Origin of the sequence: Micromonospora parva (assembly GCF_000718515.1) — a bacterium.
GTDB classification, from domain to species: domain Bacteria; phylum Actinomycetota; class Actinomycetes; order Mycobacteriales; family Micromonosporaceae; genus Micromonospora; species Micromonospora parva.
On record NZ_JNZS01000005.1, the window covers coordinates 171,785 to 228,269 of the forward strand.

Below are 56,485 nucleotides of genomic sequence, written 5' to 3' on the forward strand. Positions count from 1 at the left end.
GCTGGCCGCCACCCTGGACGGGCTCAAGGAGGCCGGTTTCCACTGGGCCACCTGGTCCGGCGTGACGATCGGTATGGAGGACGTCATCGCGCCGCCGCGTAAGGCGGAGATCCTGGCCCGGTACGAGAAGGACGCCGACCAGATCGACAAGCAGTACCAGCGTGGTCTGATGACCGCCGAGGAGCGTCGCGGCGAGCTCATCGAGATCTGGACCAAGGCGACCAACGAGGTCGCCAAGGAGATGGACACCGCGCTGCCGCAGGAGAACCCGCTGTGGAAGATGATCAACTCGGGTGCTCGCGGTAACCTGCTCCAGCTCCGGCAGATCGCGGCGATCCGTGGTCTGGTGGCCAACCCCAAGGGCGAGATCATCCCGCGGCCGATCAAGGCCAGCTACCGGGAGGGTCTGTCCGTGCTGGAGTACTTCATCTCCACGCACGGTGCCCGTAAGGGTCTGGCCGACACCGCGCTGCGTACCGCCGACTCGGGTTACCTGACCCGTCGTCTGGTGGACGTCTCGCAGGACGTCATCATCCGTGAAGAGGACTGCGGCACCGACCGGGCGATCCCGATGCAGATCGGCGAGAAGCTGGACGGCAAGCTCGTCGTCCACACCCACGCCGAGACCAGCGTGCACGCCCGGACCCTCGCCGACGACATCAAGGGGCCGGACGGCACCGTGGTCGCCGAGCGCGGGCAGGACATCAACTCCATCGGGGTCGACAAGATCGTCGCCGCTGGTGTGGAGACCGTCCGGGTGCGCAGCGTGCTCACCTGCGAGTCGAAGCTCGGCGTCTGCGCGGCCTGCTACGGCCGGTCGCTGCCGACCGGTAAGTCGGTCGACATCGGCGAGGCGGTCGGCATCATCGCCGCCCAGTCCATCGGTGAGCCCGGTACGCAGCTGACGATGCGTACCTTCCACACCGGTGGTGTCGCGGGTGAGGACATCACCCAGGGTCTGCCGCGTGTTCAGGAAATCTTCGAGGCTCGGGTCCCGAAGGGTAAGGCGCCCATCGCCGACACCCCGGGCCGGATCCGGATCGAGGACGGCGAGCGCTCGCGCAAGATCATCGTGGTGCCGGACGACGGCAGCGACGAGATCGTCTACGACAAGATCTCGAAGCGCGTCAAGCTCCGGACCCACGACGGCGGTCACGTCGCGGTCGGCGAGAAGCTGACCGAGGGCACCATCGACCCGCACGAGCTGCTGCGGATCATGGGTCCGCGGGCGGTCCAGGTCCACCTGACCAGTGAGGTCCAGGAGGTCTACCGCTCGCAGGGTGTGCTCATCCACGACAAGCACATCGAGATCATCATCCGCCAGATGCTCAAGCGGGTGACGGTCATCGACTCCGGCTCGACCGAGTTCCTGCCGGGTGTGCTCGTCGACCGGGCGCTGTTCGAGTCGGAGAACCGCCGACTCGTCTCGGAGGGCGGCGAGCCCGCCGCCGGTCGTCCGGTGCTGATGGGTATCACCAAGGCCTCGCTGGCCACCGACTCCTGGCTCTCGGCGGCCTCCTTCCAGGAGACCACCCGGGTGCTGACCGACGCTGCGATCAACTCGCGCAGCGACTCGCTGGTCGGCCTCAAGGAGAACGTGATCATCGGAAAGCTCATCCCGGCCGGTACCGGCATCAGCAAGTACCGCAACGTCCGGGTCGAGCCGACCGAGGAGGCGAAGGCCAAGGTCTACTCGATGACCGGTTACCCGGAGACCGACTACGGGTTCGGGCCGGCCAGCGGGCAGGCCGTGCCGCTGGACGACTTCGACTTCGGGTCGTACCGCTAAGCACCAGTAACACGACGAGGCCCCCGGTGAAAGCCGGGGGCCTCGTCGTGTCCGTGCCCACCCACCCCGCGACCGGGTTCGGCATGATGGGGGTATGACGACAGCACCCGGGCAGGTGTCCGTCGCCCAGCCGGACCTGCGTCACCCGCTGGACCCGGACCCGGCCCGCGCCACGAAGGCACGGGCGGTCTTCGCGCTCGGCCTGCTCGGCCTGCTGACCGGGTTGTTCATCGGAGGCGTGGTGCCGGCCACCGTGGCCCTGCAACTGGCCCGGCAGGCGCGCCGCGAGGCGTACGCGTCGGGGGGTTTCCTGACCGGCAGCGTGTGGCTGCGGCGGGGGGAGCGGATGGCCTGGACCGGTCTGGTGCTGGTCGCGGTCAGCGTGGTGGCCGCTGTGGTCATCGGGGTGGTCCGGCTGGCCGGTGCCCCGTTCGGCCACGACTACCCGGCGAACATGGACTGAGGCCGCCGGTGGCCGCGCCCGGCGCGGGTGGCGGCGCTCGCGGCGGTAGCCTGGCCGGTGTCCGCCGCGTGGCGGTGGCGGCCTTTCGACAGGAGGACCTCGTGACGGAACCGGCGCGGCCCCCTGCGGACGAACCGGACGGCCCCCCTGCGGACACGCCGGCGTCCGAGCCGAGTGACTGGGCGCGGCCGGGCCCGGGCGGTGCGGAGCACCCTCCGGTGCCCACCCCGGATGCGCCGCCCGCTGCGGGGCCGTACCCCGGCTGGGGCACGACCTCGACGCCCGGCTCCGGCCAGCCGCACCCGGTCTCCAGCACGCCGACCTCGACGCCGCAGGGCTGGGGTCCGCCGTCATCCGGGCCGGGAACGCCGTACGGGTGGGGTCCGCCGTCGTCGGGGCCGGGGGCACCGCAGGGTTGGGGTCCGCCGGCAGGTGGGCCCGGAGCACCGCATGGCTGGGGTCCGCCGTCGTCGGGGCCGGGAGCACCGCATGGCTGGGGTCCGCCGTCGTCGGGGCCGGGAGCACCGCAGGGGTGGGGTCCGCCGCCGGGTGGACCGGGAGCGCCGTACGGGTGGGGTCCGCCGTCGTCGGGGCCGGGAGCACCGCACGGGTGGGGTCCGCCGTCGTCCGGGCCCGGCGGCCCGCCCGGATGGGGTCCGCCGCCGGGGCACGGTCCTGGGTGGGGTGGCTCGCCGGGGCGCTCGGTTGCGCCACCCACCGACGACCAACGCCGGCCGCCGAAGCGGGTGGAGTCGGTGTCGGGCACGCCGTTCGGTGTCGTGCACCTGGACGTGGCGCCGGTCACCTCCGGGCTGGCCATCGGAGCGCTGGTGGCGGGGATCGCGTCGGTCCTGGTGTCGTTACTGGTGATCTGCTTCGGGGTGGCCTTCATGAACGACGGCGGTGCCTGGGCCTCCGGAGCGTTCGCCGCGCTGGGTGTGCTGGCCGGCGGTGCGGCGGTCGTCGTCGGGCTGCTCGGCCGGCGGCAGATCGGTCGGCCGGCCGCGCCCTCCGCGGTCCAGTTCACCGGGCGTGGGCTGGCGATGGCGGGGATCAGCTGCGGCGCGGTGGGGGCGGTGCTCAGTGCGCTGGGCCTGGGCCTGGCCCTGCTGCTCGCACTGACCTGAAAGTGATCATCGACAGATCCGACACCTGACGGGGGTTTCCCGCGGAAGGCTTCCGGTCCGCCCGGGGGCGATGGGTGCTTCTGCGGGAGAGCCGGTACACTTGTATTCGTAGGTGCCCATCGCGGGCGACCGGGCAGGACGAGATACGGCTGGCGGGTGTGAGACTGCCGCCGGGCCATTCCGTTTTGACCTGGGCGGTTGTGGTAGGTACTCTTTCCCCTTGTGCCCGGGCATGCCCGGGCAACTCGTGCGTGCGCTGTTACCGGCTTACGGACGGCGGCACGACAAGCCAAGGATCCGGGGCGGGGCGACCCGCGTGCCGGTGACAAAACCCGGTACGCACGCGAGAGCGTCGCAACGGGACCGTGACGAGGGCGACACGCCCGACCGCGGGTGCCGGGGTCTCCGCAAGGTGGCCCTGGTCGGAATGTAGGAGAGCCGGTCATCAGGCCGGCTAACGAGCAGACGGCGCGGCCGCGGATGCGGCCGAAGGGAGCGGAGAAACCCGGTGCCCACGATCCAGCAGCTGGTCCGAAAGGGCCGCCAGGCGAAGACGACCAAGACCAAGACCCCGGCGCTGAAGGGTTCCCCTCAGCGGCGCGGCGTGTGCACCCGCGTGTACACCACCACCCCGAAGAAGCCGAACTCGGCGCTGCGCAAGGTCGCTCGCGTGAAGCTCAGCAGCCAGATCGAGGTGACCGCCTACATCCCCGGCGTCGGTCACAACCTGCAGGAGCACTCGATCGTGCTCGTCCGCGGTGGCCGGGTGAAGGACCTCCCCGGCGTGCGTTACAAGATCGTTCGCGGCTCGCTGGACACCCAGGGTGTCCGCAACCGCAAGCAGGCGCGCAGCCGTTACGGCGCGAAGAAGGAGAAGAGCTGACATGCCGCGTAAGGGACCCGCTCCGCGGCGGCCGCTGGTCGCTGACCCGGTGTACAACTCGCCGCTGGTCACCCAGCTGGTGAACAAGATCCTGCTCCGCGGCAAGCGTCAGCTCGCCGAGTCCATCGTGTACGCGGCCCTCGAGGGCTGCCGCGAAAAGTCCGGCACCGACCCGGTCGTCACCCTCAAGCGGGCGATGGACAACGTCAAGCCGACCCTCGAGGTGCGTAGCCGCCGGGTCGGTGGCGCCACCTACCAGGTTCCGGTCGAGGTCCGCCCGACCCGGGCGACCACCCTGGGCCTGCGCTGGCTGGTCACCTACTCCCGCGCCCGGCGCGAGAAGACCATGGTCGAGCGGCTGATGAACGAGCTGCTGGACGCGAGCAACGGCCTCGGTGCCGCCGTCAAGCGGCGCGAGGACACGCACAAGATGGCCGAGTCGAACAAGGCCTTCGCGCACTACCGCTGGTAACACCCTGGTTCCGGCGCCTACGGGCGCCGGAACCGCCACCAGTTGAGTCGAGACGACGATAAGTAGGGATTGAAGTGGCCGCCGCAGACGCGCTCGCCAACGTACGCAACATCGGCATCATGGCGCACATCGATGCCGGTAAGACCACGACCACCGAGCGAATCCTGTTCTACACCGGTATCACGTACAAGATCGGTGAGGTCCACGAGGGCGCTGCCGTCATGGACTGGATGGAGCAGGAGCAGGAGCGTGGCATCACCATCACCTCCGCTGCCACCAAGTGTGAGTGGAAGGGCCACACGATCCAGATCATCGACACGCCGGGTCACGTCGACTTCACGGTCGAGGTCGAGCGGTCGCTGCGGGTCCTGGATGGTGCGGTCGCGGTCTACGACGGTGTCGCCGGCGTGGAGCCGCAGACGGAGAACGTCTGGCGGCAGGCCGACAAGTACAACGTCCCGCGGATGTGCTTCGTCAACAAGCTCGACCGGACCGGTGCCGACTTCTTCCGCTGCGTGCAGATGATGATCGACCGGCTGAACGCCACCCCGCTGGTGCTCCAGATCCCGATCGGGCTCGAGGGTGACCACATCGGTGTCGTCGACCTGATCGGCATGCGCGCCCTCACCTGGCGTGGGGAGACCCAGAAGGGTGAGGACTACGCGGTTGAGGAGATCCCGGCCGACCTGGCCGACTCCGCTGCCGAGTGGCGCGAGAAGCTGATGGAGACCCTCGCCGACGTCGACGACGCGGTGATGGAGAAGTACCTGGAGGGCGAAGAGGTCTCCGTCGAGGAGATCAAGGCCGCCATCCGGCGTGCCACCATCGCCGGCAAGGCCAACCCGGTGCTCTGCGGCTCGGCGTTCAAGAACAAGGGCGTCCAGCCCATGCTCGACGCCGTGGTCGACTTCCTGCCGTCGCCGCTGGACGTTCCGGCGATCGAGGGTACGGCCACCGACGGTGAGACCCCGCTGGTGCGTAAGCCCTCGAAGTCGGAGCCGTTCTCCGGTCTGGCCTTCAAGATCCAGACCGACAAGCACCTTGGCAAGCTCACCTACGTCCGGGTCTACTCCGGCGTGGTCGAGACCGGCACCCAGGTGGTCAACTCCACCAAGGACCGCAAGGAGCGCATCGGCAAGATCTACCAGATGCACGCCAACAAGCGGGAAGAGCGCAGCTCGGCCCAGGCTGGCGACATCATCGCGGTGCAGGGTCTCAAGCAGACCACCACCGGTGACACGCTGTCCGACCCGGCGAACCCGGTCATCCTGGAGTCGATGACCTTCCCGGAGCCGGTCATCGAGGTCGCCATCGAGCCGAAGACCAAGGCCGACCAGGAGAAGCTCAGCACCGCCATCCAGCGGCTGGCCGAGGAGGACCCGACCTTCCGCGTCAAGCTGGACGAGGAGACCGGTCAGACGGTCATCTCCGGCATGGGCGAGCTGCACCTGGACATCCTGGTCGACCGGATGCGCCGCGAGTTCAACGTCGAAGCCAACATCGGCAAGCCGCAGGTGGCGTACCGCGAGACCATCCGCCGCAAGGTGGAGAAGGTCGAGTACACCCACAAGAAGCAGACCGGTGGTTCCGGCCAGTACGCCCGCGTGATCGTGAGCGTCGAGCCGCTGCCGCTGGACAACGACTCGCCGACCTACGAGTTCGCCAACGCCGTCAGCGGTGGCCGCATCCCCCGGGAGTTCATCCCCTCGGTGGACGCGGGTGCGCAGGACGCGATGCAGTACGGCATCCTCGCCGGCTTCCCGCTGGTCGGCGTGAAGCTGACCCTGCTGGACGGCCAGTACCACGAGGTCGACTCGTCGGAAATGGCATTCAAGATCGCCGGCTCCATGGTGATGAAGGACGCGGCCCGCAAGGCCGATCCCGCACTCCTTGAGCCGATGATGGCCGTTGAGGTCACCACTCCTGAGGAGAACATGGGTGACGTCATCGGCGACCTCAACTCCCGCCGCGGCCTGATCCAGGCGATGGAGGAGCGCAGTGGCGCCCGCATCGTCAGGGCTCTGGTGCCGTTGTCGGAGATGTTCGGCTACGTCGGCGACCTGCGGTCGAAGACCCAGGGCCGGGCGAGCTACAGCATGCAGTTCGACTCCTACGCCGAGGTTCCGGCCTCGGTGGCCAAGGAGATCATCGCCAAGGCGACGGGCGAGTAGCACCCTGAGCAGGTGATTCGTGGTTGGTCGCGGGAGGTTTCACCCGCCCGCGGCCACCACGATCGGATCGCGTGAGACCGGGCCTGTAGGCTTCATCGCCGCAGAACCCACAAAGGCTCTCCGGCCGTCAGGCCGGAAAGGCTGTCGACAGAGTCCTAAGCGCCGACCGGCGCGCCGGGCGTACGAACCAAGAAGTCCACAGGAGGACACCAGTGGCGAAGGCTAAGTTCGAGCGGACTAAGCCGCACGTCAACATCGGCACCATTGGTCACATCGACCACGGTAAGACGACGCTGACGGCGGCCATCACCAAGGTCCTGCACGACCAGTACCCGGACCTGAACCCCTACACGCCGTTCGACGAGATCGACAAGGCGCCGGAGGAGAAGGCCCGCGGCATCACGATCTCGATCGCGCACGTCGAGTACCAGACCGAGTCGCGGCACTACGCGCACGTCGACTGCCCTGGGCACGCCGACTACATCAAGAACATGATCACCGGTGCCGCGCAGATGGACGGCGCGATCCTGGTGGTGGCGGCGACTGACGGCCCGATGCCGCAGACCCGCGAGCACGTGCTGCTGGCCCGTCAGGTCGGTGTGCCGTACATCGTCGTGGCGCTCAACAAGAGCGACATGGTCGATGACGAGGAGCTCCTGGAGCTCGTCGAGCTCGAGGTCCGTGAGCTGCTCTCCTCGCAGGAGTACCCGGGTGACGACCTGCCGGTCGTTCGGGTTTCGGCGCTGAAGGCCCTCGAGGGTGACCCCGAGTGGACCGGCAAGCTGCTGGAGCTGATGACCGCTGTCGACACCTCGATCCCGCAGCCGGAGCGCGAGGTTGACAAGCCGTTCCTGATGCCGGTTGAGGACGTCTTCACGATCACCGGTCGTGGCACCGTCGTCACCGGTCGGGTGGAGCGCGGCGTTCTCCTGCCGAACGAGGATGTTGAGCTCGTCGGTATCAAGGAGAAGAGCTTCAAGACCAAGGTCACCGCGATCGAGATGTTCCGGAAGACCCTGGACGACGCCCGCGCAGGTGAGAACGTCGGCCTGCTGCTGCGTGGTACCAAGCGCGACGAGGTCGAGCGCGGCATGGTCGTCGTGAAGCCGGGCTCGAACACCCCGCACACGGAGTTCGAGGCGACGGTCTACATCCTCTCCAAGGAGGAGGGCGGCCGGCACACCCCGTTCTTCCAGAACTACCGTCCGCAGTTCTACTTCCGGACCACTGACGTCACCGGTGTCGTCACCCTCCCCGAGGGCACCGAGATGGTCATGCCGGGTGACAACACCTCCATGTCGGTGAAGCTGATTCAGCCCATCGCCATGGAGGAGAACCTCAAGTTCGCGATCCGCGAGGGTGGCCGCACCGTCGGCGCCGGGTTCGTCACCAAGATCAACAAGTGAGCTAGGTAACCCCGATTAGACCCGCCGCCGGTCGTGCGGCATACTAGTCAGGTTGCGTAACGACAGTTCGTCGCCTGTGTTCGGCTTTCGCTGAACCTCCGGGTGGCGAGGCAGTCGAGCGTAGGGTGGTTGGCGGCCCAGTCGCCAACCACCCTCGCACGGCGTTCAGGTCGCGGTAATGCGATCGGCGCCTTGACCCACCGCGCGGTCAGCACCACTCCGGAACCACGGGGCGGAGCTCGGCCCGAGGGCGCGACACGCCCGACCGCGGGGGTCGGCGAAGTGGGCCTGTACCAGCCGGTACAGGCGCCCGCAACACAGCGGCATCGAGAGAAGGAACAGAAGCCACCATGGCGGGACAGAAGATCCGCATCCGGCTCAAGGCCTATGACCACGAGGTCGTCGACTCCTCGGCTCGGAAGATCGTCGAGACGGTGACGCGCACCGGGGCGCAGGTCGCGGGCCCGGTGCCGCTGCCCACGGAGATCAACCGTTTCTGCGTTATCCGCTCGCCGCACAAGTACAAGGACTCGCGCGAGCACTTCGAGATGCGCACGCACAAGCGGCTGATCGACATCATCGACCCGACCCCGAAGACGGTCGACTCGCTCATGCGCCTCGACCTGCCGGCTGGCGTCGACATCGAGATCAAGCTGTAGGGACCGGACAAATGGACAGGCAAGTCAAGGGGATCCTGGGCGCCAAGCTCGGCATGACCCAGGTCTGGGACAACAACCGTGTTGTTCCCGTGACCGTGGTCGAGGCCGGCCCGTGCGTCATCAGCCAGGTTCGTAGCGCCGAGAAGGACGGTTACTCCGCGGTCCAGCTGGCGTACGGCACCATCGACCCGCGCAAGGTCAAGAAGCCGATCAGCGGTCACTACGCCAAGGCGGACGTGGCGCCGCGCCGGCACATCGTCGAGCTGCGCACCACCGACGCTGGGGAATACTCGCTCGGCCAGGAAGTCACTGTCGAGGAGTTCCCGGCCGGCGTCACCATCGACGTCACCGGCAAGACCAAGGGCAAGGGCTACGCCGGCCCGATGAAGCGGCACGGCTTCCACGGTCTGCGCGCCAGCCACGGTGTCGAGCGCAAGCACCGCTCGCCCGGCTCCATCGGCGCCTGCGCCACTCCGGGTCGTGTCTTCAAGGGCACCCGGATGGCCGGCCGGATGGGTGGCGTGCGGTACACCGTGCAGAACCTCACCGTCCAGGCGGTCGACACCGAGAACAACCTGCTGCTCGTCCGGGGTGCCATTCCTGGTCCGAAGGGCGCGCTCGTTCTGGTCCGTACCGCGGCCAAGAGCAAGGTGAAGAAGGGCGGTGCGGCCAAGTGACCACCGTTGACGTGCGCACCGTCGAAGGCACCACCAGTGGCTCGGTCGAGCTGCCGGCGGACATCTTCGACGTGCAGGCCAACGTCGCGCTGATGCACCAGGTCGTGGTGGCCCAGCTCGCGGCGGCCCGACAGGGCACGCACAAGGCCAAGACCCGCGGCGAGGTCGCCGGTGGCGGCAAGAAGCCGTACAAGCAGAAGGGCACCGGTCGCGCCCGGCAGGGCTCGATCCGCGCGCCGCAGTTCGCCGGCGGTGGCGTCGTGCACGGTCCCGTGCCGCGCGACTACAGCCAGCGGACCCCGAAGAAGATGAAGGCCGCCGCTCTGCGCGGTGCCCTCTCCGACCGGGCCCGCGCCGGGCAGGTGCACGTCGTCGAGGCGTTCGTCTCGGGCGAGAAGCCGTCGACCAAGGCGGCCCTGGCCACGCTGACCAAGCTCACCGAGGCCCGTCGGGTCCTGGTGGTGCTGAGCAGCACCGACGAACTGAACTGGGTGTCGCTGCGCAACGAGCCGCGGGTGCACCTGATCGAGTCCGGCCAGCTGAACACGTACGACGTGCTGGTGGCCGACGACGTGGTCTTCACCAAGGACGCCCTGGACGAGTTCCTGGGCGTGCCCGCCGAGACCACCGAGGAGGGTGGCAAGTGAGCACCATCGCCGATCCGCGCGACATCATCGTTGCGCCGGTCGTCTCGGAGAAGAGCTACAGCGAGCTGAACCGGAACTGGTACACCTTCCTGGTGCACCCGGACGCGAACAAGACCGAGATCAAGATCGCTATCCAGCAGATCTTCAACGTCCGCGTCCTGACGGTCAACACGCTCAACCGCCAGGGTAAGCGCAAGCGCACCAAGACCGGCTTCGGTCAGCGCAAGGCGACCAAGCGGGCGATCGTGAAGCTGGCTGACGGTGACCGCATCGAGGCCTTCGGCGGCCCGGTCAGCTGAGGGGTGTAGACAATGGCTATCCGTAAGTACAAGCCGACGACGCCGGGCCGACGTGGCTCGAGTGTCGCTGACTTCGCCGAGATCACCCGGTCCACGCCGGAGAAGTCGCTGCTGGCTCCGTTGCCGAAGAAGGGCGGGCGTAACGCCCACGGCCGGATCACCACGCGGCACCACGGCGGCGGTCACAAGCGCCAGTACCGTCTGATCGACTTCAAGCGGGTCGACAAGGACGGCGTGCCGGCGAAGGTCGCTCACATCGAGTACGACCCGAACCGCACCGCGCGTATCGCGCTGCTGCACTACGCCGACGGCGAGAAGCGGTACATCATCGCGCCGAAGGACATGAAGCAGGGCGACCGCGTCGAGTCCGGCCCGGGCGCCGACATCAAGCCGGGTAACAACCTGCCGCTGCGCAACATCCCGGTCGGTACCACCATCCACAACGTGGAGCTGCGTCCGGGTGGCGGGGCCAAGCTGGCCCGTTCCGCCGGCGTCGGCATCCAGCTGCTCGGCCGTGAGGGCGCGTACGCGACCCTGCGTATGCCGTCCGGTGAGATCCGGCGGGTCGACGTGCGCTGCCGCGCCAGCATCGGCGAGATCGGCAACGCCGACCAGTCGAACATCAACTGGGGTAAGGCCGGCCGGATGCGGTGGAAGGGCAAGCGCCCGACCGTCCGTGGTGTCGCCATGAACCCGGTCGACCACCCGCACGGTGGTGGTGAGGGTAAGACCTCCGGTGGTCGCCACCCGGTCAACCCGCAGGGTAAGCCCGAGGGCCGCACCCGCCGTAAGGGCCAGCCGAGTGACCGGCTGATCGTCCGCCGTCGCTACGCCACGCGTAAGCGCGGCTGAGGGAGATAAGACATGCCTCGCAGCCTGAAGAAGGGCCCGTTCGTCGACGACCACCTGCTCAAGAAGGTGGAAGTTCAGAACGACAAGGGCTCCAAGAACGTGATCAAGACCTGGTCGCGGCGCTCGACGATCATCCCCGAGATGCTGGGGCACACGATCGCCGTGCACGACGGACGCAAGCACGTCCCGGTGTTCGTGACCGAGGCGATGGTCGGGCACAAGCTCGGCGAGTTCGCGCTGACCCGCACGTTCAAGGGTCACGAGAAGGACGACCGGAAGAGCCGTCGGCGCTGACGCCGCGGGCATACGGATAGAGGGAACAAGGGGTTACAGCGATGCCAGGAAAGGGCGACGCTCCGGTGCTTCCGGGCGCGCGGGCGGTTGCGCGGCACGTGCGCATCTCGCCGATGAAGGCGCGCCGGGTGGTCAACCTCGTCCGCGGCCTGCCCGCGAAGGAGGCGCTCACGGTGCTGCAGTTCGCGCCGCAGGCTGCGAGCGAGCAGGTGTACAAGGTGCTCGCTAGCGCGATCGCCAACGCGGAGAACAACGAGCGGCTGGACCCCGACGCGCTGCTCGTCAGCGAGGCCTTCGTGGACGAGGGCCCGACGATGAAGCGGTTCCAGCCGCGGGCCCAGGGTCGGGCCTACCGCATCCGCAAGCGCACGTGCCACATCACCGTGGCGGTCGAAGCGGTCGCGCCGGCAGCACCGAGGAAGGCCGCGGCTAAGAAGGCCGCCCCGGCCACGGAGGCCGCACCGGCCGAAGCGCAGAGCAAGACGGAGGACGCCGAGTAATGGGTCAGAAGGTTCACCCCACTGGGTTCCGGCTCGGCATCTCGACCGACTGGAAGTCCCGCTGGTTCGCGGACAAGCTCTACAAGGACTACATCGGCGAGGATGTCAAGATCCGCCGCATGATGTCCAAGGGCCTCGAGCGTGCCGGGATTTCCAAGGTCGACATCGAGCGCACCCGCGACCGGGTCCGGGTCGACATCCACACCGCCCGGCCGGGCATCGTCATCGGCCGTAAGGGTGCGGAGGCCGACCGGATCCGCGGCGAGCTTGAGAAGCTCACCGGCAAGCAGGTTCAGCTGAACATCATCGAGGTGAAGAACCCCGAGTCGGACGCTCAGCTGGTCGCGCAGGGCGTGGCCGAGCAGCTGTCCAGCCGGGTCAGCTTCCGTCGGGCGATGCGCAAGGCCATGCAGTCGGCGATGAAGAACCCGGTCTGCAAGGGCATCCGGGTTCAGGTTTCGGGTCGCCTCGGCGGCGCCGAGATGAGCCGGACCGAGTTCTACCGTGAGGGCCGGGTTCCGCTGCACACGCTGCGGGCCAACATCGAGTACGGCTTCTTCGAGGCCCGTACCACGTTCGGTCGGATCGGTGTGAAGGTCTGGATCTACAAGGGCGACGCCGTCCCGGGCCGGGAGGCTCCGGCCGAGGCCGGTCCGTCCCGCCCGCGTCGTGGTGAGCGCGGCGACCGTCCCGAGCGTCCGCGCCGTGGCCGGTCGGGTTCGTCCGGCACCACGGCTGGTGGCACCGAGGCCGGTCGGGCTGCTGCGACCACCATCGCGCAGCAGGCCGAGACGCCGAGCGGTGAGCCGGTCGACAGCGCAGCTGTCGCCGCCGCTGCTGCTCCGGCAGAAACGCAGCAGGAGGGCTGACAGATGCTGATGCCGCGCAAGCCCCCGAAGGGCTTCCGCAAGCCGCACCACCCGGACCGCAGTGGCGCGTCCAAGGGTGGTAACCGGGTGGTGTTCGGCGAGTTCGGGATCCAGGCTCTCGAGCCGGCGTACGTGACGAACCGGCAGATCGAGTCGGCACGTATCGCGATGACTCGCCACATCAAGCGTGGTGGCAAGGTCTGGATCACGATCTTCCCGGACCAGGCCCTCACCAAGAAGCCTGCCGAGACCCGGATGGGTTCCGGTAAGGGTTCGCCCGAGTGGTGGGTCGCCAACGTCAAGCCGGGGCGGGTTCTCTTCGAGATGTCCTTCCCCAACGAGCAGATCGCGCGAGAGGCCATGCGTCGCGCGATCCACAAGCTCCCGATGAAGTGCCGCATTGTTACGCGCGAAGTGGGTGAATCCTGATGGCAGCGGGCGTTAAGGCGACCGAGCTGCGTGAGCTCTCCGAGGAGGAGCTGGTCACGAAGCTGCGGGAGGCCAAGGCGGAGCTGTTCAACCTCCGCGTGCAGGCCGCAACCGGGCAGCTGGACAACAACCGGCGGTTGCAGGTCATCCGTCGGGAGATCGCCCGGATCTACACGATCATGCGCGAGCGCGAGCTGGGGCTCTCGGCCGCGCCGACTGAGGTGACTGCATCATGACCGAAGAGACCGCCACCGCCGCCGCGCGGTCCCGCCGCAAGGTCCGTGAGGGCCTGGTGGTCAGCGACAAGATGGACAAGACCGTCGTGGTCGAGGTCGAGGACCGGGTTCGGCACGCGCTGTACGGCAAGATCATGCGCCGTACCAGCAAGCTGAAGGTGCACGACGAGCAGAACGCCGCTGGCACCGGTGACCGGGTTCTCATCATGGAGACCCGGCCGCTGAGCGCCACCAAGCGTTGGCGGATCGTGGAGATCCTGGAAAAGGCCAAGTAGCGAAGGCTCGAGCTCGCCCGGCGTTGCGTCGGGCGTTGGTTCCGCCAGGCTCCGGCCGCTACGGCGGCCGGAGAACCGGCAGACATAGGAGATAGACGTGATTCAGCAGGAGTCGCGACTGCGCGTCGCCGACAACACGGGTGCTCGGGAGATCCTGTGCATCCGGGTTCTCGGTGGCTCGGGTCGGCGCTACGCGAGCATCGGCGACGTCATCGTGGCCACGGTCAAGGACGCCATCCCGGGTGCCGGTGTGAAGAAGGGCGACGTCGTCAAGGCTGTCGTCGTTCGCACCGCGAAGGAGAAGCGGCGTCCGGACGGCTCGTACATCCGCTTCGACGAGAACGCCGCCGTCATCATCAAGGACGGCGGGGACCCGCGTGGAACCCGTATCTTCGGCCCGGTGGGCCGGGAGCTGCGGGACAAGCGGTTCATGAAGATTATTTCCCTCGCGCCGGAGGTGTTGTGACCGTGAAGGTCAAGAAGGGCGACACGGTCGTCGTCATCGCCGGCAAGGACAAGGGTGCCAAGGGCAAGGTCATCGCGGCCTACCCGCGGCAGGACAAGGTCCTGGTCGAGGGCGTGAACCGGGTCAAGAAGCACACCCGCATCAGCACCACCCAGCGTGGCGCCAAGACCGGCGGCATCGTCACTCAGGAGGCCCCGATCCACGTCTCGAACGTGCAGGTCCTGGACTCCGACGGCAAGCCGACCCGCGTCGGTTACCGGATCGACGACAACGGCCAGAAGGTCCGCATCGCGCGTAGCACCGGTAAGGACCTGTGATGACCACGGCTACCGAAAAGACCCTGCCGCGCCTCAAGGAGCGGTACCGCAACGAGATCGTGGCCCAGCTGCGTGAGCAGCACAGCTACGGCAACCCCATGCAGGTGCCGCGGCTGGTCAAGATCGTCGTCAACATGGGTGTCGGCGAGGCTGCTCGCGACGCCAAGCTGATCGACGGTGCGGTCCGCGACCTCGCCACGATCACCGGCCAGAAGCCGCAGGTGCGGCGGGCGACCAAGTCCATCGCGCAGTTCAAGCTCCGCGAGGGCATGCCGATCGGCGCGAAGGTCACCCTTCGTGGCGACCGGATGTGGGAGTTCCTGGACCGGCTGCTCTCCATCGCGCTGCCGCGTATCCGCGACTTCCGCGGCCTGGACGGGCGCAAGCTGGACGGGCACGGCAACTACACGTTCGGTCTGACCGAGCAGTCGGTGTTCCACGAGATCGACCAGGACAAGATCGATCGCCAGCGGGGCATGGACATCACGGTGGTCACGACCGCCACGACCGACGACGAGGGCCGGGCGCTGCTCAAGCTCCTGGGCTTCCCGTTCAAGGAGAACTGAGATGGCCAAGAAGGCGCTGATCATCAAGGCGGCCGCGAAGCCGAAGTTCTCGGTTCGCGCGTACACCCGCTGCCAGCGGTGCGGGCGTCCGAAGGCGGTCTACCGCAAGTTCGGGCTCTGCCGGGTCTGCATCCGGGAGATGGCTCACCGCGGTGAGCTGCCGGGCGTGTCCAAGGCTTCCTGGTAAGGGCGACCGCGTCCCGGCCGTCGGCCGGGAACTCCTGCACCGATTAGGTATTGCTCTTCGCCGTAGGCCCGGGGCTGGTGCCCCGGGAACCCCGGCGAGAAAGGCTGACGAAATCCATGACGATGACCGACCCGATCGCAGACATGCTCACGCGTCTGCGTAACGCCAACCAGGCGTACCACGATCAGGTGAAGATGCCCTACTCCAAGATCAAGGCGAACATCGCCGAGGTCTTGAAGGCCGAGGGTTACATCGCCACCTGGTCGGTCGAGGAGCCCGAGGAGGGCGCCGTCGGCAAGCGACTGGTCGTCGAGCTGAAGTACGGCCAGAACCGCGAGCGGAGCCTGGCCGGTATCAAGCGCGTGTCCAAGCCCGGTCTCCGGGTGTACGCCAAGTCGGACGGGCTCCCGCGGGTGCTCGGTGGGCTGGGCGTGGCGATCATTTCGACGTCCCAGGGGCTGCTGACCGACCGGCAGGCCCGCAAGCGGAGTGTTGGCGGGGAAGTCCTCGCCTTCGTCTGGTAACGGGAGACAGGTAGAAATGTCGCGAATTGGACGTAAGTCGATCCCGGTACCAGCCGGCGTCGATATCACGATCGACGGGCAGACCGTCAAGGTCAAGGGCCCCAAGGGCCAGCTTGAGCACACCCTCGCCGAGCCGATCACGATCGAGCGTGGCGAGGACGGCGAGCTGAGCGTCAACCGGCCGAACGACGAGCGCAAGGCCAAGGAACTCCACGGCCTGAGCCGTACGCTGGTCGCCAACATGATCGTCGGGGTCACCGAGGGCTACCGCAAGAGCCTGGAGATCGCCGGCACCGGTTACCGGGTCACCGCCAAGGGTTCGGACCTCGAGTTCGCGCTCGGGTTCTCGCACCCGGTGGTCGTCCCCGCCCCGGCGGGCATCACCTTCACGGTGGAGCGGCCGACCCTGTTCCACGTGGCTGGCATCGACAAGCAGCAGGTCGGTGAGGTCGCCGCCAACATCCGGAAGATCCGCCCGCCGGAGCCCTACAAGGGCAAGGGCGTCAAGTACCAGGGCGAGGTCATCCGCCGCAAGGCTGGAAAGGCAGGTAAGAAGTGAGCGCCACGCTGCTCAAGCGCCGCCGCGGTGTCGCCGCCAAGCGCGCCGTTGGGCGTGCGCGTCGACACTTCCGCGTCCGCAAGAACGTCAGCGGTACGGCCGAGCGTCCGCGCCTGGTCGTCACCCGCTCCCTGCGGCACATGGTCGCCCAGATCGTCGACGACACCAAGGGTCACACCCTGGCGTCGGCGTCGACCCTGGACGCCTCGCTGCGCGGTGCGGAGGGCGACAAGAGCGCCCTGGCCGGCAAGGTGGGCGCGCTGCTCGCCGAGCGGGCCAAGGCCGCCGGCGTCTCCAAGGTCGTCTTCGACCGCGGTGGCAACCGGTACGCGGGGCGAGTCGCCGCGCTTGCCGACGCCGCCCGCGAAGCCGGGCTCGAGTTCTAACAACCCCGTCACGAGAGAGAAGGAAGGCTGCTGATGCCAGGTCAACAGCGCCGTGGCGGCGGGTCCGGTGGCAACGAGGGTGGTCGCCGCGACAACCGCCGTGAGGGCGGCCGCGGAAACGCGCCCGTCGAGAAGACCCCGCACCTTGAGCGGGTCGTCGCGATCAACCGCGTCGCCAAGGTCGTGAAGGGTGGTCGTCGCTTCAGCTTCACCGCCCTGGTGATCGTGGGCGACGGCGACGGCACGGTCGGCGTGGGCTACGGAAAGGCCAAGGAGGTGCCCGCGGCCATCGCCAAGGGTGTCGAGGAGGCCAAGAAGCACTTCTTCAAGGTTCCGCGTATCGGCGCCTCGATCCCGCACCCGGTGACGGGTGAGGACGCGGCCGGTGTGGTGCTGCTCAAGCCGGCCTCGGCCGGTACGGGTGTCATCGCCGGTGGTCCGGTGCGTGCCGTGCTGGAGTGCGCCGGTATCCACGACGTGCTCTCCAAGAGCCTCGGCTCGTCGAACCCGATCAACATCGTGCACGCCACCGTGGCGGCCCTGAAGGGGCTTGAGTCCCCCGAGCAGGTCGCGGCGCGTCGTGGTCTGCCGGTGGAGGACGTCGCGCCGGCCGCCATGCTGGCGTCGCGGGCGGGGGTGGCGTCCTGATGGCACGCCTGAAGGTCACCCAGCTCCGGTCCGGTATCGGGACCAAGCAGAACCAGCGTGACTCGCTGCGTTCGCTCGGTCTCAAGCGGATCAACGACGTGGTGGTCAAGGAGGACCGGCCCGAGATCCGCGGCATGATCTTCACGGTCAACCACCTCGTGAAGGTCGAGGAGGTCGAGTAATGACGATCAAGGTTCACCACCTGCGCCCGGCGCCTGGTTCCAAGACCGCGAAGACCCGTGTGGGTCGCGGTGAGGGTTCCAAGGGCAAGACCGCTGGTCGCGGTACCAAGGGCTCCAAGGCCCGCAAGAACATCTCGGCGGCGTTCGAGGGTGGGCAGATGCCCATCCACATGCGCCTGCCGAAGATGAAGGGCTTCAAGAACAAGTTCAAGGTGGTCTTCCAGGTGGTCAACCTGGACCGACTCGCTGAGCTGTTCCCGAACGGTGGTCAGGTCGGCCCGCTGGAGCTCGTCGAGTCCGGCGCGGTCCGCAAGGGTCACCCGGTCAAGGTCCTCGGCACCGGGGATCTCGGCGGTGTGGCGCTCCAGGTGTCCGCGCACGCGTTCAGTGCGTCGGCCAAGGAGAAGATCGCCGCCGCCGGTGGCTCCGTCACCGAGCTGTAAGGCGTACGACCATGGCGCCCGTCCAGTTGTGAGCAACTGGCGGGCGCCATGGTCTGCCTGGGGCCTGAGCGCCCGGTAACATCGGAATCGATTTATGTAGTCGGGCGCATCTGCCCGGACCGGGGTGAGGCTGTTAGAGTCCCATCCCAGCCATGGATTGCGGGCACTCGCCCGTGATCCACCCCGACCCGCCAGGGATCACCGGCGGCCCGCCTCGCGCAGGAGGAAGAAGTTGCTGTCCGCCTTTCTCAGTGCGTTCCGTACGCCTGACCTGCGCAAGAAGCTGCTGTTCACAGTAGGCATCATCGCGGTCTACCGGCTGGGTGCAACGCTCCCCAGCCCGGGCGTCTCGTACGGCAACGTGCAGAAGTGCCTCGACACCATCCAGGGTGACACCACCGGGGTGGTGAACCTGCTCAACCTCTTCTCCGGCGGAGCGCTGCTGCAGCTCTCGGTCTTCGCGCTGGGCATCATGCCCTACATCACCGCGTCGATCATCCTGCAGCTGCTGACCGTCGTGATCCCGCGTCTGGAGCAGCTCCGCAAGGAGGGCCAGGCCGGTCAGGCGAAGATCACCCAGTACACCCGCTACCTGACCCTGGGCCTCGGTGTGCTGCAGGCCTCGGCGTTCGTGGCCCTGGCCCGCTCCGGCCAGCTGTTCCAGAACCGGTGCGACCAGTTCCCGATCATCCCGACCGGCACCGGCATCCCGGACTGGCTGACGCTGTCCATCCTGGTGATGACGATGACCGCCGGCACCGGCATGGTCATGTGGCTCGGCGAGCTGATCACCGACCGCGGCGTCGGCAACGGCATGTCCGTCCTGATCTTCACCTCGATCGCGGCGCGGCTGCCCAGCGAGGGCTGGCAGATCAAGACCAGCAAGGGCTGGGACATGTTCGCCCTGGTCATCGCCCTGGTCCTGGTGGTCATCACCGCTGTCACCTTCATCGAGCAGGCGCAGCGCCGGATCCCGGTGCAGTACGCCAAGCGGATGATCGGCCGGCGGATGTACGGCGGCACGTCGACCTACATCCCGCTGAAGGTCAACCAGGCTGGTGTGATCCCGGTCATCTTCGGCTCGTCGCTGCTCTACCTGCCGCAGTTGGCGCTGCAGTTCTTCGACCAGACCGACCCGGGCAAGACCCAGTCGTGGATCCAGAACAACCTGGTCAACCCGAGCAGCCCGATCTACATCTCGGTCTACTTCCTGCTGATCATCTTCTTCACGTACTTCTACGTGTCGATCACGTTCAACCCGACCGAGGTCGCTGACAACATGAAGAAGTACGGCGGCTTCGTGCCGGGCATCCGCCCCGGCAAGCCGACCGCCGACTACCTCGACTTCATCCTCAGCCGGATCACCCTGCCGGGCGCGCTCTACCTCGGCGTGATCTCGATCCTGCCGAACTTCTTCTTCATCTGGCTGGACAACCAGCAGTACCAGAACTTCCCGTTCGGCGGCACCGCTGTGCTCATCATGGTCGGCGTCGGTCTGGAGACCGTGAAGCAGATCGAGAGCCAACTCATGCAGCGGAACTACGAAGGGTTCCTGCGGTAGATGAGACTCGTTCTGGTTGGCCCGCCGGGCGCGGGCAAGGGCACACAGGCCGAGTTCATCGCCGCGCACCTCTCGGTGCCGAAGATCTCGACCGGAGACATCTTCCGGTCGAACGTCACCCAGGGCACGCCCCTCGGTATCGAGGCGAAGCGGTACATGGACGCGGGCGAGCTGGTCCCGGACGAGGTCACCATCAACATGGTCCGGGACCGGCTGGCCGAGCCCGACGCCAGCGAGGGTTTCCTGCTCGACGGCTTCCCGCGGACGACTCCGCAGGCGGCCGCTCTGGACAAGCTCCTCGCTGATCTGGGCACCGCCCTGGATCTGGTCCTGGAGCTGGTCGTCGACGACGACGAGGTGATCCGGCGGCTCTCCGGTCGGCGTACCTGCCGGGGCTGCGGCAAGATCTGGCACGTCGAGTTCGACGCCACCACCCGGCCGGGCATCTGTGACCGGTGCGGCGCCGAGCTGTTCCAGCGCGACGACGACAAGCCGGAGACGATCGCCACGCGGCTTCGTGAGTACAGCGAGAAGACCGCACCCCTGGTCGACTACTACGGCGCTCAGGGCAAGCTGGTCGGGATCGACGCCACCGGCCCGGTGGAGGACGTCACCACCCGGGCCATCGACGCCCTGCGGTCGTACGGCGGCTGAGGTCCGACCGGTTCACGGCGGATAGAGTGCGAACAGCGGGGTACGCGTGACGTGCCCCGCTGAACGGCCACGAAAGGTAACTGCTCCATGCGTCGTCCCCAGCTGGACATCCAGCTGAAGACTCCTGACCAGATCGAGAAGATGCGGGCCGCCGGGCTGGTGGTGGCCGAGGCGCTGCGCCGGATGCGGGAGGCTGTTACCCCCGGCGTGAGCACCGCCGATCTGGACGCTATCGCCGAGGCGACCATCCGCGAGGCGGGTGGCGTTCCGTCGTTCAAGGGCTATCACGGGTTCCCGGCGTCGATCTGTTCCTCGGTCAACGAGCAGATCGTGCACGCCATCCCGTCGCCGAAGCAGGTGCTCCAGCCCGGTGACCTGATCTCCATCGACTGCGGCGCGGTGTTGGACGGGTGGCACGGCGATTCCGCCATCACGGTCGGGGTCGGCGACGTCGACCCGGCGCTGCTGAAGATGGCCGAGGTCGCCGAGGACGCGATGTGGGCCGGCATCGCCGCCGCCGCCCGGGGCGCGGCGAGCGGCAAGGGCCGCCTCACCGACATCTCGCACGCGGTGGAGACCGCTGTGCGCAAGGGCGGTCGGTACGGCATCGTCGACGGTTACGGCGGGCACGGCATCGGGACCGAGATGCATCAGGACCCGCACGTGCTCAACCACGGCCGGCCGGGCAAGGGCCCGCGTCTGGTTCCCGGGATGGCGCTGGCGATCGAGCCGATGATCACCATGGCGTCGCCGCGTACCGTCGAGTTGGCCGACGGGTGGACGGTCGTCACCCGGGACGGCTCGGTGGCCGCGCACGTCGAGCACTCGATGGCGTTGCTGCCGGACGGGGTCTGGGTGCTCACCGCCTTCGACGGAGGCCGCGCCCGCCTGGGCGACCTGGTGACCGCCCGCCAACCTGCCGCCTCAACAACCCCCTAACCCTCCCAGGGTCCTCGGTCCGCCCGTTGAGCATGAAGTTGTTGCCCCGACACGCCGGTGAGACTGGCAACAACTTCATGATCGACCAGGGTCGGGGGTCGGGCGGACTGGCGCGACGGTGGCATGCTTGCCGGCATGGACGGGCGCGACGGGATGCGAGCCGCTGACTCGGACCGTGCGGCGGTGGCCGACCGGTTGCGGGTCGCCCTCGAGGAGGGCCGGCTGGACCTGCACGAGTACGACGAGCGGTTGCAGCGGGCCTACGCCGCACGCACGTACGCCGACCTGAAGGTCCTGCTCGCCGACCTGCCGCCGGTGACGCCGGCGCAGCGGTCGGGTCTGGCGCCGGCGACCGCGCCGACCGTGGGCCTGCTGGGTGACCAGCCCGGTCAGACGGCCACCCGGGGTGCCACCGCCCGCTGGTTGGCCGAGGTGTGGTTCCCGTACCTGCGGGTGATTGCCATCGTGGTGACCATCTGGGCGGTGGCGTCACTGCTCAGCCAGGACCTGCAGCACTTCTGGCCGGCCTGGGTGGCCGGGCCGTGGGGCGCGGTGCTGGTGATCCGCACCGTCACGGGACTGGCCGGGGGAGAGCCCCGGCGCGAGGCCATCAAGCGGCAGCGCCGCCAAGAACGCAAACAGGCAAAGCGCGCCATCAACCCCGACACCCCCCAATAACCCCGGGCCGCCCGGCTCGGCCCCCACTCTTCCCGCGTTGATCATGAAGTTACTGCCACCGACACCGGCGATTCGTGGCAACAACTTCATGATCAACGGAACTGGGGATGGGGGCCGTGGGGGCGACGCGCGGGGTGGGGGGTGGTCGGTTTGGCGGCGGCCTGCAGGCCGGCGTACACTTTCAGATCGGCGCACAGCGTCCACTCCGGCATGCCCACCCTGCGCTTCGGTGGGAGCTGGAGCCGCGGCTGGCGCGGGCTTCTGATTCTGATCAGATTTCCGTGTAAGACGTTGTGGGCCGCCCGGAGCAATCGACGTCAGGACAGCGGAGGACATGCCGAAAAAAGACGGAGCCATTGAGATCGAGGGTCGGGTCATCGAGCCCCTGCCGAACGCCATGTTCCGGGTGGAGCTCGCGAACGGCCACAAGGTGTTGGCTCACATCAGCGGCAAGATGCGGCAGCACTACATCCGCATCCTTCCGGAGGACCGGGTCGTCGTCGAACTTTCGCCGTACGACCTGACCCGCGGGCGCATCGTCTACCGCTACAAGTAGTCCTGACGACGGCCGGGAAGTCCCGTGTCCGTCTTCGACGTCCGGTGTCGCGCAACGCGCGTCCCCGGGCCAGATGGGAAGTAAGGCAACCGTGAAGGTCAAGCCGAGCGTCAAGAGGATCTGCAACAAGTGCCGGGTTATCCGCCGGCACGGCCGGGTCATGGTCATCTGCAGCGACCCGCGCCACAAGCAGCGCCAGGGCTGACTCAGCCCGTCCGGCCGGAGCACGGCCGGGTGGCGTTGGTCCCGGCAGATCCCCAGCGACACACACATCACACATGCTCGTCCCAGCCGCGAGCGGTACGCGATGCGTACTCCCTCGTGGCTGACCCCCGGTCGGAGGCCGGGGCCCGCTTGGGCAGCGACCGATCCCGGTCGCCGGCGCTGATCGCGTCGGAAGGACGGGACGGCCGGTAGCGGGGTGGGACGGGTCCACACCTCCGCCACACATCACGAGGAGTACGCCCGCACATGGCACGTCTAGTCGGCGTGGATCTCCCCCGCGAAAAGCGGTTGGAGATCGCGCTCACCTACATCTTCGGGGTCGGTCGCACCCGCGCCCTGGAGACGCTCGCCGCCACCGGCATCTCGCCGGACAAGCGCGCTCGGGACCTCACGGACGAGGAGCTCGTGCAGCTCCGCGACCACATCGAGGGCAACTACAAGGTTGAAGGCGACCTGCGCCGCGAGGTCGCCGCTGACATCCGCCGCAAGGTCGAGATCGGCTGCTACGCCGGCATCCGGCACCGCCGGGGCCTGCCCGTGCGTGGCCAGCGGACCAAGACCAATGCCCGGACCCGCAAGGGCCCGAAGCGGACCGTCGCCGGCAAGAAGAAGCCCGGCAAGAAGTAGTTCTTAACCGGATGACGGGGTCGGTCGCCGCCGAGGCGGGCCAGACCGCAACCCAGTCCGGAAAGTCAACTAGGAGCGCACAGACTTATGCCACCGAAGGCTCGTGCCGGAGCCGCTGTAAAGAAGGTCCGGCGCAAGGAACGCAAGAACGTCGCCCACGGGCAGGCGCACATCAAGAGCACGTTCAACAACACCATCGTGTCCATCACGGACCCGACCGGTGCGGTCATCTCCTGGGCCTCCGCCGGCCAGGTCGGCTTCAAGGGCTCCCGCAAGTCGACTCCGTTCGCCGCGCAGCTGGCCGCCGAGGCTGCCGCGCGTCGCGCCATGGAGCACGGCATGCGCAAGGTCGACGTGTTCGTCAAGGGCCCCGGCTCCGGCCGGGAAACCGCCATCCGTTCGCTGCAGGCAGTGGGCCTCGAGGTCGGGCAGATCGCCGACGTCACCCCGCAGCCGCACAACGGGTGCCGTCCGCCGAAGCGTCGCCGGGTCTGAGAGGTAGAGAGAGATGGCTCGTTACACCGGTGCAGACTGCCGCCGTTGCCGGCGGGAGAAGATGAAGCTGTTCCTCAAGGGCAGCAAGTGCGATGGTCCGAAGTGCCCGTTCGAGTCCCGGCCGTTCCCGCCCGGGCAGCACGGCCGCGGCCGCACGAAGGAGACGGAGTACCTGCTCCAGCTCCGCGAGAAGCAGAAGGCCCGCCGCGTCTACGGCGTGCTGGAGAAGCAGTTCCGCGGTTACTACGAGGAAGCCGTCGGCAAGCAGGCCAAGACCGGTGAGGTCCTCCTGCAGATCCTCGAGTCGCGGCTGGACAACGTCGTTTACCGCGCCGGCTTCGCCCACTCGCGGGACATGGCCCGCCAGCTGGTCAAGCACGGTCACTTCACGGTGAACGGCAAGAAGGTCGACATCCCGTCGTACCGCGTCAAGGAGCACGACATCATCGAGGTTCGGGGCAAGAGCAAGGAGCTCACCCCGTTCATCGTCGCGCAGGCTCAGGCCGGCTCGAAGACGGTTCCGGCGTGGCTTGAGGCCATCCCGAGCCAGATGAAGGTGCTCGTGCACTCCCTCCCGGCCCGGCAGGTCATCGACACGCAGGTCCAGGAGCAGTTGATCGTCGAGCTCTACTCCAAGTAGTCGGGCTCGTTGCGGTGGCCCGCCCGCTTGGGCGGGCCACCGGAACAGTTTGTGTCGTGGGCGTCAAATAGCGGGCGTCCCGGAAGAGAAGAGAAAAGATGCTCATCAGCCAGCGACCCTCCCTCTCCGAGGAGTCGATCAACGAGACCCGGTCGCGGTTCGCCATCGAGCCGCTGGAGCCGGGCTTCGGCTACACCCTGGGCAACTCGCTGCGGCGTACGCTGCTGTCGTCGATCCCGGGCGCGGCCGTCACCTCGATCAAGATCGACGGTGTGCTGCACGAGTTCACCACGATCCCCGGTGTCAAGGAGGACGTGGTCGAGCTCGTCATGAACATCAAGGAGCTGTGCGTCAGCTCCGAGCACGACGAGCCGGTCAGCATGTACCTGCGTAAGCAGGGCCCGGGCGACGTGACGGCGGGCGACATCCAGCCGCCGGCCGGCGTCTCGGTGCACAACCCGGATCTGAAGCTCGCCACCCTGAACGGCAAGGGCCGGCTCGACATGGAGCTGACCGTCGAGCGGGGCCGGGGCTACGTGACGGCGGCGCAGAACAAGCAGTCCGGCGCCGAGATCGGCCGCATCCCGGTCGACTCGATCTACTCGCCGGTGCTGAAGGTGACCTACCGCGTCGAGGCGACCCGTGTCGAGCAGCGTACCGACTTCGACCGGCTGATCATCGACGTCGAGACCAAGCCGTCGATGGGCCCGCGTACCGCGCTGGCCTCCGCCGGTTCGACGCTGGTGGAGCTGTTCGGGCTCGCCCGGGAGCTGGACGAGACCGCCGAGGGCATCGACATCGGGCCGTCCCCGCAGGACGCCCAGCTGGCGGCGGACCTCGCTCTGCCGATCGAGGAGCTGGACCTCACCGTCCGCTCCTACAACTGCCTCAAGCGCGAGGGCATCAACTCCGTTGGTGAGCTCATCGGGCGTACCGAGGCCGACCTCCTCGACATCCGCAACTTCGGTCAGAAGTCGATCGACGAGGTCAAGATGAAGCTCGCCGGGATGGGTCTCGGGCTGAAGGACTCGGCTCCGAACTTCGACCCGGCGCACGTCGTGGACACCTTCGGCGAGGCCGACTACGACACCGACGACTACCGCGAGACCGAGCAGCTCTAGTCCGCGCTGCCGCCACAACTGAGGAGCACCAAAAATGCCCACGCCCACCAAGGGCCCCCGCCTCGGCGGCAGCCCCTCGCACGAGCGGCTGATGCTCGCCAACCTGGCGACCGCGCTGTTCCAGCACGGCAAGATCCAGACCACCGAGACGAAGGCCCGGCGGCTGCGCCCGCTGGCCGAGCAGCTCATCACCAAGGCCAAGCGCGGTGACCTCGCCTCGCGGCGTCGGGTGCTGGGTGTCGTCAAGGACAAGGACGTCGTCTACGCCCTGTTCGACCAGATCGCGCCCCGGTACGCCAACCGCCCCGGCGGTTACACCCGGATCGTGAAGACCGGTCCGCGCAAGGGTGACGCCGCTCCGATGGCGATCATCGAGCTGGTGGAGGAGCTTCAGGTCGCCGAGCCGAAGGCGAACAAGAAGACTGCCGCCCGCAAGGCCGCGCAGCAGGACAAGGTCGAGGCGCTCGCCCCGGCCGACGAGGCCCCGAAGTCGGCTCCGGCCGACCAGGACTCCGAGGCGCCGGTGTCGGCGTCCGGTGACACCGCCGCCGCCCGCGAGGACAGCGACGAGGCCACCGAGAACAAGGCCTGATCAAGGGCATTGTCGGGCCCGGCACCCCATCGGGGTGTCGGGCCCGACCCGTAACAGGAGGTACGAGGTGGACGAGCGGATCCGGCTGCGGCTGGACGTCTCGTACGACGGCGCCGACTTCTCCGGCTGGGCCGCCCAGCCGGCCCGGCGCACCGTCGCGGGGGTGCTCGTCGAGACCCTGGACCTGGTTCTCGGCGTCGGCACTGCCACCGGGCTGACGGTGGCCGGTCGGACCGACGCGGGGGTGCACGCCACCGGGCAGGTGTGCCACCTGGACCTGCCGGTGGAGGTGTGGCGACAGCACGAGGGGCGACTGCTGCGCCGCCTGGCCCGGCTGCTCCCCACCGACGTGCGGGTACGGGCGATGACGGAGGTGCCGGCCGACTTCGACGCCCGGTTCTCGGCGACCTTCCGGCGCTATGAGTACCGGGTCACCGATGCGCCCTTCGGTGCGGAGCCGCTGCGCCGGCACGAGGTGCTGGCCTGGCCGAGACCGTTGGACCTGACGGCGCTGAACGCCGCCGCGGCCGGGCTGGTGGGGGAGCACGACTTCGCCGCGTACTGCCGGCGCAAGGAGCACGCGACCACGCTGCGCGAGGTGACCAGGCTGGACTGGCGTCGCGACCCGGACGGCATTCTGGTCGCCACCGTGCAGGCCGACGCGTTCTGCCAGGCGATGGTGCGCAGCCTCGTGGGGGCGATGCTGGTGGCCGGGGACGGCCGTCGCCCGGTCGAGTGGCCGGGGAGCCTGCTCACCCGTCAGGAGCGTTCCAGCGAGGTGACAGTGGCGCCCGCGCACGGGCTGACCCTGGTCGCGGTCGGCTACCCGTCCGATCCGACCGAGTACGCACGCCGCGCCGACCTGACCCGCCGGTTGCGGGTTCCGGTCGAAGGCTGACCGCCCGGACCGCCAGTGACGACGGGTGTGCCACCTGTCGGCAGCACACCCGTCATCGGGGAACCGGTCAGTCGCCTGGCAGCTCGCCGTTGCCGCCCTGGCTTCCACTGTTGTCGGTCGGCCCGGCCGTCGGTTGCGCGGCCGTGCCACCGTCGGCGCGCTGTTGCAGCACGCCCCGGCTGAGGTGCAGCTCGATCATGTCGAACAGGATCTCGCGGACCTTGGCGTCACCCGCCTTGACCGCCGCGCCGTCCTTGCGAACCACCAGGGCGTACGCCAGGTAGTGGCCGCGGACCTGCCAGCCGACGCGTGCCGGAGCGCTGGTCAGGACGTCGGTGCCGTCGCCGTCGTCGCCGGTGAGGCCACGGAAACGGCCCTGCCGTTCGTCGAGCAGCTGCCGGAGCCGGTCCCGGGCTCGTTCCGCGCTGACCTTGTCGGTGAGGTTGAACAGGCCGGCGGTGACCAGGTGCCCGTCGTCGGGCGTGCTCAGCGTCGCCCGGACGATCTGGTTGCAGCCGAGCCGGACCAGCAGGTCGGCGACCTCGTCGGTGGCGGCGACGGCACAACTGCCGCTGGACTGGGTCTTGAGCACCCGGTAGCTGGGCTGGCCGTCGGTGAGCTTCAGTTCCTTGCCGGGGAAGAGTTCCTTGGCGGTGAGCGGGGCCTGGTCGGTGTCCCGGGAGTCGAGGGCCACCCGTTCCGGCGTGGCCGACGGCGCGGCGGCGTTCGGCTGGTACGTCGGGTTGCTCTGCGGCTGCTGCTCGTTGCGGTCGATGAGCAGCGCGGCGGCGCCGAGGCCGCAGAGGGCGAGCAGTACCAGGACGGCGGCACCGCCGATCAGTACCTGCCACAGCCGGCCGCCGCCGCGCCGGGCGTTCGGTTCCACCGGGGTCGCCGACGTGTAGATCTGGCTGCGCGGCGGTGCGGGCGGGATGTCGGCACGAGTCGGCGTGGACTGCGGCAGGTCGGCCCGTATCGGCGCGGACTGCGGCGGGTCGGCGCGGGTCGGCGCGGGCGACGACGAGGGCAGCGAGAGCTGGTTCGGCCGGGGCAGCGACGGCGTCGGGAAGCGCGACGGGGACGGCCCGGCCGGCGGGGGCGGGCCGGTGCCGAGCACCGACAGGTCGGACCCGGGCTCCGGGTAATCCTCGAAAGCGTCCTCATCGGACTCGTACCGATACACCATGTCGCCCAGAGTAGGAGCGATTGTCCCTTTAGGGGGTAATTTCAGGGAAATGCGCGCGTGGGCCGGGTCAGGTCCGTGGAGAAGGCCGATCGCCCCGGCGGTCCTTGCCGGGCCGGTGCGAGAATTGCCCGGTGACCGGCGACCACTACTTCACCGCTCAGCCCACCAGCGACGCCCCGGCGCGCGAGGTCGAGTTCTCCGTCGCCGACCGCGACTACCGGCTCGCCTCGGCCGGCGGAGTCTTCTCCGCCAGCCGACTCGACCCGGGCACCGCCGTGCTGCTGCGCAAGGCCGAGCTGCCCGCCGCCGACACCGTGGGCGACCTGCTCGACCTCGGTTGCGGGTTCGGGCCGATCAGCTGCGTCCTGGCCGACGTCGCGCCGGCCAGCACCATCTGGGCCGTCGACGTCAATGCCCGGGCCCGCGAGCTGACCGCCGCCAACGCGGCTCGGATCGGCGCCGCCGACCGGGTCCGGGTCAGCGCACCGGACGACGTCCCGGAAGACCTCCGCTTCGCCCAGCTCTGGTCGAACCCGCCCATCCGGATCGGCAAGGACGAGCTGCACGAGCTGTTGCTGCGCTGGCTGCCCCGACTCGCCTCGGACGGTGTCGGCTGGTTGGTCGTCGCCCGACACCTCGGCGGCGACTCGCTGCAACGCTGGCTCACCGAGCAGAGTTGGCAGGTCGAGCGGTACGCCAGCCAGAAGGGCTTCCGGGTGCTGCGCGTCACCCGGTAATTGGATGTACCCCCCGACCCTCACTGGGGCAGGATCCCGGCGTGGGATACGTGGACGTGGCAGCGGTCGGGCACATCCTGCCCGACGGTCGGGAACTCTTCGCCGACGTGTCGTTCCGGGTCGGTGAGGGCAGCAAGGTCGCCCTGGTCGGGCCGAACGGCGCGGGAAAGACGACGCTGCTGAGGATGGTCGCCGGCGACCTGCCGGTGCGCACCGGCGTCGTCGCACGGGCCGGCGGGCTGGGCGTGATGCGCCAGTTCATCGGCATGATCGGCGACGAGTCGAGCCTCGCCGACCTGGCGTTGTCGCTCGCCCCGCCGGCCCTGCGCGACGCCGGCCGGCGACTCGGCGAGACCGAGGCGGCAATGCGGGCGGCCGAGGCCCACGGCACGTTCAGCAACGCCGCGGGCAAGGCCCAACTGGCGTACGCCGATGCGCTCGGCGCCTGGGGCGAGGCCGGCGGGTACGACGCCGAGGTGCTCTTCGACACCGTCGCGACGATCGTGCTCGGCCAGCCGTGGGACGCCGTCCGGGACCGGCCGGTGCGTACCCTCTCCGGCGGCCAGCAGAAGCGCTTCGCGCTGGAGTTGCTGCTGCGCGGCCCGGACGAGGTGCTGCTGCTCGACGAGCCGGACAACTTCCTCGACGTGCCCGGCAAACGCTGGCTGGAGGCGCGACTGCGCGAGTCGACCAAGTCGGTGCTCTACGTCTCGCACGACCGCGAGCTGCTGGCCCAGAGCGCCGACCGGGTGGTCGCCGTCGAGGGTGGTAGTGCCTGGGTGCACCCGGGCGGCTTCGCCAGCTGGCACGAGGCACGGGTGGCCCGGCACGCCCGCCTCGACGAGCTGCGCCGACGGTGGGACGAGGAACACCAGAAGCTGCGTGAGCTGATGCTGATGTACAAGCAGAAGGCCGCGTACAACGACGGGTTGGCCTCGCGCTACCAGGCCGCGCAGACCCGGTTGCGGAAGTTCGAGGAGGCCGGGCCGCCGCCCGTACCCCCGAAGGACCAGGACATCCGGATGCGGCTGGCCGGCGGGCGGACCGGCAAGCGCGCGGTCGTCTGCGAGCAGCTTGAACTCGACGGCCTGACCTACCCCTTCGACCTGGAGATCTGGTACGGCGACCGGGTGGCGGTGCTCGGTGCCAACGGCACCGGCAAGTCGCACTTCCTGCGGCTGCTGGCGCGCGGCGGCACCGACCCCGACCCGGCGAACGGACCGGTCGACGGAGCGGGGGCGCTCGCACCGGTGGCGCACGACGGCGTGGCCCGCCTCGGTGCCCGGGTCCGCCCCGGGCACTTCTCCCAGACCCACGACCGGCCGGAGCTGATGTCGAAGACGCTCGTCGAGATTCTCTGGCGCGGCGACGAACACCGCACCGGGATGGACCGACACGCGGCGATGGGCGTGCTCAGCCGCTACGAGCTGGCCGCGCAGGGCGACCAGCGGTTCGGCACGCTCTCCGGCGGGCAGCAGGCCCGGTTCCTGGTGTTGCTGCTGGAGTTGTCCGGGGCGACCCTGTTGCTGCTCGACGAGCCCACCGACAACCTCGACCTGGCCAGCGCGGAAGCGCTCGAAGCGGGCCTGAACGCGTTCGAGGGGACGGTGATCGCGGTCACCCACGACCGCTGGTTCACCCGCTCCTTCGACCGGTTCGTGCTGTTCCGGGATGACAGCGAGGTGGTGGAGACCCCGGAACCGGTCTGGGACGTCGGGTGATCCCGGCCGACCTGCCCGACCGGCTGTGCGCCGTGCCGGGCGTGGTCGCCGTGGCGCTCGGCGGCAGCCGGGCACGCGGCGAGCACCGCCCCGACTCCGACTGGGACCTCGGCCTGTACTACCAGGGTGAGCCGGACGTACCGGCGCTGCGGGCGATAGCCGCGACCGTCGCCGACGACCCGGCGGTGGTACTCACCGCACCGGGTGGTTGGGGGCAGTGGGTCGACGGCGGTGGTTGGCTGCGGATCGGCGGGGTCGCCGTGGACTGGATCTACCGGGACCTCGACCGGGTGCGCCGCGTCTGGACGGACTGCCGCGCCGGCCGGTACGAGGTCGGTGTGCAGGCCGGGCACCCGCTCGGGTTCTACTCGTCCGCCTACGTCGGCGAGGTGGCGCTGTGTCAGGTGCTCGCGGACCCGACCGGCCAGCTGACCCGCCTGAAGGAGCAGACCCGGGATTACCCGCCCGCACTGGCCGACGCGCTGGTGGCGGGCGGCTGGGAGGCCGGCTTCCTGCTGGCCGGCGCGGCCAAGGCCAGCGCTCGCGGGGACAGCGGGTACGTCGCGGGCTGCCTGTTCCGGACGATCGGGGTGCTCGCCCAGGTGCTGCACGCCCGGGCGGGCCGGTGGCTGGTCAACGAGAAAGGGATGATCGACGCCGCGGGGCGGCTGCCGGGTGCGCCGCCGGACTTCGCGCGGCGGGCGCACGCGCTGTTGGGAGCCGTCGGTCACGGCCCCGCCGAACTGGCCGCGACCATCGACGCTGCCCGTGAGCTGGTCAGTGAGGTCGTCGGTTGAGCCGCCGCCGAGGTGGCCCGCACCGAGCCGGCATAGGGTGGATCTCGTGACTGACATGACCTATCGCCGGCTGGGCGACTCCGGGCTCGTGGTGTCCGTGGTCGGCATCGGCTGCAACAACTTCGGCCGCAAGCTCGACCTCGACGGCACCCGGGCGGTGGTGGACGCGGCGCTGGACGCCGGCATCACCCTCTTCGACACCGCCGACATCTACGGCGAGCCGCAGGGCGGCTCCGAGGAGCTGCTCGGGCAGGCGCTCAAGGGCCGCCGGGACGACGTGGTGCTGGCCACCAAGTTCGGCATGGACATGAACGGCCTCAACGGGCCGGACTACGGCGCGCGGGGTGCGCGGCGCTACATCGCCCGTGCGGTGGAGGCGTCGCTGCGCCGACTCGGCACCGACCACATCGACCTGTACCAGATGCACGAGCCCGACCCGGGCACCCCGATCGACGAGACCCTGGCCGCCCTGGACGACCTGGTCCGCGACGGCAAGGTGCGTTACCTGGGCAACTCCAACTTCGCCGGCTGGCAGATCGCCGACGCGGACTGGGTCGCCTCGTCCAACGGCCGGTCGCGCTTCATCAGCGCGCAGAACCACTACAGCCTGGTGGAACGCTCGGTGGAGGCCGAGGTGATCCCGGCGTGCGAGCGGTTCGGCCTCGGCATGCTGCCGTTCTTCCCGCTCGCCAACGGCCTGCTCACCGGCAAGTACAAGCGCAGCGAGCAGCCCCCGGCCGGCAGCCGGCTCTCCGGCGGTGGCCGGTACGCCGAGCGGCTCGCCGCCGCCGACTGGGACACCATCGAGGCGATCGAGGCGTACGCGGCCGAGCGGGGCCTGAGCATGCTCCAGGTGGCGATCGGCGGGCTGGCCGCCCAGCCGGCGGTGACCTCGGTGATCGCCGGTGCCACCACGCCCGAGCAGGTACGCGCCAACGCCGCCGCCGGCACCTGGGAGCCCAACGACGAGGACCTGGCGGCGCTGCGCGCCGTCCTCTGAGCGGCGCGGCCTGGCTCGCGGTGCGGCCTGGCTCGCGGTGCGGCCTGGCTCGCGGTGCGGCCTGGCTCGCGGTGCGGCCTGGCTCGCGGTGCGGCCGGGCTCGCGGTGCGGCCGGGCTCGCGGTGCGGCCGGGCTCGTGGTGCGGCCGGGCTCGGTCGGTGCGGCCGGCGCGGTGCGGCGCGGCCGGGCTCGGTGCGGCGCGGCGCCTTGATCCACTCGTGTTCCTGGAAGTCGCGGTGACCTGGGGCCGGGGAAGGCGCGGTTTCATGAAAGTCGAGTCGATCATGACCGCGGCCAGGTGACGCCAGCGCGGGCTGGCGGTGACCGACCAATCCGGCTCGGTGGGTGAGATGACGATGGGCCGGGCCGCTGGTTGCGGCCCGGCCCGTTTCGTCGTCAGTGTCGCTCAGTCGGCCGCCCCGGCGAGATCGTCGCGGTCTGTCGGAGCGGCGGCGAGATCGTCGTGGTCTGTCGGAGCGGCGGCGAGATCGTCGTGGTCTGTCGGTGCGGCGGCGAGATCGTGGTGATCCGTCGGTGCGGCGGCGAGATCGTCTTCGTCAGTCGGTGCGGCGGCGGCCGAACAGCATGGCCACCCCCATCGCCGCGGCGACGAGGACCAGGCCGGCCGCCGCGAACGGCCACCAGCCGGCGCCCGCCTCGCCTGCCCCGTCCGTTGGCTTGGTCACCGCGACCGGCTCGGGCGCCGGCGGTGACTGCGCCGCCCGGGCCTGCACCGTGGCGGTGGCCTTGCCCGGCAACGGGGCGGGGGAGTTCACCGTCACCTTCCAGGTGCCGGTGGAGAGCACCGGGCCGCTGCTGTAGAAGCCGTGCCCCTCGGGCTGCGGTTCCAACTGCACCGGCCCGACCTTCTGCCCGTCCGGGCCGGTGGCGGTGAGGACCAGCCGCACCACCTGTTCCAGCCGGCGGCCATCGGTGTAGCTGGCCTGGATGGTGACGCCCTGAGCGCCGTCGCCGGCCACCGTGAGCTTGAGCTTGTCGGCCTGCGCCGCCCGGGCCGCCGGAGCGGCTTGCGCCGCTGGGGCGCCCTGCACCACCCGGGCCGCCTGCGCCGCTGGAGCGACCTTGGCGACCTGAGCGGCCTGCGCCGCCTGAGCCGCCTGGGCGGCGTGCGCCGCCGGGGCGGCGGCGAACAGGGTCAGGGCCAGTCCGACGGACCCGGCGGCCAACACCTTGCGGATACCCGTCACGGACATCCCCTCCCTACCGATGAGGGAGGCCCCTCCCCGACGCCGCAGCGCCGGGGAGGGGCCTCGTCGGATCAGAGCTGGCGACCGGGTGCCAGCCGGGTGGCGTCGCCACCGAGCCGTCCGGTGCCCTTGACCGAGTCGCCGTCGTTCGCCTTGACCCCGGCCTTGCTGGCCGCGCCGCCGAGCCGAACGATCATGGCGTCGGCGTCCCGGATCAGGACGTCCCGAACCTCCGCCTCGGGCACCAGCGTGGTGTCAGAGGCGAGCGTCCGGAACGCGGTCAGCTGCCGTACGGCCGCCTTGTCGTCGCCGGCCGCCTCGGACGCCCGCACAGCGTCGAGCTTGTTCGACAGCTGCTTGTGCGCCTTGGTCGAGAGCCGCCCCGTCGCCTTGAACCGGTCCAGCAGACTCTGCATGTCCCGGAACGAGGTGGTGACGAAGAACCGGACCGTCGAGGTGGTCTTGTTGCCCGCCTTGTCGGTCGCGGTCACGGTCAGCTCGTGCAGGCCGAGCGACAGGTCGTACATGGCCTGCAGCGTGCCGCTGGCGTACGCCTGGCCGTCGAGCTGGCCGACCACGGTCGCGATGCCCGAGGTCGGGTCGACAGCCTGCCAGGACACCCGAACGTCCTGGCTGTCACCGTAGAGCTGGCCGTCGGCGAGACCGGAGACCAGCAGCGTCGGCTTGGTGCCGTCGATCTTCAAGACCGCCGACTTGAGCGTCTCGGCGTTGCCCGCCTTGTCGGTCGAGCGGTACAGCAGCTCGTGCTGCCCGTCACCGGTCACCTCGACCGGCGTCGTGTACGGCGTCCACGCGCCACCGTCCAACGACCACTCCACCGTCTTGACGCCGGAACCGGCGTCGGTGGAGGCCAGCACGACCGGGATGGTCCCGTTGTGCCAACCGGCGTCGTTCGCCGGAGCGAACGTCGCCGTGGTCACCGGCGCGGTGGCGTCGATCTTGACCGAGACGGTCTTGGTCGCCTCCACGTTGCCGGCCTTGTCCGTCGAACGGAACCGGAGCTCGTGCTCGCCGTCCCCGCTGACCGCCACCGGAGCGGTGTACGCCGTCCAGGTGGTGGCCCCGTCCAGCTGGTACTCGGTGCTGGCGAGCCCGCTACCGCCGGCCTCGTCGGCGCCGGTGAGCGTGATCGTCACCGGTCCGGTGTACCACCCGTCGGTCGGGGTGCCGGAAACCGCCGCGGTGGTCACCGGTGCGGTCTCGTCGGCCACCTCCGTGCTGAGCCGGAAGTAGTCGAACGAGGCGGTCTTCGACGCCGTCTGGTTGGCGCCGAGGGTGAACAGCCCCACCTTCGGGGTGGCACCCACCGCGGTGTTGGTCAACGCCTCCAACGCGGTCCAGGTCGTCCCGTCCGCCGAGTACGACGCGGTGAACGTGTTGCCGACGCGCGCCAACCGCAGGTGCCAGACGGCGCTGGTCAGGTTGGTCACCTCCGGCTGCGGGTTCTGCACCGTACCGGCGATCTCGCTGCGGAACTCGATCCGCCGCGTCACCGCCGAGCCGGCCTGGTTGTCCGCGATGAAGTCGAACTTCAGGTAGTTGTCGTCGTCGGCCTGCACGAGCAGACCGGCCTGCTGGTACTGCTCGTTCAGCAGACTGCCGTCGACCTTCGTCTCCAGGGTCCAGTCGCCCGAAGGCGCGGTCTGGAGGATGAAGTTCTTCGGCCCGGTGTTGTCGGTGCCGTAGATGTCACCGTTGGGCACGTCGATCCGCAACGCGCCACCGGTGACCCGGTAACCGGTCGGGTCCTCCCGCAGGATCGCGTCCCACCGGCACTTGTCCAGCGTGCTGCCGTTGAACTCGTCCGACGGGTCGACCGGCCCGGCCGGGGCGTCCGGCGTCACCTGGAACGAGTCGAAGGCCGCGTCGACAACCGGTGCCTCGGTGCCACCGTTGAGCGCGAAGACCCCGATCCGCGGGTTGGTGATGCCGGCGAGCGCGGCCGAACGGCCGACCGGGGTGAACGTCTGGCCGTCGCCCGAAACGGACGCGGTCAGGTTCGTCCCGTCGCTGGTGACCCGCAGGTACACGGTGTCACCCGCCGGTGCGTTGGTGGCGTCGGCAGACTCGTTGCGCGGCGTGCCCGCCGTCTCCCGGATGAACTCCACCCGCCGGCTGCCGTTGTACAGCAGGTCCAGCTTGGCGTAGTTGTCGTCGTCGCCGTACACCAGCAGGCCGGCCTGCTGGTAGTTGGCCGTCACCGGCAGGGTGACCTTGGTGGTCATCTCCCACGCGCCGGTCGGAGCCGCCTGGAGCACCAGGTTGGTGGCGTCGTTGCGTGCGCCGTAGAGGTCACCCACGCCGGTGGGCAGCCGCAGTGCGCCGCCACTGAGCGAGTAGAGCTGGTTCTCCCGGATCACGCTGGTCCAGCGGTCCTTGTCGAGCGTGTTGCCGTTGAAGTCGTCCGAACGCGCCCCGAAGCAGGACGTGTCCGGCGCGTCGACCCGCACCGGCACCGTGGCGTACGACTTGGCGCCCTTGCTGTCGGTCACCGTGAGGGTGGCCGTGAAGGTGCCCGCGCTGGTGTAGGTGTGGCTGGCGTCCAGTGTGGTCGCCGTACCGCCGTCACCGAAGTCCCAGGCGTACGTCAGCGGGGTGTCGCCCTCGGCGTCGGTGGCCGTGCCGTCGAAGGCGACGGTGACCGGTGCGGTGCCGGTGGCCGGGGTGGCCGTGGCGCTGACCACCGGCGGCCCGTTCTCGGTGACACCGCGGCCGACGAAGTCCATCCAGTTGACGTTGAACAGCGAACCCGATCCGCCGTTCGGGTCGCGGGCCAGGAAGTACAGCGAGCCACTCGCGGCGCCGGTGACCGGTGCGCTCACGTCCGTGTACGTCTGCCACGCGCCGGTCGCCGGCACGGTGGCCGTGGCGACCACCGGTCCGTCAACCGCACCGGCGCGAACCTCGATCCGACCGCCAGCGGCGGCGGAGGCGGCCCGGAACCGGATGTCGGTGATGTTGGTCAGGTCCGCCGGGGCGAGCGACCACCAGTCGCCGTCCTCGATGAACCCGATGTTCTGACCGCCGCCGGCGGTGTCGGCGCCGGTTTCCCGCTGCACGCCGGCGTCGCCGCCGCCGGTGCTCACCGGTGCCCGCCCGGTGGCGGTGAAGAACTCGGCCTGCTTGCGCTTGGGCTGCAGCACCTCGATGACCCGACCGGTGAGCGGGCTGGCGCCGCCGGCGCCACCGTCGTCGGTGTAGGTGGCCTCGAAGACCGCGAAGACGTTCGCCTCGGCGCCGTGCCCGGAGGCGAGCGACGTCTGGACGGTGCCGGTGCAGCCGGTGTGCTGCTCCAACGGGTGGGCGTGCTCGTCGTGACCCAGGAGCACCTGGAGGTTCACCCGGTCACAGTCGATCTCCCCGTCCTCCGGGTCGGTCACCTTGATCGAGTAGCGGACCTGGTCACCCCACTCGAAGAACCCGCCGTCCGGCGGGAACTCGATGGTCACCGTCGGGGACGTGTTGCCCACGGTGACCGGAACGTTGGCCACCGCGGTACGGCCCTTGGGGTTGGTGACGGTGAGCTGGGCGGTGTAGTTGCCCGCCGTGGCGTACGTGTGGGTCGGGTTCGCCTCGGTGGAGGTCTGCCCGTCGCCGAAGGCCCAGGCGTAGGTGAGCGTGCCACCGTCCGGGTCCCGGGATCCGGCGCTGGAGAAGGTCACCGTCAACGGCGCCGCACCCGAGGTCGGGGTGGCGGACGCCGCAGCGATCGGTGCGCGGTCCCCGGCGGTGTAGTCGATCCGGTAGACGCCCGAGTTGTCGTTGTTGCCGCCGAAGCCGCTGCCCCACTCGATCAGGTACAGCGCGCCGTCGGGGCCGAACTCGAAGTCCATCGGCCGGACCATGGTCATCCCGGTGAGCAGCTGGTTGATGTCCACCAACGACTTGCCGTCGGGGGTCAGCTGCATCGTGTACATCTTGTTCTGGTTCCACTCGCCGAGCAGCGCCTTGCCGTCGTAGTACGCCGGCCACTTGCGCGTCGAGTTGAGGTCGGCGTCGTAGCGGTAGACCGGGCCGCCCATCGGGGCGCCACCGCCGCCGATCTCCGGGTAACGCGCGTCACCGGCGTACCCGTAGTCGACGGTCGCGGGGACGACCGGCGGGAGGTTGGTCAGGCCGGTGTTGTTGGGCGAGTTGTTCACCGGCGCGGCGCAGTCGAACTTCGCGCCGCTCGGGCCGGACGGGAACGTGTAGTCGTTGTAGGCCTCGTTCGTCCCGGTGCAGTACGGCCAGCCGTAGTTGCCGGGGGTCACGATGTTCCACTCGACCAGGCCCCGAGGGCCGCGGTTCGGGTTGTCGGAGTTGGCGTCCGGCCCGTAGTCCGCGACGTACAGCGTGTTGGTCTTCGGGTCGGTGCCGATCCGGAACGGGTTGCGGAAGCCCATCGCGTAGATCTCGGGACGGGTCTTCTCGGTGCCCGGCGCGAACAGGTTGCCGGCCGGAACGGTGTACGTCCCGTCGGCCTCCGGATGGATCCGGATCACCTTGCCGCGCAGGTCGTTCGTGTTGGCCGAGGTGCGCTGCGCGTCGTAGTCCTGGCGGCCGGCCCGCTCGTCGATCGGCGAGTACGAGTTCGACTCGAACGGGTTGGTGTTGTCGCCGGTGGCCAGGTACAGGTTGCCCTCACCGTCGAAGGTCATGCTGCCACCGGCGTGGCAGCAGGTGTTGCGCTGGGTGTCGACCCGCAGCACCTGCTTCTCGCTGGCCGGGTCGATGGTGTCACCGGTCACCGTGAAGCGGGACAGCAGGTTGCGGGTGACCCCGTCGTTCGGGGCGTAGTACAGGTACACCCACTTGTTGGTGGCGAAGTCCGGGTCGAGTCGGATGCCGATCAGGCCGTCCTCGTTGCCGGTGAAGACGTCCAGGTCGACGGCGGTGACGGTGTTGCCGGTGTCCGGCTTGATGATCTGCACCCGACCGTCGCGCTCGATGTAGAAGACCCGCCCGTCGGGGGCGATGTCCAGCTCCATCGGGTTGCTGGTGTTGCTGTCCAGGGAGACCTTCTCGAAGTTGGAGGTCTTCGAGGCGCCACAGTCGGCGTCCACCACACCGGCGGCGCTCTGGATGCCGCCGAGCAGGTGGGAGAGGAAGCCGGGCTCGGCGTACGACTCCCGGGTGTGCCCCAGACCGGTGTACCAGGAGCGGCCACCGTCGTAGTCCTGACACCAGGCGACCGGGTGGTCGGCACCCATCGCGCCGGCGCCGGGGGTGTAGCTCTTCTCGTCCAGGCTGGCCAGCACGTGCACGTCCGGCCGGGGGTTGCTCTGGTAGTTGTACCACTCGTCGAAGCGGGACCAGCGGTCCGGCAACTCCGCAGTGGACGGGTGGGCGTGGTCCTCCACCTTGACGGTGGCCGTCTGGTTCTGCGGGTGGTTGGCGAAGTACGCGCCGACCAGGTCGCCGTACCAGGCCCAGCTGTACTCGGTGTCTGACGCGGCGTGGATGCCGACGTAACCACCGCCGGCCTTCACGTAGCGCTCGAACGCGGCCTGCTGCTCGGCGTTGAGCACGTCACCGGTGGTGGAGAGCCAGATCACCGCCTTGTACTTCGCCAGGTTGGCGTCGTTGAATGCGGCGCCGTCCTCGGAGTTGTCAACGGTGAATCCGTTGGCGGCGCCGAGTTGTTGGATGGCGGCGATGCCGGTGGGGATGGAGTCGTGCCGGAAGCCGGCGGTCTTGGAGAAGACGAGGACGGAGTAGGGATCGGCTGCGGCCTTTGGCGCCTTCGGCGCCACCTGGCTGACCGGGGCTGCGGCTTTCGCATCCCGTGGGGGGACCTGGGCGGCCGCCTGGGCGGGCGTGCCGAACAGGGTGGTCGAGGCCATGGCCAGGGAGATCAGGGTTGCGGTGATGGGTACGCGGGCACGACGAGAACGGGACACGCCGCCTCCTGTGTCGTAGTGACAGAGCTCGCGGGAGTCGGCTCGCCGAAGGCCGTCCCTGATGGAGCCGGTGGTGACGCCGTGCCAGGGTGCCCCCACCGACATTTTGTCGAATCGCTGAACAAATTAATTCGGCTGGCTCGATGTCGGGCAAGATGCGGACGGGTAACGGTTCTGCAACGGCGGGCGACATTCCGAACAGGACCGCATGAAGTGCCCCATGGATCTTGATCGTTCTGATGTGGTCCGGCCCGCCGGCCGCCGCCGACCCGGCACCTTGGCAGGCCGGCGGATCTGTCGTACGGTGACACGCAAGTAACCCACGGGAGCCCGGTGTACCGGGCTGAGAGGGGGGCTGACAGCCCCCGACCGTCGAACCTGATCCGGGTAATGCCGGCGCAGGGAGGAGTGTTGCCGTGCCGTCCCTGGGGCGATTGCATCTCATCACCGACACCCGACCCGGGCGTGACCCACTCGCCGTGGTCCGGGCCGCCCTCAGCGCGGCCCGTGCCGAGCTGGTGGTGCAGGTCCGGGTGGAGGATTCCGCCACCGACCGTGAGGCGTACGACCTGGCCCGACGGGTGCTGGCGCTGTGCACCTCGTACGGGGCGTCCTGCCTGGTCAACGACCGGTTGCACGTGGCGCTGGCGGTGGGCGCCGCCGGTGGCCACGTCGGCGCCGACGACCTGCCGGTCGCCGCCGCCCGCCGGGTGCTCGGCCCCACCGGCGTGCTGGGCGCCACCGCCCGCGCGCCGGGCACCGCGGGCGAGGCCGTCGCGGCGGGAGCCAGCTACCTCGGCGTCGGACCGTGCCACACCACCAGCACCAAGACCGGTCTGCCGGATCCCATCGGGCCCTCCGGGGTACGTGCCGTCGTCGACGCCGTCGACGTGCCGGTCATCGCGATCGGTGGAGTGACCGCCGCCCGGGTGCCGGCGCTGCGGGCCGCCGGGGCGTACGGGGTGGCGGTGGTCGGTGCCGTCTCCGCCGCCGCCGACCCGGCACTGGCGACCGCCGCGCTGATCGAGGCCCTGACGTGCTGACCGGCCGGTTCCCATCAGCGCCGTCGAGCGACCGGGTCCGGCCGGACGTGGCAGTGGTGGGGGCGGGGCCGATCGGGCTCGCGATCGCCTGGCGCTGCGCCGCGCGAGGGCTGCGGGTGGCGGTGCACGATCCCGCGCCCGGCTCGGGGGCGTCGTCGGTGGCCGCCGGGATGCTCTCCCCGGTCGCCGAGGCGTACTTCGGCGAACGGCAGCTGACCGCGTTGCTGGTGGCGTCCGCCGAGCGCTGGCCGGCGTTCGCCGCCGAGCTGACCGAGGCGACCGGAGTCGGGATCGGCTACCGGACCGAGGGCACACTGATGGTCGGCCTCACCGGCGACGACCTGGCCGAGGCGCGCCGGCTCTGGGCGTACCAGCAGGGGTTGGGCCTGCCGGTGACGCCGCTGCGCCCCAGCGAGCTGCGCGACCGCGAACCGGCGCTCGCCCCCCGGGTGCGCGGCGGCGCGCTCGCGCCCACCGACCACCAGGTCGACCCCCGGCTGCTGGTGCCGGCGCTGCGCACGGCCGCGCAGCGGGCCGGCGTGGTGCTCGTGCCGCAACCGGTCCGGCAGCTGTCCGATCTGGACGCCGGTGTCACGGTGGTCGCCGCCGGCTGCGGGGCCGCCGCGCTCACCGGCCTGCCGGTGCGGCCGGTGAAGGGTCAGATCCTCCGGCTCCGCGCGCCCGACGGCCTCGCGCCGGGCTTCCGGCACGTGATCCGGGGGTACGCCGACGGCGAGCACGTCTACCTGGTGCCCCGCGACGACGGCGAGGTGGTGCTCGGCGCGACTGTCGAGGAGCGGTCGGACACCACGGTCACCGCGGGCGCGGTGCAGCGGCTGCTGCGCGCCGGGGTCGACCTGCTGCCCGAACTGGCCGAGTACGACCTGGTCGAGGCCGTCGCCGGGCTGCGCCCGGGCACCCCGGACAACGCGCCGATCCTCGGCCCGCTGCCCGACCGGCCGGACGTGCTGGCCGCCACCGGGCATCACCGGCACGGCATCGTGCTCACCCCGATCACCGCCGACCTGATCGCCGACCTGGTGCTCGGCGGCGGACCCGACCCACTGCTCACGCCCTTGCGGGCGGACCGCTTCGGCCCGACCGGTGCCGTCGTGGGCGGACCTGAACCGACAATGGAGGGGGACCCGTGGAGTTGACGGTGAACGGGGCCGGGCGCAGCGTTCCCGCCGGCGCGTCAGTGGCGGACCTGGTCGGCGACATCGTGCCGCACCCACGGGGGGTGGCGGTCGCGGTCAACGGCGAGGTGGTGCCGCGCACCGGCTGGCCTACCCGGGCGCTGCGCGACGGTGACCGGGTCGAGGTGCTCACCGCGGCGCAGGGCGGGTGAGCGGCGTGCCGTTCGAGCTGGGTGGGGAGACCTTCACCTCACGGTTGATCCTCGGCACCGGCGGCGCCGCGAACCTGCACGTGTTGGAGCAGGCGATCCGGGCGTCCGGCACCGAGCTGGTCACAGTGGCGCTGCGCCGGGTGGGCACCGCGCCGGGCTCCACCGGTGGACTGCTGGAACTGCTGGACCGGTGCGGCGTACGCCTGCTGCCGAACACCGCCGGCTGCCACACCGCGACCGAGGCGGTGAAGGTGGCCCGGCTGGCCCGGGACGCGTTCGACACCGACTGGGTCAAGCTGGAGGTGATCGGCGACGAGCGGACCCTCCTGCCCGACGGGGTGGAGTTGCTCCGCGCCGCCGAGGAGTTGGTCGCCGACGGCTTCACCGTGCTGCCGTACACCAGTGACGACCCGGTGCTCGCCCGCCGCCTCGCCGACGTGGGCTGCGCCGCGGTCATGCCGGCCGGCTCGCCGATCGGTTCCGGGCTCGGCGTCGGCAACCCGCACCACATTCGGCTCATCCGGCAGGGTGTGGACGTGCCGGTGATCCTCGACGCCGGCATCGGCACCGCGTCCGACGCGGCCCTGGCGATGGAGCTGGGCTGTGACGGGGTGCTGCTGGCCAGTGCCGTCACCCGGGCGGCCGATCCGGTGGCGATGGCCACCGCCATGCGCTACGCGGTCGAGGCGGGCCGGCTGGCCGCCGGGGCCGGCCGGATCGAGCGCCGTTTCCACGCGCTCGCCTCCACCCCCGACGAGGGAAGACCCGAGCTGTGACAGCGCCGTCCGGGGTTGTCGTGTTGACCGATCGGCTCGTCGCGCGGGGTGGGCTCGACCGGGTCGTGGCCGCGGCGGTGGCCGGGGGAGTGCGCTGGGTGGTGCTGCGGGAGAAGGACCTGCCCCGTGCCGAACGCGCCGCCGTCGCCGCCGAGCTGCGGGCGATCCTCGCCGACGTCGGCGGAACCCTCGTCGTGGCCGGCCCGGACCCGCTCGGCGGCGACGCCGTGCACCTGCCCGCCGCCGGCCCGTACCCACCGCCACCCCACCAGCTGGTCGGCCGCTCCTGCCACAACGAAATCGAGCTGACCCGCCTCACCACCGAGCACTACGCCACCATCTCCCCGATCTGGCCCACGAAGACAAAACCGGGTTACGGCCCACCCCTGGACGTCGCGGGACTGCGCAATCTGGTCGAGGTCAGCAACGTGCCAGTGCTGGCACTGGGCGGCATCGAGACACCAGAACAGGTAACCGCCTGCGTCGAGGCGGGAGCCGTCGGAGTAGCAGTCCTGGGCGCACTGATGCGAGCCAAAGACCCCGCCGAAACAGCCGCCACCCTGACCAGCGCCTATGCCAAGGCGGTCACCCCCAAGCTGACCCAAACCCGGCACGGGGTCAGCCAGGTCCCCACGTCAGGGCTGCGGCCGACCGTGCCCACGCAGGGATCAAGCCTGACCGCCCGGAGTGGGCACGGTCGGCCGCAGCCCCCAACCGCAACCAACCACGGCCCGCCGCAGCCCCAAACCGCAACCAGAGACTCAGGAAAATGACCCCGAGCACGATCCTCACCATCGCCGGCTCGGACTCCGGCGGCGGCGCCGGCATCCAGGCCGACCTCAAGGTCTTCGCCGCGCTGGGCGCGTACGGCACCAGCGTCCTCACGGCGGTCACCGCGCAGAACACCCGGGGCGTCGACGCGGTACTGCCGCTGCCCCCGCGCACTGTCACCGAGCAGTTGGACAGCGTGCTCACCGATTTCACAGTCGCCGCGGTGAAGACGGGGATGCTCGGCACCCCGGCGATCGCTGACGTGGTGGCCGAGGCGGCCCGGGACGGCCGGTTGCCGCAACTCGTCGTCGATCCGGTGCTGGTCGCCACGAGCGGTCACCGGCTCGGCGTGGTGGGCGCGGTGGAGCGGCTGTTGCCGTACGCCACTGTGGCGACCCCGAACTGCGCGGAGGCGGCGGCGATCACCGGACGCCCGGTGGACGACGTGGCCTCGATGGTCGTGGCCGCCGAGGCTCTGGCGGCCGGCGGCCCGGAGTACGTGGTGGTCACGGGCGGTGACCTCGACGGGGGCGAGGCGGTCGACGTGCTGCACGGCGCCGGGGTCACCACGGTGTTGCGCGGACCCCGGGTGAACACCCGGCACACCCACGGCACGGGGTGTTCGTTCTCCGCGGCCATCGCGGTGCGGCTCGGTCGGGGCGACGCGGTGCCGGTCGCCGTGGGGGCCGCCAAGGAGTACGTGCTCCGTGCGCTGTCCGGCGCGCGGGGCTGGGAGCTGGGCGCGGGGCGCGGGCCGCTGAACCACTTCGGCTGGTCCGCCTGATCACCAGGAGGCTGTCATGCACGCACGAGGCAAGGTGTACGTCGAGGGTTCGCGGCCGGATGTCCGGGTGCCGTTCGCGGAGGTGGGGCTGACCGGTGATCTGCCACCGGTGCGGCTCTACGACACGTCGGGTCCTGGTTCGGACCCGGAGGTGGGGCTGCCGCCGTTGCGGGGGCCGTGGATCGCCGAGCGGGGTGATGTGGCGCCGGTGCGGGGGCCGGGCACCCCGCTGGCCGGAATGGACGGTCGCCGGCCGACGCAGCTCGCGTACGCGCGGGCCGGTGTGGTGACGCCGGAGATGGAGTTCGTGGCGATCCGGGAGAACGTCGACCCGGAACTCGTTCGGTCCGAGATCGCCGCCGGCCGGGCGGTGCTCCCGCTCAACGTCAACCACCCGGAGTGCGAGCCGGCGATCATCGGAAAGGCGTTCCTGGTCAAGGTGAACGCCAACATCGGCACCTCGGCGGTCAGCTCGTCGGTCGCGGAGGAGGTGGAGAAGCTGACCTGGGCCACCCGCTGGGGCGCGGACACCGTGATGGACCTGTCCACCGGTAAGCGCATCCACGAGACCCGGGAGGCGATCGTGCGGAACTCCCCGGTGCCGATCGGAACCGTGCCGATCTACCAGGCGTTGGAGAAGGTCGGCGGCGACCCGGTGAAGTTGAGCTGGGACGTGTTCCGGGAGACCGTGATCGAGCAGGCCGAGCAGGGTGTGGACTACATGACAGTGCACGCCGGTGTGCTCCTGCCGTACGTGCCGCTGGCCGTGAACCGGGTGACCGGGATCGTGTCCCGTGGCGGTTCGATCATGGCGGCGTGGTGCCTGGCGCATCACGAGGAGAACTTCCTCTACACCTACTTCGAGGAGTTGTGCACGCTTCTCGCGAAGTACGACGTGACGTTCTCCCTCGGCGACGGGTTGCGCCCCGGCTCCATCGCTGACGCCAACGACGAGGCGCAGTTCGCCGAGCTGCGTACCCTCGGCGAGCTGACGAAGGTCGCCTGGGAGCACGACGTCCAGGTGATGATCGAGGGCCCCGGTCACGTACCGATGCACAAGATCAAGGAGAACGTGGACCTTCAGCAGGAGTGGTGCCACGAGGCGCCCTTCTACACGCTCGGTCCGTTGACCACCGACATCGCGCCGGCGTACGACCACATCACCTCGGCGATCGGCGCCGCGATGATCGGCATGTTCGGCACCGCGATGCTCTGCTACGTCACGCCGAAGGAGCACCTCGGCCTGCCGGACCGGGACGACGTGAAGGCGGGCGTGATCGCGTACAAGATCGCGGCCCACGCGGCGGACCTGGCCAAGGGGCATCCCGGCGCGCAGGCCTGGGACGACGCCCTGTCGAAGGCGCGGTTCGAGTTCCGCTGGGAGGACCAGTTCAACCTCTCGCTGGACCCGGAGACGGCCCGCTCGTACCACGACGCGACACTGCCCGCCGAGCCGGCGAAGACCGCGCACTTCTGCTCGATGTGTGGCCCGAAGTTCTGCTCCATGAAGATCACCCAAGAGCTCAAGGAGTACGCGGCGCGCGGCATGAAGGACAAGTCGGACGAGTTCATCTCCGGCGGTAGCCGGGTCTACCTGCCGCTCGCCTGACCTGCCCGCTGGGCCGGGCCGTCAGTGGTCCGGTGCGCGGGTTGCCGTGGGTTGATCGACTCGGGTTCATGAATGTCGGGTCGTCCGGGTGACTGTGTCAGCCCGGACGACCCGAGTCGATCGGTCAGTCGCGGTGGTGTCGGCCGCTGGAGCGCAACGACCGGCGGCCGTTCTCCTGCTCGGGCTCGTTGTCCGACACCGGCTTGCTCAGCCCGGCGACCCAGTCGACGAATTCCTCGTCCTGGGTGGCCAGCGGCTCGGCCGCATCCGACGTCTTCGGGCCCTCCTCGTCGGCACGGGACCGGTTGCGGCGGAACAGCCCACCGAGTCGTCCTCGCCGGGAGGGTTGCTCCGCCACCTGTGCCGGTGACGTGGCGTCGGCACCCGCCGGATCGCCGGTGCCGCTGTCGGTCGCACCGGCGGGCGCGCCCACCGTCCCCGGCAACTCCGTCGGCTTCGGGTGTTGGGCCGCTACTGTCGGCTCGCTGGTGCCGGTCGAGGTCGTCCGTGCCGACGAGCTGTCCCGCGGTTCCGTCGACCTGGCGCGCCGGGAGGTGTCGAACGCGTTCCAGGTGCCGGCCCGGCTCAGATCCGGCAACGGTGCCCGATGCCGGGGCCTGGGCGTCGGCTCGGTCGGCTCGTCGGGCCCCCTCGAACCGTCCGACGCCGTCGTCTCGGGCTCGGCGGCCTGCGGTGGCACCGTCCACGCCGAGGTGACCGGCCAGGCCGACGGTGCGGGCGTCCAGCGGTCCGTGTCCGGGTCATCGGCGGCGGTGGCCCCGAACAACCCGGCGGCGGGAACCTCGGGGGCGGGCCCGGCGCTGTCGATGCCCCCGGCGATCACCGAGTCACTGGTCGGGTCGGCCGGTGCTGTCGAGCTGCCCGTGCCGGTCTTCGGAGCGCGTGGGGAGGCGGTGGCCGCCGCGGCAGAGTCGCCGGTCGCTGTCGGTGCCGCCGGTGCTCGCGCCGCGTCAGCTGGGGCGGTCGGTGCGTGTGTCGCCCCGGCGGTGGTGGTCGGTGCCTCGGCGGTTGCCGTGGCCGGTGACTCGGCGTCGGCCGGCACCGGCGTCGTGCCGCCTCCGGCGGCCGTCGAGCGGGCCGGCGTTCGCTTCGAGCCGGTGGCCGTTGCTCGCCGCCCGCCGGGAGCGGTGCTGCGGGCTGCTGCCGTGTCGGCGTCAGCAGCCGACGTGGGCTCGGACGTCGCGCTCGACCGCTCACCCGGGCTCTCCTGGCCGGGCACCGCAGTGGCGGTGGCCGCGTCGGAGCCAACGCTGTCGGCGGACCTGCCCGGCCCGGTCGCCCTCTTGGCGCGGTCGGGAGCCGTCTCGTCGGTGCTCGTCTCGGGGGTGCTCGTGTCGGGGGTGGCCGTCGTGTCGGTGGGGGACGTGCCGTCAGCCACGGCGTCCGGGTCGGTCTTCGGCTTGCGGGCTCGCCGCGGCTTGATCGTCTGCGGCGGCTCGGGCGTGCCGTGGCCGGTCGTGTCCGTGCCGGGTGCGTCGGTGCTGGTCGTGTGCGTGCTGGTCGTGTCCGTGCCGGGTGCGTCGGTGCTGGTCGTGTGCGTGCCGGTCGTGTCCGTGCCGGGTGCGTCGGTGCTGGTCGGGGTGGCGGCCTTGCGGGTGGTGCGCCGACCGGTCAGCTTGCCGCTCGTGCCCGTCGCCACGCTGTCGGTCGGCCCGTCGGCCGCTCGGCCGCCTGCCGGGTTGGTGGCGTCGGTGCGTCCGGCGGCGCTGCTGGTCGCGGTGGCGGCACTGGCGTCGGTGCTGGCCGAGGGCCCGGTCGTGGCCGGGGCGTCATCGTCGCGCACCGAGGGCGTCTGGGCTGCCGCGGCGAGTTCACCGGTCGGCGCGGTCAGCCAGGCAGCGGACTGAGTCGGACCGGCGGGAGACAACGAACCAGCGGAAGACAGCGGATCAGCGGCGGACAACGGACCAGCGGGAGACGCCGGGCCGGCGGGGGACAGCGGATCCGCCGGAGACGGCGGGGTGGAGGCGGACGGAGCAGCGGCGGGAGTCGGGCCGTGCTGGCCGCTCGCTGTGGTCCCCGGCCAGTCCCAGTGGGCCGGGACGGTGCGTACGCCCTCGGGGTCGCCCGTCGGCCACGGGCCGGCGACGACGTCCGGCTGCGCGCGGGTGGACAGTTCGGCGTTGGCCGATTCCGGGTCGGCGCGCTCGGCGGTGTCCCGATCGTTCGCCGACGCGGCGTCGGGCAACGCCGGGCCGGCGGGCAGTGGGCGCAGGATGGCGGTGGGCTTGATCGCCTGTGGATCGGCGGTACGGGTGCCCGTCGGCCAGCGCAGCAGCGCGGCGGCGGCCGCGCCGAGTGCTCCGGCGAGGATCGCGATCAACGAGCCGTAGTAGGGGGTGGCCTGGTAGCGGTCCACCGCGTCACCCGGACCGGCGGTCAGGTAGGCGAACGCCACCAGCACCGGTCCGGCCACCCCGGTGGCCCCGCTGACCAGTGGGGCCTGGCCGCGCCAGCGAGCCAGCCCGGCGGTCGCCGCGCCGGCCAGCAGCGCCACGGTGGGCAGCAGGAGCAGCGCCAGCCGCTGGGCGGCGGCGTCGCCGAGCCAGCTCGGCTCCAGCACGCCGAGCCGGACGGTCGGCAGCGGGCCGACAGTGCCGAGCGACGGTAGGACGGAGATGAGCGCCAGCAACCAGACCGCACCGGCCACTGCCGTCATGTTCCAGCCCAGCTCGGGCCGGAACAGGACGGCGATCGCCGCGCCCGCCCCGATCACCGCACCGACCATGGCGCAGATGCCCACCGCCCAGACCGGGTCGACGGAGATCAGCTCCGCGGCGCGGGCGGGCTGCATGCAGAGCGGGGCGATGACTGTGGCGCCGAGCGCCGCCGCGCCACCGACCGCCAACTGCCGGCCGGTGCTGGCCGCCGGAACGTCGCGGCGGGCGAGGCGTCCGGTCAGGACGGCACCAGCCACGGCGGCGTTCGCGGCGAACCAGCCCACCCAGACGAGCTGGGCCGGCCACTGGTTGACTGTCGTACCGGTGAATGCGCCGGTCAGGCGGACGATGCCGAAACCGTACGCGACGCCGAGCTGGCCGGCTCCGGCCAGCACGCTCACCCCGAGCGCCGTGAGCAGCAGTTTGCCCCAGGTCCGAAAGGCCATGTCCGGCACGTTACGCACCTGGTACACCCGATAGCCAACGGCGCGCCGCGCGGCACGCCGGTGGCCACCGGCGGGTCTACTTGAGTTCGACCAGCCGGGCCAGGTAAGTCGTATCCCCGACATTGGTCAGCATGTGCACCGCGCCCGGGTCCCGGTAGACCACCCCGCCGGTGGGCTCGTCGGCGTCGATCCGGGTGCCGTCGACGGTCTGTACGACGTTCTTGGCGCCCTCGATCGCCACCACCAGGTAGGGGTGGTCGTGCCGGTGCAGCGGTTGCCGCTCGCCCGGTTCGAGGCGGATGTGCCAGACCCGGACCCGGTCGTTCTCGTACACGATCTCCTGACCCACCGGTCCGAGTTCGGTTCCGTCGATCACGTCGGTCATCGTGCTCCGTCCAGTTGGGGCAGCACCTCGGCGGCGATCAGCTCAAGGTGGTCGAGATCATCGAAGTCGATCAGGCGCAGGTGGACCCGCGTGGTGCCGATGGCGGCGAACTCGTTGATCCGTTGCGCGAGTTGCGCGGGGGAGCCGACCACCGGGTCCTCCGGAGGCAGCGCGCTCTTCTCGTGCAGGGGCGCGGCCCGACGCTGGGCCTCCGCGTCGGTGCGGCCGATGGCGACGACGATGCCGGCGGAGAGCACCAACGGGTCGCGCCCGGACTCCGCCCGTCCGGTCCGCTCACACGCCTCGCGCACCCGGTCGTACGCCTCGGCGGTGACGGCCACGGACTTGAACGGCATGTTGAACTCGTCGGCGTACCGGGCGGCCAGTTCGGGTGTGCGCTTGGGGCCGCGCCCGCCCACGATGATCGGCGGGCCGGGAACCTGCACCGGCTTGGGCAGCGCGGGAGCGTCCACCAGCCGGTAGTGGTCGCCGGTGAAGGTGTACGTCTGGCCGGGCGGGGTGCCCCACAAACCGGTGATCACCTCCAGCTGCTCGGCGAGCCGGTCGAAGCGCTCGCCGACCGCCGGGAACGGGATGCCGTACGAGGTGTGCTCGCGCTCGTACCAGCCGGCGCCGATGCCCAGGTCGACCCGGCCACCGCTCATCTGGTCGACCTGCGCGACCATCACCGCGAGCGGGCCGGGCAGGCGGAACGTGGCCGACGTCACCAGGGTGCCGAGCCGGATCCGTTCGGTTTCCCGGGCCAGGGCGGCGAGGGTCAGCCAGGCGTCCGTCGGGCCGGGCAGGCCCGGGTCCGCGCCCATCGACTGGTAGTGATCGGCGCGGAGGAAGCCCTCGTAGCCGCAGGCCTCAACCAGCCGGGCGAACCGGAGCTGGGTGTCGTAGCTGGCGCCACGGTTCGGCTCGGTGAAGACCGACACCCGCATGGTCAGTGTCCTTCCGCGCCGACGGAGGCCGGCTGCTCGCGTTCCATCAGCAGTTCGTGCAGGTCGGCACTGACCTGGGCGACGTCGGCCAGGTGGGCGTTGCGGCCCAGGGTGCGGGGCCGGGGGATGGCCACCTCGACGACCTTGCGGATCCGGCCGGGACGGGGGCTCAGCACGACCACCCGGTCGGCGAGCAGCACCGCCTCGTCGATCGAGTGGGTGACGAAGACGATCGTCGGCTTGTTCTCCATGTGCACCCGCTGGAGTTCGCCGGAGAGTTCCTCGCGGGTGAGCGCGTCCAGCGCGGAGAACGGCTCGTCCATCAGCATCACCCGGGGCTCGCCGATCAGCGACCGGCACAGTGACACCCGCTGCTGCATGCCGCCGGAGAGCTCGTGCGGCAGCCGCTTCTCGAAGCCGGCCAACCCAGCCACGTCGAGCAGTTGCCGGGCCCGTTCCCGGTGCTTGGCGCGGCTCCAGCCGAAGATCTCCACGGGCAGCAGGACGTTGTCCAGCACGGTGCGCCAGGGCAGCAGCGCCGGCTTCTGGAACAGCATGGCGATGTCCTGGCGCGGGCGGGTGATTGGCGTACCGGCGACGGTGATCTCACCGGCGCTCAGCGGGAGCAGGCCGGCGATCAGCCGCAGCAGAGTGGACTTGCCGCAGCCGGAGCGGCCGAGCACGGCGACGAACTCGCCCTCGGCGACGTCGAGGTCGATGCCGCGCAGCGCCTCCACCCGGCCGGACCGGCCCTCGAAGGTTCGGGACACCCCGGACAGTCGGATCATCTCCGGCGTACCTCCGCTGAGTCGAGGGTCAGGAATCCGACAAAGGCTAACCGCCGTGTCGAGGTATGGCACCGGCTGGGGTGGTCGTCATGTTGTTTCCGTTCCGCAACCCGATACGCCTGGCGTCACAACTGTGGGTTTCTCGTACGCTGTGCCCGCGAAGAGTCCCCTCACGACGGCGGAGCCCGGCTTCCACCCCTCTCGCCGGCCCGTCATAACAACCCCCTCCGGTGGCCTGCCGGCCCCGGTCGGAAAGGACATGGTGCACTGATGAGAAGGCTGACCCGTACGGTCGCTACGGCCGCGCTGGCCACCGCCCTCGCCCTTGTCTCCGCCTGCAGCAGCGGGTCGGATTCGGCCGACGACGTCAAGGGCGGCGACGGCAAGGCGCTGGAGAAGGTGACCTACCTCACCTCGTTCGGCAACTTCGGCCGTGACTCCTACGCCTGGGTGGCAAAGGACAAGGGCTTCTTCAAGGAAGCCGGCTTCGACGTCGAGATCAAGGCCGGCCAGGGCACCGGCGGCGTGATCCAGACCGTCGTCGGCGGCCAGGCCGACTTCGGCCCGATCGACCTCACCGGCGGTCTGCTCCAGCTCGGCAACGGCCAGGCGAAGGACTTCACCGCGGTGGCCGCGATCCAGCAGCGCACCATGGCGGGCATCGCCACCGTCGAGGGCAAGAACATCAGCTCCCCGAAGGACCTGGAGGGCAAGAAGCTCGCCGACACCCCCGGGTCCGTGGTCCGCAACCTCTTCCCGACGTACGCCCGGCTCGCCGGTGTGGACGCGACCAAGGTGACCTGGGTCAACGGTGAGGCGCAGAACCTGATCGGCACGCTGGCCTCCGGCTCGGTGGACGGCATCGGTCAGTTCGTCGTCGGTCAGCCGACCATCGAGGCGGCGGCCAAGAAGAAGGCCGTCATGCTGCCGTACAGCAACGTGATGCAGGACCTCTACGGCAACGTGCTGATCACCTCCTCGAAGATCGCCAAGGAGAAGCCCGAGATGGTGAAGCGGTTCACCGCGGCGCTGCTCAAGGGCCTCGAGTACAGCCTGGCGAACTCCAAGGAGGCCGCCGACATCCTGAAGAAGAACGTCGACGCCACCAACCCGGTCTCCGCCGCCGCCGAGCTGGACCTGATGGCCGCGTACGTCCGCTCCGGCAACACCGGCACCGCGATCGGCACCCTGGACAGCGGCCGGGTCGCCAAGAGCATCGCCATCCTGCAGGGCGCCGGCGCGCTGAAGCAGAACATCACCCCCGAGCAGATCATCGACTTCAGCCTCGCGCCGAAGGCCTGATCGTCCGGTCGTCATCAGGGGGTACGTTCCGCCGATCCCGGTGGGGCGTACCCCCGACGCTCGTCGGCCCCCGGCGGGCCGTGGGATTTCGAGGAGGACAGAGATGACCGACGTCCGGTCAGCGGACCCGGCGGTGGCGGAAACCCCGCCTCCCAACGCCGGCCCCGAGGCGGGGCGCGCGGGTCGAGGCGCCGGCCTGCGCGCCGGTGCCGATGCGGTGCTGCCCGCGGTCGGCATCCTGACCGCGCTGGCGGCGTGGTGGCTGGTCGCCCGGCTGGAACTGGTTCACCCGGTCGCCCTGCCGCCGCCCGGTGACGTGCTCAACGCGTTCGTCGAGAAGCCCGTCCAGTTGTTGGAGCACACCTGGGACACCACGCTGGAGATCCTGACCGGCTTCGCCCTCTCGGTGGTCGCCGGTGTGCTGATCGGGCTCGCCCTGGCCAGCTCCCGCACTGTGGAGCGGATGTTCACCCCGCTGCTCGTCGCGGTGAACGCGGTGCCCAAGATCACATTGGGTCCACTGCTGGTGGTGGCGCTGGGCTGGGGCCAGAAACCGATCCTGACCATGGTGTTCCTGCTCTGCTTCTTCCCGATCGTGCTCTCCACCGCGACCGGGCTGACCACCACGCCGGCCGACCTGGCCGAACTGGTGCGCTCCTGGAACGCCTCCCGCTGGCAGGCGTTCCGCAAGGTGCGCTTCCCGGCCGCGCTGCCGCAGATCTTCGTCGGGCTCAAGGTGGGCATGCCGCTGGCCGCTATCGGCGCGGTGATCGGTGAGTTCCAGGCCGGTGAGAGTGGCCTGGGCTACGTCATCACGCAGTACGCGGGCATCGGCGACGCCGCCACCGCCTGGGCGGCGATCATGCTGGTGGCGCTGGTGAGCATCCTGCTCTACTCGGCGCTCCTGCTGATCGAGCGAATCGCCCTGCCCTGGGTCCGAGAAACCACCAGCAGCCGCTGAAGGCAAACCAACAACAGAAGAGATCAATCCCAGAAAACGCGAAGGGCCGGCCTCCCATCGGAGGCCGGCCCTTGTCGCGTCGAAGCCGCAGGCGAGTCAGGTGTGGCCGACCGTGCCCGGCGCAGGGATCAAGCCTGACCGCCCGGAGCCGGGCACGGTCGGCCACACCCCCCACCCGGCACCCCGACAAGCCCTGCCAGATGAAAGGCCCAAGCGTCTACCCCGCCAGCCGCCAGCGACCATTGCGGGCGACAAGCGTGGTGAGCGCCTGCGGCATCAGGCCGCTGTGGTTGTCCGGAGTCATGCGGATCGGGCCGGACAGACCGTCCATCTGGGACGTCTCCAGCACGTCCCGAATGCCGTTGCGGTCGACCTTCCCGATCTCGCCGCCGGCGCGCAGTTCGGCGTCGGCGATGAGCTGGACGGCGTCCGCGGCGAAGGACGAGGACCCGTTGTAGCCGCCGAAGCGTGCCGTGTAGTCCTGGAACCACTGCCGCCGCGCGGCCTTGGCCGGCGTGGTCGCGATCACGTCGTCGATCACCATCGTCTGCGTGAAGATCAGCGTCGCCTTCTCGGTCGCCTTGGCGGCCGCGCCGAGGAAGAGGTCCCCGGCCGCTCCCGCGTCGAAGTAGATCGACCCACGGAAGGTGGTCTGCTGGGCGCTGGCGGCGGCCAGGGTCGCCTGCTCCGGCGGGGTCCAGAAGACCATCGCGTCGGGCTTGCCCGAGGCGAGCTGCTGCACCTGCCGGTTCACGTCGGTGTCGGTGGTCTTGATCCGCTGCTGCCGGAGCGAGATGTTTGCCTTGTCCAGCTCGCTCTTGAGGGCGGTCGCGCCCTCCTGGCCGTAGTCGTCGTCGCTGACCAGCATCCCCACCTTGCGGATGTTGTTGCGGCGCAGTTCGGTGGTCAGCGCGGCGGCGCTGTCCGGGGCGTTAGGGCCCAGCTTGAACACGTAACGCCGTTCGGCGACCGGTGCCGCGATCGCGCCGGAAGCGGCTAGCGCAATGGTGGGAATCCGCTTCTCGTTGATGGTGCCGACCGCACCGACCGCACATTCGTTGCAGCCGCCCATGATGATGGCGCTGACCCGCGAATCGTTGCTGAAGTCGACGATGTTGCGAAGTGACTCGGCGGAGTCGGAACGGTTGTCCTTGACCGTCAGCTTGATCTCCCGGCCGTTCAGTGCTCCGGAGGAGTTCAACTGCTCGACCTTGAGTTCGAGGGCTCGCTGGTATGTCCGGCCAACAGTGGCTGCGGCGCCGGACAGTTCGAGATCAGCGGCGATCACGATCGGACTCGTGTCCTGCTCTGCCTCGCCGAACTGGCAGCCGGTGAGCGTGGTGGCCACTACGGCCGATGCGAGCGCCGCGATGGTCGCGGAGCGGATGGGGCTCAACTCAGTCCTCCAGGTGCGGGCGCGGGCGCTGCCCGGTCACCGCCGCTAATCCGTCCTCAGTGGAGGGCGGGATCTTCTCTGCCGTACGGTGTGCGCGAAGCCTGCAAAACCTTGCCAATGGCCGGCGCTGTGGTCAAGCGCGGACCCCGGTGGCATTTTCGGGACGGCCATCCCACATGCTGGGGTAACGCAATGTTTGCAAAAGCTCACTTTGCATACACGCGTGACCACTCTGGAGTTACATGCCCTGTTCAGGGGCTTGCGGAAATGAAGGTATCAGTTGACCGGATCACGGGATGCGCTCCGTCCGACCGTTTCCTACCTCACTGCGGCTTCCCAAACACGATCATCTCTGATGAAATCGCGGCCGTGCCGCGCGTGGTCCCCTCCGCTTACGGCATGGCTCGGCGGCTCAGGCGGGGAAGAAACGACGGAGGCGATGTCGTGAGCACCGGACCGACGACCCTGCCCGCGCTCGGCGACAGCAACCGGCGTGAACGCCGACGGATGCCGAGACTGCGCGACGCCCGGATCCGGTCCAAGCTGGCGCTGATTCTGGTCGTCCCGGTGGCGGCGGTGATCGCGCTGGCCACGGTCCGTCTGATCTCCGTCGGCGAAGGCGCCTTCGACGCCACCCGGGCCCGGTCGCTGACCGCCCTCTCCATCGACGTCAGCGCTCTCACCCAGGATCTCCACGCCGAGCGGATGGCCGCAGCCGCCTACCTGGCCACCCCGCAGCAGCCGGCCGACGCGTACAACCTGCGGGTCCGCCAGACGCAGCAGAAGGTGGACGAGTACCGCGCCGAGCGAGGCCGGATCGGCGACGTGCCGGCCGCCCTACGGGACCGGCTGGCCGCCATCGACGACCACCTGGCCACTCTGGACGGCACCCGCCAGGAGGTGCTGGACCGCCGGCAGATGGCGGTCGCCGAGGCGGTGCTCCGCTACGGGGTCATCCTCACCGACCTGGTTTCGTACGGTGACGGTCTGGCCCAGCTGCCCGGCGACGAGAGCCTGGCGGACAGCCGCCGCGCCGTCGCCGCGTTCGCCCGCGCCAAGGCTTCCGTCGCCGAGGAAGAGGCGGTCGCCTTCACCGCGCTGACGGCCGGCCAGCTCGACTCGGAGCAGTTCTCGTCCTTCGTGGCAACGTTGACCGGTCAGCAGGAGGCCCTGGTCGCCTTCTCGCTGGCCGCCGACCCGGTGCAGCGCGGCCTGGTCAACAGCACCGTCTCCGGCGACGCGGTCGGTCTGTCCGACCGGGTGGCCACCGACATCACCCGCTCGGTCGGGCAGCGCCCGCTGGTCAGCGCGCAGGACGCCACCGCGGCCATCGGCGCCGTGAACGACCTGATGCGCTGGGCCGAGATCCAACTGCAGGACCGAC

At 70.0% G+C, this 56,485-nt stretch carries 61 protein-coding genes, 1 pseudogene and 1 riboswitch (2 of these 63 cut by a window edge); of the genes and pseudogenes, 54 read left to right on the top strand and 8 right to left on the bottom strand.

Annotated elements, in window-relative coordinates; genetic code table 11:
• The 40 genes and pseudogenes from IF22_RS0107760 to truA all read left to right on the top strand — a co-directional run.
• On the top strand, positions 1-1,789 hold the 3' portion of the coding sequence (locus IF22_RS0107760) for a DNA-directed RNA polymerase subunit beta' (protein ID WP_030329878.1). Its footprint begins 2,099 nt before the window's first position; only the last 1,789 of its 3,888 coding nucleotides appear in the window; its start codon lies off the left edge, out of view; its stop codon occupies positions 1,787-1,789.
• A gap of 94 nt (positions 1,790-1,883) precedes the next feature.
• A complete protein-coding gene (locus IF22_RS0107765) occupies positions 1,884-2,252 on the top strand; it encodes a hypothetical protein (RefSeq protein ID WP_030329880.1) in 369 nt (122 codons plus the stop codon).
• 746 nt (positions 2,253-2,998) lie between these two features.
• Positions 2,999-3,379 (top strand): hypothetical protein, encoded by a 381-nt coding sequence (locus IF22_RS0107770; protein ID WP_030329882.1) that lies wholly within the window; start codon positions 2,999-3,001, stop codon positions 3,377-3,379.
• A 508-nt stretch (positions 3,380-3,887) separates the two neighbouring features.
• Positions 3,888-4,262 carry a 30S ribosomal protein S12 gene (gene rpsL / locus IF22_RS0107775; protein ID WP_007465318.1) on the top strand — a complete coding sequence of 125 codons (375 nt, stop codon included), beginning with the start codon at positions 3,888-3,890 and terminating at the stop codon, positions 4,260-4,262.
• Between the two features lies 1 nt (position 4,263).
• The gene (gene rpsG, locus IF22_RS0107780; RefSeq protein ID WP_007465317.1) at positions 4,264-4,734 is read left to right on the top strand and encodes a 30S ribosomal protein S7; all 471 of its coding nucleotides are present in this window, start codon (positions 4,264-4,266) and stop codon (positions 4,732-4,734) included.
• 74 nt (positions 4,735-4,808) lie between these two features.
• Positions 4,809-6,905, top strand: coding sequence for an elongation factor G (gene fusA, locus IF22_RS0107785; RefSeq protein ID WP_030329884.1), 2,097 nt, complete (start codon positions 4,809-4,811; stop codon positions 6,903-6,905).
• A 212-nt stretch (positions 6,906-7,117) separates the two neighbouring features.
• Positions 7,118-8,311, top strand: a complete 1,194-nt coding sequence (tuf, locus tag IF22_RS0107790; protein ID WP_030329885.1) for an elongation factor Tu — start codon at positions 7,118-7,120, stop codon at positions 8,309-8,311.
• 350 nt (positions 8,312-8,661) lie between these two features.
• Complete coding sequence (gene rpsJ / locus IF22_RS0107795; protein ID WP_007073037.1) at positions 8,662-8,970, top strand: 30S ribosomal protein S10; 309 nt, start codon at positions 8,662-8,664, stop codon at positions 8,968-8,970.
• A gap of 11 nt (positions 8,971-8,981) precedes the next feature.
• Complete coding sequence (gene rplC / locus IF22_RS0107800; RefSeq protein ID WP_030329888.1) at positions 8,982-9,647, top strand: 50S ribosomal protein L3; 666 nt, start codon at positions 8,982-8,984, stop codon at positions 9,645-9,647.
• Complete coding sequence (gene rplD / locus IF22_RS0107805) at positions 9,644-10,294, top strand: 50S ribosomal protein L4 (RefSeq protein ID WP_030329890.1); 651 nt, start codon at positions 9,644-9,646, stop codon at positions 10,292-10,294. The genes rplC and rplD overlap by 4 nt, the downstream gene beginning before the upstream one ends.
• A complete protein-coding gene (gene rplW, locus IF22_RS0107810) occupies positions 10,291-10,593 on the top strand; it encodes a 50S ribosomal protein L23 (protein ID WP_007465304.1) in 303 nt (100 codons plus the stop codon). Before rplD ends, rplW begins: the two co-directional genes overlap by 4 nt.
• A 12-nt stretch (positions 10,594-10,605) precedes the next feature.
• Positions 10,606-11,445, top strand: a complete 840-nt coding sequence (gene rplB / locus IF22_RS0107815; protein ID WP_030329891.1) for a 50S ribosomal protein L2 — start codon at positions 10,606-10,608, stop codon at positions 11,443-11,445.
• A 12-nt stretch (positions 11,446-11,457) separates the two neighbouring features.
• Positions 11,458-11,739 carry a 30S ribosomal protein S19 gene (rpsS, locus tag IF22_RS0107820; RefSeq protein WP_007465299.1) on the top strand — a complete coding sequence of 94 codons (282 nt, stop codon included), beginning with the start codon at positions 11,458-11,460 and terminating at the stop codon, positions 11,737-11,739.
• 41 nt (positions 11,740-11,780) lie between these two features.
• Positions 11,781-12,239: a 50S ribosomal protein L22 gene (rplV, locus tag IF22_RS0107825; RefSeq protein ID WP_007465297.1), complete on the top strand. Its 459-nt coding sequence runs from the start codon at positions 11,781-11,783 to the stop codon at positions 12,237-12,239.
• Positions 12,239-13,108, top strand: a complete 870-nt coding sequence (gene rpsC / locus IF22_RS0107830; protein ID WP_007465294.1) for a 30S ribosomal protein S3 — start codon at positions 12,239-12,241, stop codon at positions 13,106-13,108. Before rplV ends, rpsC begins: the two co-directional genes overlap by 1 nt.
• A 3-nt stretch (positions 13,109-13,111) precedes the next feature.
• Complete coding sequence (gene rplP / locus IF22_RS0107835; RefSeq protein WP_007465292.1) at positions 13,112-13,537, top strand: 50S ribosomal protein L16; 426 nt, start codon at positions 13,112-13,114, stop codon at positions 13,535-13,537.
• On the top strand, positions 13,537-13,773 hold the full coding sequence (gene rpmC / locus IF22_RS0107840; RefSeq protein ID WP_007465283.1) for a 50S ribosomal protein L29: 237 nt from the start codon (positions 13,537-13,539) through the stop codon (positions 13,771-13,773). Before rplP ends, rpmC begins: the two co-directional genes overlap by 1 nt.
• Positions 13,770-14,048: a 30S ribosomal protein S17 gene (gene rpsQ / locus IF22_RS0107845; RefSeq protein WP_030329894.1), complete on the top strand. Its 279-nt coding sequence runs from the start codon at positions 13,770-13,772 to the stop codon at positions 14,046-14,048. Before rpmC ends, rpsQ begins: the two co-directional genes overlap by 4 nt.
• Positions 14,049-14,145: 97 nt before the next feature.
• Positions 14,146-14,514, top strand: coding sequence for a 50S ribosomal protein L14 (gene rplN, locus IF22_RS0107850; protein WP_007073026.1), 369 nt, complete (start codon positions 14,146-14,148; stop codon positions 14,512-14,514).
• Positions 14,511-14,831, top strand: coding sequence for a 50S ribosomal protein L24 (gene rplX / locus IF22_RS0107855; protein ID WP_007465276.1), 321 nt, complete (start codon positions 14,511-14,513; stop codon positions 14,829-14,831). The genes rplN and rplX overlap by 4 nt, the downstream gene beginning before the upstream one ends.
• On the top strand, positions 14,831-15,397 hold the full coding sequence (gene rplE / locus IF22_RS0107860; protein ID WP_030329896.1) for a 50S ribosomal protein L5: 567 nt from the start codon (positions 14,831-14,833) through the stop codon (positions 15,395-15,397). Before rplX ends, rplE begins: the two co-directional genes overlap by 1 nt.
• Before the next feature lies 1 nt (position 15,398).
• A complete protein-coding gene (locus tag IF22_RS0107865; RefSeq protein ID WP_007465272.1) occupies positions 15,399-15,584 on the top strand; it encodes a type Z 30S ribosomal protein S14 in 186 nt (61 codons plus the stop codon).
• 116 nt (positions 15,585-15,700) lie between these two features.
• The gene (rpsH, locus tag IF22_RS0107870; protein WP_007465270.1) at positions 15,701-16,108 is read left to right on the top strand and encodes a 30S ribosomal protein S8; all 408 of its coding nucleotides are present in this window, start codon (positions 15,701-15,703) and stop codon (positions 16,106-16,108) included.
• A 16-nt stretch (positions 16,109-16,124) separates the two neighbouring features.
• Positions 16,125-16,667, top strand: coding sequence for a 50S ribosomal protein L6 (gene rplF, locus IF22_RS0107875; RefSeq protein ID WP_030329899.1), 543 nt, complete (start codon positions 16,125-16,127; stop codon positions 16,665-16,667).
• Positions 16,664-17,053: a 50S ribosomal protein L18 gene (gene rplR, locus IF22_RS0107880; protein ID WP_030329901.1), complete on the top strand. Its 390-nt coding sequence runs from the start codon at positions 16,664-16,666 to the stop codon at positions 17,051-17,053. The genes rplF and rplR overlap by 4 nt, the downstream gene beginning before the upstream one ends.
• A 33-nt stretch (positions 17,054-17,086) precedes the next feature.
• Positions 17,087-17,701, top strand: coding sequence for a 30S ribosomal protein S5 (gene rpsE, locus IF22_RS0107885; RefSeq protein ID WP_018784559.1), 615 nt, complete (start codon positions 17,087-17,089; stop codon positions 17,699-17,701).
• Complete coding sequence (gene rpmD, locus IF22_RS0107890) at positions 17,701-17,883, top strand: 50S ribosomal protein L30 (protein WP_030329904.1); 183 nt, start codon at positions 17,701-17,703, stop codon at positions 17,881-17,883. The genes rpsE and rpmD overlap by 1 nt, the downstream gene beginning before the upstream one ends.
• Positions 17,883-18,326: a 50S ribosomal protein L15 gene (gene rplO / locus IF22_RS0107895; RefSeq protein WP_030329906.1), complete on the top strand. Its 444-nt coding sequence runs from the start codon at positions 17,883-17,885 to the stop codon at positions 18,324-18,326. Before rpmD ends, rplO begins: the two co-directional genes overlap by 1 nt.
• Positions 18,327-18,558: 232 nt before the next feature.
• Positions 18,559-19,887, top strand: coding sequence for a preprotein translocase subunit SecY (gene secY / locus IF22_RS0107900; RefSeq protein ID WP_030329909.1), 1,329 nt, complete (start codon positions 18,559-18,561; stop codon positions 19,885-19,887).
• Complete coding sequence (locus tag IF22_RS0107905; RefSeq protein ID WP_030329911.1) at positions 19,888-20,541, top strand: adenylate kinase; 654 nt, start codon at positions 19,888-19,890, stop codon at positions 20,539-20,541.
• An 87-nt stretch (positions 20,542-20,628) separates the two neighbouring features.
• Complete coding sequence (gene map, locus IF22_RS0107910) at positions 20,629-21,480, top strand: type I methionyl aminopeptidase (RefSeq protein WP_030329913.1); 852 nt, start codon at positions 20,629-20,631, stop codon at positions 21,478-21,480.
• Positions 21,481-21,615: 135 nt separating this feature from the next.
• A pseudogene (locus tag IF22_RS0107915) lies at positions 21,616-22,174 on the top strand (DUF1707 SHOCT-like domain-containing protein); the annotation flags it as partial.
• A 318-nt stretch (positions 22,175-22,492) separates the two neighbouring features.
• The gene (gene infA, locus IF22_RS0107920) at positions 22,493-22,714 is read left to right on the top strand and encodes a translation initiation factor IF-1 (protein WP_007073013.1); all 222 of its coding nucleotides are present in this window, start codon (positions 22,493-22,495) and stop codon (positions 22,712-22,714) included.
• A gap of 91 nt (positions 22,715-22,805) precedes the next feature.
• On the top strand, positions 22,806-22,919 hold the full coding sequence (rpmJ, locus tag IF22_RS34255) for a 50S ribosomal protein L36 (protein WP_043965539.1): 114 nt from the start codon (positions 22,806-22,808) through the stop codon (positions 22,917-22,919).
• 266 nt (positions 22,920-23,185) lie between these two features.
• Positions 23,186-23,566: a 30S ribosomal protein S13 gene (gene rpsM / locus IF22_RS0107925; protein ID WP_030329917.1), complete on the top strand. Its 381-nt coding sequence runs from the start codon at positions 23,186-23,188 to the stop codon at positions 23,564-23,566.
• A gap of 87 nt (positions 23,567-23,653) precedes the next feature.
• Positions 23,654-24,061 carry a 30S ribosomal protein S11 gene (rpsK, locus tag IF22_RS0107930; protein WP_030329919.1) on the top strand — a complete coding sequence of 136 codons (408 nt, stop codon included), beginning with the start codon at positions 23,654-23,656 and terminating at the stop codon, positions 24,059-24,061.
• Positions 24,062-24,074: 13 nt separating this feature from the next.
• Positions 24,075-24,701, top strand: a complete 627-nt coding sequence (gene rpsD / locus IF22_RS0107935; protein WP_030329921.1) for a 30S ribosomal protein S4 — start codon at positions 24,075-24,077, stop codon at positions 24,699-24,701.
• A 98-nt stretch (positions 24,702-24,799) separates the two neighbouring features.
• Positions 24,800-25,822, top strand: coding sequence for a DNA-directed RNA polymerase subunit alpha (locus tag IF22_RS0107940; protein ID WP_007465227.1), 1,023 nt, complete (start codon positions 24,800-24,802; stop codon positions 25,820-25,822).
• A gap of 34 nt (positions 25,823-25,856) precedes the next feature.
• Entirely contained in the window at positions 25,857-26,414 is a 558-nt protein-coding gene (gene rplQ / locus IF22_RS0107945; protein WP_030329923.1) for a 50S ribosomal protein L17, read from the top strand.
• A 67-nt stretch (positions 26,415-26,481) separates the two neighbouring features.
• Complete coding sequence (gene truA / locus IF22_RS0107950; protein WP_030329925.1) at positions 26,482-27,312, top strand: tRNA pseudouridine(38-40) synthase TruA; 831 nt, start codon at positions 26,482-26,484, stop codon at positions 27,310-27,312.
• A gap of 67 nt (positions 27,313-27,379) precedes the next feature.
• On the opposite strand, the gene IF22_RS0107955 is transcribed toward truA, so the two are convergent.
• Positions 27,380-28,498 (bottom strand): hypothetical protein, encoded by a 1,119-nt coding sequence (locus IF22_RS0107955; protein ID WP_030329927.1) that lies wholly within the window; start codon positions 28,496-28,498, stop codon positions 27,380-27,382.
• 131 nt (positions 28,499-28,629) lie between these two features.
• Between IF22_RS0107955 and IF22_RS0107960 the strand changes: the two genes are divergently transcribed.
• From IF22_RS0107960 to IF22_RS0107975, 4 genes are read left to right on the top strand one after another with little or no spacing between them, the layout of a single operon-like run.
• Entirely contained in the window at positions 28,630-29,235 is a 606-nt protein-coding gene (locus tag IF22_RS0107960; protein ID WP_030329928.1) for a class I SAM-dependent methyltransferase, read from the top strand.
• Between the two features lie 41 nt (positions 29,236-29,276).
• On the top strand, positions 29,277-30,956 hold the full coding sequence (locus IF22_RS0107965) for an ABC-F family ATP-binding cassette domain-containing protein (protein ID WP_030329931.1): 1,680 nt from the start codon (positions 29,277-29,279) through the stop codon (positions 30,954-30,956).
• Positions 30,953-31,753 (top strand): nucleotidyltransferase domain-containing protein, encoded by an 801-nt coding sequence (locus tag IF22_RS0107970; RefSeq protein WP_030329933.1) that lies wholly within the window; start codon positions 30,953-30,955, stop codon positions 31,751-31,753. Before IF22_RS0107965 ends, IF22_RS0107970 begins: the two co-directional genes overlap by 4 nt.
• 37 nt (positions 31,754-31,790) lie before the next feature.
• Positions 31,791-32,753: an aldo/keto reductase gene (locus IF22_RS0107975; RefSeq protein WP_209444511.1), complete on the top strand. Its 963-nt coding sequence runs from the start codon at positions 31,791-31,793 to the stop codon at positions 32,751-32,753.
• Positions 32,754-33,310: 557 nt separating this feature from the next.
• Here IF22_RS0107975 and IF22_RS32925 read toward each other — a convergent pair.
• Complete coding sequence (locus IF22_RS32925) at positions 33,311-33,961, bottom strand: hypothetical protein (protein ID WP_036411030.1); 651 nt, start codon at positions 33,959-33,961, stop codon at positions 33,311-33,313.
• Positions 33,962-34,032: 71 nt separating this feature from the next.
• Positions 34,033-39,864 carry a ThuA domain-containing protein gene (locus tag IF22_RS0107985; protein ID WP_030329939.1) on the bottom strand — a complete coding sequence of 1,944 codons (5,832 nt, stop codon included), beginning with the start codon at positions 39,862-39,864 and terminating at the stop codon, positions 34,033-34,035.
• Between the two features lie 312 nt (positions 39,865-40,176).
• Positions 40,177-40,286, top strand: a riboswitch (TPP riboswitch).
• On the opposite strand from IF22_RS0107985, the gene thiE reads away from it, so the two are divergent.
• The 7 genes from thiE to thiC all read left to right on the top strand — a co-directional run bounded on the left by thiE (position 40,281) and on the right by thiC (position 46,195).
• Entirely contained in the window at positions 40,281-40,907 is a 627-nt protein-coding gene (gene thiE / locus IF22_RS0107990; RefSeq protein ID WP_030329941.1) for a thiamine phosphate synthase, read from the top strand. Its footprint overlaps the riboswitch before it by 6 nt.
• The gene (gene thiO, locus IF22_RS0107995; protein WP_374224201.1) at positions 40,901-42,064 is read left to right on the top strand and encodes a glycine oxidase ThiO; all 1,164 of its coding nucleotides are present in this window, start codon (positions 40,901-40,903) and stop codon (positions 42,062-42,064) included. Before thiE ends, thiO begins: the two co-directional genes overlap by 7 nt.
• Complete coding sequence (thiS, locus tag IF22_RS0108000) at positions 42,055-42,255, top strand: sulfur carrier protein ThiS (protein WP_030329946.1); 201 nt, start codon at positions 42,055-42,057, stop codon at positions 42,253-42,255. The genes thiO and thiS overlap by 10 nt, the downstream gene beginning before the upstream one ends.
• On the top strand, positions 42,252-43,031 hold the full coding sequence (locus IF22_RS0108005) for a thiazole synthase (RefSeq protein WP_030329948.1): 780 nt from the start codon (positions 42,252-42,254) through the stop codon (positions 43,029-43,031). Before thiS ends, IF22_RS0108005 begins: the two co-directional genes overlap by 4 nt.
• Positions 43,028-43,804 carry a thiamine phosphate synthase gene (locus IF22_RS0108010; protein ID WP_081883742.1) on the top strand — a complete coding sequence of 259 codons (777 nt, stop codon included), beginning with the start codon at positions 43,028-43,030 and terminating at the stop codon, positions 43,802-43,804. Before IF22_RS0108005 ends, IF22_RS0108010 begins: the two co-directional genes overlap by 4 nt.
• A complete protein-coding gene (gene thiD, locus IF22_RS0108015; protein ID WP_030329952.1) occupies positions 43,801-44,586 on the top strand; it encodes a bifunctional hydroxymethylpyrimidine kinase/phosphomethylpyrimidine kinase in 786 nt (261 codons plus the stop codon). Before IF22_RS0108010 ends, thiD begins: the two co-directional genes overlap by 4 nt.
• Before the next feature lie 16 nt (positions 44,587-44,602).
• Positions 44,603-46,195: a phosphomethylpyrimidine synthase ThiC gene (gene thiC, locus IF22_RS0108020; RefSeq protein ID WP_030329954.1), complete on the top strand. Its 1,593-nt coding sequence runs from the start codon at positions 44,603-44,605 to the stop codon at positions 46,193-46,195.
• A 124-nt stretch (positions 46,196-46,319) separates the two neighbouring features.
• On the opposite strand, the gene IF22_RS0108025 is transcribed toward thiC, so the two are convergent.
• The 4 genes from IF22_RS0108025 to IF22_RS0108040 form a co-directional block, all read right to left on the bottom strand.
• A complete protein-coding gene (locus tag IF22_RS0108025; RefSeq protein ID WP_030329956.1) occupies positions 46,320-49,322 on the bottom strand; it encodes a hypothetical protein in 3,003 nt (1,000 codons plus the stop codon).
• 76 nt (positions 49,323-49,398) lie between these two features.
• Positions 49,399-49,707: a cupin domain-containing protein gene (locus tag IF22_RS0108030; RefSeq protein ID WP_030329959.1), complete on the bottom strand. Its 309-nt coding sequence runs from the start codon at positions 49,705-49,707 to the stop codon at positions 49,399-49,401.
• On the bottom strand, positions 49,704-50,654 hold the full coding sequence (locus IF22_RS0108035; protein ID WP_030329961.1) for an LLM class F420-dependent oxidoreductase: 951 nt from the start codon (positions 50,652-50,654) through the stop codon (positions 49,704-49,706). The genes IF22_RS0108030 and IF22_RS0108035 overlap by 4 nt, the downstream gene beginning before the upstream one ends.
• A 2-nt stretch (positions 50,655-50,656) precedes the next feature.
• Positions 50,657-51,442, bottom strand: a complete 786-nt coding sequence (locus tag IF22_RS0108040) for an ABC transporter ATP-binding protein (RefSeq protein WP_030329963.1) — start codon at positions 51,440-51,442, stop codon at positions 50,657-50,659.
• Between the two features lie 270 nt (positions 51,443-51,712).
• Here IF22_RS0108040 and IF22_RS0108045 point away from each other — a divergent pair, with 270 nt between their 5' ends.
• Both IF22_RS0108045 and IF22_RS0108050 read left to right on the top strand, forming a co-directional pair.
• A complete protein-coding gene (locus IF22_RS0108045; protein ID WP_030329966.1) occupies positions 51,713-52,744 on the top strand; it encodes an ABC transporter substrate-binding protein in 1,032 nt (343 codons plus the stop codon).
• 103 nt (positions 52,745-52,847) lie between these two features.
• Positions 52,848-53,705: an ABC transporter permease gene (locus IF22_RS0108050; RefSeq protein WP_030329969.1), complete on the top strand. Its 858-nt coding sequence runs from the start codon at positions 52,848-52,850 to the stop codon at positions 53,703-53,705.
• A gap of 217 nt (positions 53,706-53,922) precedes the next feature.
• On the opposite strand, the gene IF22_RS0108055 is transcribed toward IF22_RS0108050, so the two are convergent.
• Positions 53,923-55,101, bottom strand: coding sequence for an ABC transporter substrate-binding protein (locus IF22_RS0108055; RefSeq protein WP_030329971.1), 1,179 nt, complete (start codon positions 55,099-55,101; stop codon positions 53,923-53,925).
• A 444-nt stretch (positions 55,102-55,545) separates the two neighbouring features.
• On the opposite strand from IF22_RS0108055, the gene IF22_RS0108060 reads away from it, so the two are divergent.
• Positions 55,546-56,485 carry the beginning of a sensor histidine kinase gene (locus IF22_RS0108060; protein WP_030329973.1) on the top strand. 2,219 nt of this gene lie beyond the right edge of the window, so the window shows 940 of its 3,159 coding nt (coding positions 1-940); it begins with the start codon at positions 55,546-55,548; its stop codon lies beyond the right edge, outside the window.

Coding starts and splice junctions, on each gene's coding strand:
- rpsC (WP_007465294.1), top strand. CDS start 12,239: ATGGGTCAGAAGGTTCACCCCACTGGGTTCCGGCTCGGCATCTCGACC.
- rplC (WP_030329888.1), top strand. CDS start 8,982: ATGGACAGGCAAGTCAAGGGGATCCTGGGCGCCAAGCTCGGCATGACC.
- IF22_RS0108045 (WP_030329966.1), top strand. CDS start 51,713: ATGAGAAGGCTGACCCGTACGGTCGCTACGGCCGCGCTGGCCACCGCC.
- IF22_RS0107940 (WP_007465227.1), top strand. CDS start 24,800: ATGCTCATCAGCCAGCGACCCTCCCTCTCCGAGGAGTCGATCAACGAG.
- IF22_RS0107955 (WP_030329927.1), bottom strand. CDS start 28,498: ATGGTGTATCGGTACGAGTCCGATGAGGACGCTTTCGAGGATTACCCG.
- IF22_RS0107765 (WP_030329880.1), top strand. CDS start 1,884: ATGACGACAGCACCCGGGCAGGTGTCCGTCGCCCAGCCGGACCTGCGT.
- rpsJ (WP_007073037.1), top strand. CDS start 8,662: ATGGCGGGACAGAAGATCCGCATCCGGCTCAAGGCCTATGACCACGAG.
- IF22_RS0108035 (WP_030329961.1), bottom strand. CDS start 50,654: ATGCGGGTGTCGGTCTTCACCGAGCCGAACCGTGGCGCCAGCTACGAC.
- rpmD (WP_030329904.1), top strand. CDS start 17,701: ATGGCACGCCTGAAGGTCACCCAGCTCCGGTCCGGTATCGGGACCAAG.
- rpsK (WP_030329919.1), top strand. CDS start 23,654: ATGCCACCGAAGGCTCGTGCCGGAGCCGCTGTAAAGAAGGTCCGGCGC.
- rpsH (WP_007465270.1), top strand. CDS start 15,701: ATGACGATGACCGACCCGATCGCAGACATGCTCACGCGTCTGCGTAAC.
- IF22_RS0107865 (WP_007465272.1), top strand. CDS start 15,399: ATGGCCAAGAAGGCGCTGATCATCAAGGCGGCCGCGAAGCCGAAGTTC.
- rpsE (WP_018784559.1), top strand. CDS start 17,087: ATGCCAGGTCAACAGCGCCGTGGCGGCGGGTCCGGTGGCAACGAGGGT.
- rplV (WP_007465297.1), top strand. CDS start 11,781: ATGCCAGGAAAGGGCGACGCTCCGGTGCTTCCGGGCGCGCGGGCGGTT.
- rpsD (WP_030329921.1), top strand. CDS start 24,075: ATGGCTCGTTACACCGGTGCAGACTGCCGCCGTTGCCGGCGGGAGAAG.
- rplF (WP_030329899.1), top strand. CDS start 16,125: ATGTCGCGAATTGGACGTAAGTCGATCCCGGTACCAGCCGGCGTCGAT.
- thiD (WP_030329952.1), top strand. CDS start 43,801: ATGACCCCGAGCACGATCCTCACCATCGCCGGCTCGGACTCCGGCGGC.
- infA (WP_007073013.1), top strand. CDS start 22,493: ATGCCGAAAAAAGACGGAGCCATTGAGATCGAGGGTCGGGTCATCGAG.
- IF22_RS0108040 (WP_030329963.1), bottom strand. CDS start 51,442: ATGATCCGACTGTCCGGGGTGTCCCGAACCTTCGAGGGCCGGTCCGGC.
- rpmC (WP_007465283.1), top strand. CDS start 13,537: ATGGCAGCGGGCGTTAAGGCGACCGAGCTGCGTGAGCTCTCCGAGGAG.
- rplO (WP_030329906.1), top strand. CDS start 17,883: ATGACGATCAAGGTTCACCACCTGCGCCCGGCGCCTGGTTCCAAGACC.
- thiC (WP_030329954.1), top strand. CDS start 44,603: ATGCACGCACGAGGCAAGGTGTACGTCGAGGGTTCGCGGCCGGATGTC.
- IF22_RS0108025 (WP_030329956.1), bottom strand. CDS start 49,322: ATGGCCTTTCGGACCTGGGGCAAACTGCTGCTCACGGCGCTCGGGGTG.
- rplB (WP_030329891.1), top strand. CDS start 10,606: ATGGCTATCCGTAAGTACAAGCCGACGACGCCGGGCCGACGTGGCTCG.
- map (WP_030329913.1), top strand. CDS start 20,629: ATGCGTCGTCCCCAGCTGGACATCCAGCTGAAGACTCCTGACCAGATC.
- rpsG (WP_007465317.1), top strand. CDS start 4,264: ATGCCGCGTAAGGGACCCGCTCCGCGGCGGCCGCTGGTCGCTGACCCG.
- rpsQ (WP_030329894.1), top strand. CDS start 13,770: ATGACCGAAGAGACCGCCACCGCCGCCGCGCGGTCCCGCCGCAAGGTC.
- rplE (WP_030329896.1), top strand. CDS start 14,831: ATGACCACGGCTACCGAAAAGACCCTGCCGCGCCTCAAGGAGCGGTAC.
- rplP (WP_007465292.1), top strand. CDS start 13,112: ATGCTGATGCCGCGCAAGCCCCCGAAGGGCTTCCGCAAGCCGCACCAC.
- IF22_RS0108030 (WP_030329959.1), bottom strand. CDS start 49,707: ATGACCGACGTGATCGACGGAACCGAACTCGGACCGGTGGGTCAGGAG.
- rpsM (WP_030329917.1), top strand. CDS start 23,186: ATGGCACGTCTAGTCGGCGTGGATCTCCCCCGCGAAAAGCGGTTGGAG.
- rplQ (WP_030329923.1), top strand. CDS start 25,857: ATGCCCACGCCCACCAAGGGCCCCCGCCTCGGCGGCAGCCCCTCGCAC.
- IF22_RS0107905 (WP_030329911.1), top strand. CDS start 19,888: ATGAGACTCGTTCTGGTTGGCCCGCCGGGCGCGGGCAAGGGCACACAG.
- IF22_RS0108050 (WP_030329969.1), top strand. CDS start 52,848: ATGACCGACGTCCGGTCAGCGGACCCGGCGGTGGCGGAAACCCCGCCT.
- rpsS (WP_007465299.1), top strand. CDS start 11,458: ATGCCTCGCAGCCTGAAGAAGGGCCCGTTCGTCGACGACCACCTGCTC.